The organism is Ruegeria sp. AH7 (genome assembly GCF_056541325.1).
Window position 1 is genome coordinate 502,897 of the sequence record NZ_JBQFYF010000001.1, and the last position, 56,413, is coordinate 559,309.

Consider the following 56,413-nt stretch of genomic DNA (forward strand, 5'->3'; position numbering starts at 1 on the left):
TGGTTTCGCACCCTGTTGTATCATGCTTTTTGTTTGGATATGTTCGGGGTTCCTTTGTCATGGGGATGGACAAACCAAATGGACATGCGATCACGGGTGAACACCGCCCTGAAGCAAGCAATGAAAGACAAAGCGGTCGAACGTCTATCGACACTGCGTCTGATCAACGCCGCAATCAAGGATCGGGATATCGCCTCGCGCGCTTCTAACAATGAAGAGGCGAAAGGGTGCGGCGATGCCGAGGTTCTTGAAATTCTTGGTAAAATGACCAAGCAGCGCAAGGAAAGCGCGCGCGCTTATGAAGAGGGCGGACGCCTGGATCTGGCCGAACGTGAAATGCGTGAGGTTGCGATCATCGAGGAATTCCTGCCCAAACAGCTGGATGACGATGAGGTCACACAGGCAATCCAATCGGCGATCACGTCCACTGGTGCCGGTTCGATCCGGGATATGGGCAAGGTGATGGGTGAGCTTAAGACGCGCTATACCGGCCAGATGGATTTTGGCAGGGTCGGCCCCATGGTCAAAGACCACCTCTGTGCCGCATCAAGCGACGGCTGCTGAGCATCCAACCAGATGTGAACTTAGCTACTGCGCGGCAGGACCGCGCAGTCGTTCCACCAGCTCATCATATAGGCTGATACGTTCCTCTTCAGACAGGAACGCGCCAATCTCTACCTCGCGCCCGTCACCGACAAGGGTGACGTAGTAAGGAACCGGTCCGCCTTTCCTGTGCATCTCTGGACGCGCCCAATAGCGGTTGCAGGACCATTCCTGCTGTTGCCTACCCGGTGTGCGATGGATCAGCTGGGCGCGGGTCCCATTCAGTGTGAGCACCTCAAACACGCTGCGTGCCTTGTAGTTCGTTTGGATTGCCAGCCACAGGCCCAGAACTGTCAGCAACAAGAAGGGCAGCAGACCCCAAAGTACGACCGATCCCAGCATCGCCAGGATCGGGATCAGCCCAAACAGAAATACCGAAAATATGACGATCATTGCCCCACGTGGTGGCAACGAATTGTGTGGCCACAAGCGTAGCTCTTGTTCCGTGTCCGAGGTTTGGGTCCATTGGTAGGGCATGGCTGAAACCTAGCGTATGAGCCCGCTGTGTCGATGGCAAAGTTTAGACGACATGTCCAACGCGAGCCCAGGACAAAGCGTCGTCCAACCTATCATCGCCCCAGAACACTTCATCGCGCACAACAAAGCTGGGTGCACCGAAAACGCCGAGTTTGGTCGCGCGTTCGGTTTCGGCCTCAAGCCCGGCAATACAATCTGCGTTGCGGGCACGCGCAAGTGTCAGGCGCGGATCCTGCTGACAACGCAACAAGGCTTCGGACAAGGCGGATTCGCTACCAGCTTCAACGCCCTCTTCAAACCAGATCCGGTAGAGGTTCTGAGTGAAATCCTGCCCCCAACCGTCCTGCATCCCCAGAAACGCGACCTGATTGGCAAGTCCCAGGTCCGAGATGGGGTAGGGTGCAGGCAGTTTTGCGTGGATGTGATACTTGGCGGCCCGACGCTCAATATCCCGCCACATATATGCGGTCTTTTGGGGTTTGCCTGCAAACGGCGTGTTCTGCTGCGCCATCATGACCGTGCGCACGTTAAAGGGGCGCCAATGCACGGTTGCATCGGTTTTGGCGCACCAGTCATCCAACCTCATGACGGTCAGAAAGCTGTAGGTGCTGCCGATCGAATACCAAAAGTCGATTTCAGGCATATGAACCCTCCGGGTTGCCGGAACAGTTGCCCGGACGAGAATAGCTTATTTTCGAGTGTTTGGCGAATTGAAGGGGCTGCGGAGTTTTTGGCAAGCGGTTCGGAGCGGGCGGGCTTTTTGTTTCAAAACGACCTGGCGTCGTGCTTCGTCGTATGGAAAGTGGACATCTCGGTGTGTCCCTATAGTCTCTGCTCATGTCTTTGTTGAGCGATCTAGATCACGTAGTGACGACGGTATTGTCGACCGATCCCAGTTTCAACAAGGTCAAGCCCAACGCGTTGGATCAGTGTATCGCTGACGCTCGACGGGATGCGCTTGCCGATGCAAAGGACGACTTTTTGATGTCCTTGATGCGCTTGCTCGCCCTTCCGGGGAATGGGCATACCCGACTGATTCCGAACAATGCAATTTCAGTGTTGCCCTTGCGGTTCGTTGCCATCGGTAGCCACGTGAACCTGGTGGGAAGTGCGCCAGGCCTTGGTGCTGCACCCGGAGCGCGACTGATCGCTGTGAACGGTGTCTGCGTGAAAGACATTGAGGCGCGCGCTGCCGACTATTTGGCGGGAACAAGTCAGCGTAAACGTGTAGTTGGCCCGATGCTATTCGCATGGCCGCACGCCTTGAAACGCTTGGGTGTTTGTAAAGAGGTCGGTTTGATCGAATACAAACTCAGGACGGATGCGGGACAAACAACCTATCTGAGAATGCACGCCGAAGACACGGTTTCTGGATCAATCTGGTATCCAAGAAACGAACACGGAAAATCCGATGCGGCATGGGTCCCAACGGAGTTCCTGAAAGTTCGGGATTTTCTCGAAGATGGGCTCGTGCTTGCGTTTCCTAGTTTCTTTGACCTGAGTAAAAAGAAGCTGCCTGATGCGATATGTTCGGCCGCCGAACACGTAAGGTCCTGTGCGAGCACACCTCTTCTTATTGATGTCAGGGGAAATACCGGCGGCGATTTTCTTAAAACGATGCCTCTTGTCGATGCGATATCGGAGGGTGCAACAGATCGAAACGTCGGATTGCTCGTCGATAAGTTTACGTTTTCTGCAGCGATCGTGTTTGTGGCGATCATCAAATTCCGCTTGGGAGCCAGATGCCAAATCATAGGCGAGGAAATGGGCGATGGGCTCAGGTTCTATGCAGAAGGAGGTTTACTCGATCTGCCCGCAAGCGGGGCGAGTGTGCGATATTCGACCGCATATCACGATTGGGCCACTGGTCGGATCGATGAAACGACACCCGCCGAAATTGCCGAGCAAATCGTGCCGGTTGGAACACTTAAGCTGGACAGGGCTTGGGTGGCAGGGGCGTTGAATGCAGACCCAGACGATGGGGTCTATCGCGACATCCTAAGAGGAATGAACATGTGACCCCATATGCGCTGTCTCAGCGGATATGATCTCTCAGGCAACTACCGCATTTAGGCGTTTGCTGTACAAAGAAAAAACCCCGCCGGTTCGGGCGGGGATTTCTGTGGTCTCTGACCGGATCAGTGCGCGTGGCCCTTATCCCAGTCTTCCTGCTTTGGCAGCTGCTCGAACGTGTGTTCAGGCGGCGGGGTGGGCAGGGTCCATTCCAGCGTGTCTGCGTATTCGTTCCACGGGTTCGGACGTGTCTCTTTCGCGCCACGGAACAGGGCGTAGAACACGATGCCGAAAAACAGGATGAACGAGGCAAACGAGATGAACGCGCCAATCGACGAGACATAGTTCCACTGCGCGAACGCTTCGGGATAGTCGATATAGCGGCGCGGCATGCCCTGACGGCCCAGGAAGTGCTGCGGGAAGAAGGTCAGGTTGGCGCCGATGAAGAACAGCCAGAAATGAACCTTGCCCCAGAACTCCGAGTACTGACGACCCGTCATCTTCGAGAAGTAGAAGTACACACCCGCGAAGATCGCGAAGACGGCACCCAAGCTCATCACATAGTGGAAGTGCGCCACAACGTAGTAGGTGTCGTGATAGGCACGGTCGATACCAGCCTGCGACAGAACCACACCGGTCACACCGCCAACGGTGAACAGGAACAGGAAGCCGAAGGCGAACAGCATCGGGGTCTTGAACTCGATGGAGCCGCCCCACATGGTCGCGATCCACGAGAAGACCTTAACACCAGTCGGAACCGCGATGACCATCGTGGCCAGCATGAAGTAAGCCTGCTGACGCAGCGACATGCCAACGGTGTACATATGGTGCGCCCAAACGACGAAGCCCAGAACACCGATTGCGATGATCGCCCAGACCATCGGCAGGTAACCGAAGATCGGCTTGCGCGAGAAGGTGGCGATCACGTGGCTGATGATGCCAAAACCGGGCAGGATCACGATGTACACTTCCGGGTGGCCGAAGAACCACAGGATGTGCTGATACAGGATCGGATCACCACCACCGGCCGGATCAAAGAAGGTGAAGCCAAAGTTGCGGTCCATCAGCAGCATGGTGATTGCGCCCGCCAGAACCGGCAGCGACAGAAGAATCAGCCACGAGGTGATGAAGATCGACCAGCTGAACAGCGGCACCTTGAACAGGGTCATGCCCGGGGCACGCATGTTCAGGAAGGTGGTGATCATGTTAATCGCGCCGAGAATCGAGGAGGCGCCCGATACGTGTACGGCGAAAATCGCAAGGTCCATGGACATGCCGCCTTCGGTCGTCGACAGCGGCGGATACAGAACCCAGCCCACGCCCGAGCCAAGCTGATCGTTACCGCCGGGGCTCAGCAGCGAAGCGATACCCAGCGAGGTACCAGCGACGTACAGCCAGAAGGACAGGTTGTTCATCCGCGGGAACGCCATATCCGGCGCGCCGATCTGCAAGGGCATGAAATAGTTGCCAAATCCACCAAAGAGGGCTGGGATGACAACGAAGAACATCATCAGAACACCGTGATAGGTGATCATGACGTTCCACAGGTGACCGTTGGGGGTACACGGGTCGGCCATGAACCCTTCGAGGCACATGTACTGCACACCGGGGTGCATCAGTTCAAGCCGCATGTAAACGGTCATCGCCACCGAGATCAGACCGGCCAGAGCCGAGAAGATCAGGTAGAGAATCCCGATGTCTTTGTGGTTGGTCGACATGAACCAACGCACAAAGAAACTGCGCTGGTCTTCATGATCGTGACCATGAATGGCTGCGTCTGCCATTATAGGTGCCTCCTGTTGCAACTGCACCGCGCAGTCGGACCTCTCCAACGCGCGGGATTCCTGCTGGTTTTAGAATGCGAAGAGGGCGCCTTCAATGGTCGAGTTTGATATGGATCAAGATTAATTGTCGCGGGCAGCGGTTGCAGCACTTGGTCAAAGGGCACACATGTCTTTGCTGGAGGACTCTGAATGATGCTGAAATACGCGACGACCGAGCAGGCAAAAACAGCGTCAGGGCTGCGTATGATCGTGGTTGGCGGCGTGCCCAGCCCCTGGAGCGAGGCGGCCAAAGGATTATTCCACGTCAAGAACATATCATGGATGCCCGTCTATTTGGATCAGCAGGACCGCGCACAGGCCGTTTGGGCTCAGACAGACAGCGCTCCGGTTGTCTTTTGGGAAGATGAAAACCCGGTTTCGGACGCGGCCCAGATCGTTTCGCTGGCTCAGCGCATCGCGCCTGACCCGGATTTGGTTCCTGAGGCGGCAGCCTCTGAGATCATGGCGTTCATAAACCTCCTGGCGGCCCCCGGTGGGCTGGGATGGCACAGGCGGTTGCAGCAGATCCATGCGGGGCTTGAGGGGCACGATGGCGGATTTCACCCCAAAATCGCCGCCTATCTGGGCGCAAAATACGGGTATGATCCAGAGGCAAGCGCTTTGGCCGAAGAGCGTGCAAATGAGATCCTGAAACGCGTCAGCGCTCAGCTTGATGCCGGTGGAGATTTTCTATTCTGCAATCGTCTGACCGCCGCAGATATCTACTGCGCTGCCTTTATGGCCCTGTTTTCACCCTTGCCAGATGCACTCTGCGCCATGCGGCCCAGCACCCGAGTTGTGTTCGCACATGTCTCGGATGAAACGAGGGCAGTTTTGTCATCTGGTTTATTGGCGCACCGGGACAGAATGTATCAGGACTGGTTGGCGACGCCCTTGTCGCTGTAGCACCCGTTTTTTTGCGGCTTGACCGCATCGATGGGGCCTCGCACAAACGCAGATAGGAAACCAGCATCCAACCGGAGCCTGCATATGTCCAGCTATGACCCCGACAACATCTTCGCCAAGATTCTGCGCGGTGAAATCCCGTCGACCCGTGTTTACGAGGATGAAGGCACGCTGGCCTTCATGGATATCATGCCGCGATCAGACGGCCATTTACTGGTCATACCCAAAAGTCCGTGCCGCAACATGCTGGATGCTACGCCCGAACAACTATCTGCAGTAATGGCGACCGTGCAGAAGCTGTCCCACGCGGTGAAACAGGCGTTTGAGGCCGACGGGGTCACCATCCAGCAATTCAACGAAGCAGCTGGTGGGCAGGAGGTATTTCACCTTCATTTCCATGTTCTGCCCAGGCACGAAGGTATTTCAATGCGCCCGCCGGGCAATATGGGGGATTTTGATCTAATTGCCGAGCATGCGGAAAAGATCAGGAATGCGCTAAACTGAGTGAGGCGACGGAAACGCGCCGGCCAATGTGGGTATGGCCCAGAGTTAGGTGCAAACGCACAACTTTTGAACACTCAAAGCCTTTGCAAACAATGTCGAGCCTGCCGCGACGAGCGATAGCGCTGTGATCTTGCAATAGGGATGATGTGGTTTTGAAGGGATGGTCCAGTCAGTCGAAAGCTTAGAAAGAGAATTGCCGTTCCGATTTGGGGTCGGAACGGCAGACTCGTAACCAAACACTGATCGGATTTCACAGGGCAAGCCCTGTATCACCGGTTTAACATACCACTCACTCTAGATTGGCTGTTCCATGCTACTCGTAAACGTTGGCATTGTATTCACAGAAGTGAACGTTGGTTAAAATGAGAGTTAATATCGTTGCAAAATTATGCAAGACCTAGAAAATTGGGAAACAGAGCGATCTGAGCCGGCGGGATTGTGTCTGCAAGCTATCAAATTTCGATTCGAATCACTCGAAAGTGACTATTTCGCTGGGCTTTCGAAAACCTCGTAGAAGGTCTTCTGCAACGCAGTATCCACATCCGCCATGGTTACGGGCAAGCCGAGATCGACCAGTGAAGTGACCCCGTGTTCGGTGATGCCACAGGGCACGATCCCAGTGAAATGATCTAGTTCCGGTTCGACATTGATCGAGATGCCGTGAAAGCTAACCCATTTACGCAGGCGCAGACCGATAGCGGCGATTTTGTCCTCGGTGGGCTGGCCCGAAGCGGTAAGCGGCTTGTCATCTCGCTCGACCCAGACGCCAACCCGGCCGTCCCGGATTTCGCCTTTAACGTTGAATTCCGCTAGGGAGGCAATCACCCAGGTTTCCAACTGTTTCACAAACTGGCGCACATCGCGGCCGCGTGTGTTCAAGTTCAGCATTACATAGGCCACGCGCTGCCCCGGACCGTGATATGTATATTCGCCGCCACGCTTGCTTTCGTACACGGGGAAGCGGTCCGGGTCCTTCAGATCCGCAATTTTGGCCGAGGTTCCGGCAGTATAAAGCGGGGGATGTTCCAGTAGCCAGACGCACTCCTCTGCATCGCCCGTCGCAATCGCAGCCACGCGCGACTCCATGAAGGCAACGGCATCTTCATACGGGGTCAAACCATCGGTGACTTTCCATTCCATGCCGGCCTCATATCGTTCATGCGGGGTAGGGGGAAGGGGTTAGGCCGCCTCGGCCAGGCAGCGCTGTAATACCTGCGCGTAGGTCTCGGTGCCCTGCGCCCCGGTCAGCAGGTATTTGCCCCCGAATACCATGGATGGAACACCCGAAATACCACGGCTGGTCCAGAACTGCTGTTTCTCACGCACCGAAGCGGCATGCGCCCCTGATTCAAGTGCTGCAAGGGCATCATCGGGGTTAAGCCCCGCCGCAAAAACAGCTTCAATCAGAACATCGGCATCCGAGACGTCCTTTTGCTGGGTAAAATACGCCTCGAACAAGGCAAGTTTCAACGGGTGTTGCCGCCCTTGTATTTCGGCCCAATCCAACAGCTGATGCGCTGCGAATGTATTAACAATGCGGCTTTCGTCATTGAAATTAAAAGTAAACCCAAGCTCCGACCCCAAAGCGGTCAACCTGTCGCGGGCTTGTTGGCTTTGCTCAGTCGTCGAGCCATATTTTTCCGCAATATGCGCGCGCAAGTTTTGACCTTCCGGAGGCATGGTCGGGTTCAATTCAAAAGGATGCCACCTGAGACGGGCCAAAGCCTGTTGCTGTTGCAAAGCCAGATCGAGCTGCCGAAATCCGACAATGCACCAGGGGCAGACAACATCCGAGACGATATCCACCTGAAGTACGGGCCGTGGGTCAGAGGTGCTCATGATAAGGTCCAGTCAGTCTGTTTTTGTTTCACCTGAGCCAACAGATATGTCGGTCCAGATGGAATTTAAACCAACGCTGTTTTCTCTCTTCACATCACCTCCATCAACGTCTATACGCCCCTCTACCAAGTTACTGGTAGTGCGGTCGTGGCGGAATTGGTAGACGCGCAGCGTTGAGGTCGCTGTGGGGTAACTCCCGTGGAAGTTCGAGTCTTCTCGACCGCACCAAACTTGAAAAGCACACCTATCCCCTAAATCAGGCTGAACCGATCCTTTTTGGGCGGATTCCTTAGTTTACTTAGCGCGATGACCCTTACTTCAGATAAAAGGCACATTCTTGATTGGGCGTAGAGCTTTCATTGCCAGTCTGCTTTCTCTAAGACGCTTGTAACGGACATTTTGGGCCGTACCGTGTCCCGTGCGGCTCATCGCAACTGCGGTTGGACGAAAGGGTGATCTTGATGCATAGTGAACAGGTTAGCGAAGTTAATTTTCGGAACACGACGCTGAAATTTCACATCTCGAATCCTCGCGATCATATCCAGCGCCGTCATCAAGCCGGAAACTTGTATGAGGTAGAAGAGCTACTTCTCATCGAGAAGTACTTCCCGTCCGGGGGCGTTTTTTGCGATATCGGTTCGAATGTCGGAAACCACTCCGTTTTCGTGGGTAAATTTCTGAACCCCTCCAAGATTGTTCTGTTCGAGCCGAACCCCGTCGCGTGTGATATCCTCAAACGGAACATCGCTTTGAATCAGCTCGAGGCTGTGTCGGACCTGTCTTGCGTGGAATTTGGGTTGTCCGATGAAGACTCCGTTGGCAACGCAATCGACTACCCTGACAACAATCTGGGCGCGGGCCGGGTCGTGTCGAAAAATGATGGCGCAGGTATTCGACTGCGTCCGGGAGACGACCTATTGCCCAAGAAGGTCGACTTTCTGAAAATCGATGTGGAGGGCATGGAGTTAAATGTTCTCAGTGGGTTGCAGGAAACTCTTTCAAACAGCCGCCCGGATATTCTGATTGAAGTGGTCATAGACACATACCATGACGTGCTGGATCTTCTGCATTCGCACGGATACCGCGTTTTGCACTCGATTCGGCGGTATGGCGTCAATCTGAACCTGCTGGCGCGCCCGCAAGAGCTTGTGTTGTACGGCGCGGAAGCATGTGCAAAACGCGCTACTGCGTCCGATTTGAACATCCAGGCAAAGCCAGAGCGCGACAAAAGGACAATGTTCATCTTTCGCGCTCACAAATGGACCGAGAATGAGGCCAAACTCTTTTCCATCTGGAAAAAGGCGGCTCCGGGACCTGTCTGTATCGCATATGATGCGACGAATTCTGCGCCGCCAGAGTTACCAGATGAGCAGGTATTGAGTTTCGATCAGACTTGGATTCGAGAGAATGGGCTTCTTGAAGTAAGAAAGGTTGGTTGGAGGTTCGGCGACTATGCACTGTATCGCGCGATGCAGGCCGCGCCAGACGTCGAGTACTTTCTGATTTCCGACAGCGATCTGCTTCCTAACTGGCCCGACCTCAAAGATTTTTTTACCGAGCTTGAAGCCTGTAATCAGGACCTGCTGACATCGGTGTTGGTTGGTGCTGGTCCACGCAGAGTGGCGTCTATGCAGCATGAATTGTTCGATCAGTTCGAGCGCAAAATGTCGTGCCGCTTTGGAATATTGCGTGCCAGCAGACGGCTTGTAGAGAAAGCCTATGACTTCCGTCAGTTATATTCGGACGCTATGCGGCAAAAACCGGTACGACCTTTTGCCAATGACGAAGCGTTGTTTGCTACGCTGGCGAGTAATCTGGAAGGCTACACTGCTGCGACATTTGATGAAGCACTGCCGGGGGGTGTCACGACCTCGCTTTTGCGTGATGCCGCAAATCCCGTTCCGATTGAAGGCATTGAATACCTTACATTTGCGCGCACATTTGCTCATCCCGTAGTCACTGGCTGAACCGGCAACGCGCGTGGGGCGTCTGGGTTGGCATTCACGGAGTCGAGCAAATGAGGGGGATTTGTCGCGAAGCACTGCGGGTTAGTAATCTCTTCGAAATCGTACAAATTCAAGATGGCCGCGCCCGATTTGTGTGCCACCGCTGCCAAGATAGCTCCGTCATTCACCCTCAGCGGAGCAGAGTTGTTTTGCACTCATTGGCGTAACTCGAACATGTCAGAGATCATTTTTCGGCTGACTCGTGTGAACGGAAAAATGCACCCAAAACTCGGGTCTTCGCCGACCGAGGCCAGACCTTTCGAGTATAGCGGAGGGGTCTCGAACTGACGCAAGCCCGCTGCAAGGGCGGGGCTTTCGCTGAAACATCATAGCGACTTCAAGGGGATGTCTTGAAGCATTGGAAATGCTTCTGGCAGGTCATCAACTTAGTCCAAATCGAACCATTTCGACTCCCATGGCACGAACAGGAGATCGCAATCAGGAGCGTCTCTGTCTACCGGGCGCGGGGCCTCAATCAGTTCAAAGCCGTGTTTGCCCATCTCGGCGACAAACTCACTGAAGCGATAGCCATCCTTGAAACGCCGTTTCACCGAGACCTCTGCAAGGACGAACTCCGTCCGTTTCAGGGTTTCCCTTGCCCCTCGGATCACGGCCAGCTCATTGCCTTCGGTATCGATTTTCAAACCAAATCGGCCAGGGATGTCAGTGGTATAGCTGTCGAGGCGCTGCTTTGGGACAACGCGCTTTTCCATGTTCACGATACGGTTTTCATATTCCGCTGAAAAACCCGCGACTGTCGCCAAGGACCGTCGTTTGCGATCCGTTGTGGGAATGATTAGTTCAACCTCACCTTCATCTGCGTCCAGCGCGACAATGTGAAGGTCATAATCGATACGGTCGCGCCAAGATGCGACCCGTTGTGCGGTCTCTTCAATTGGATCGAAAAGGACGAACTTTTTGTCGGGAAATGCTTCGTACAAGAATGGCGTACCGGCGTCGACGCCGACGTCAAGGATTGTGTCGACCTGGAATTCAAAACTTCTAAGGTTTGCTGATGTCACGCCGCCTTGGATGACAGAAAGGCCAGTAGAGTTGAGCCGACGCATGACCGGCCGCGGGCCAACAAACTCGCCGGTTTCGAACTCGACGACTTTCAGGCCAACGGATCGCAGCAGTCGGCGAAAAGAGAATGCATCAATCTTCGGCATGTTTGACACCCTTGGTAGCAGAGCAGGTTTGTGTGTCAGCAGCGGGCGTGTCTTGTAACACTGCTTCGCGCAATGCCTGGCTTTGAACTTCTGGTCGAATTGAAACAGCATGATCCATGCAAGCCGCGCGCAGTGCCAACAGTTCTTCTGTGTCCATATCAATAAGTTTTCGCATCTGGAACATCATGCCCCGTACCTTGCCATCGGTGTACAATGCCTTGTGCGCGGGTTCGGGCAGATGGTCCCTGAGCGCCTCGACATTTGGCCCAATGACAGGAAGGCCGAAGGTCAGCGCCAGATTGACCGAACCCGATGTAAGGATACGGTTGAAGGGCGCAACGCACACATGGCTGTGGGCGAGTATATCGCGCAGTTCCTCATCCGGCAGATACCGGTCATGAAACCGGACATTGGGCATCGCTCTAATTGGCTGCTGTCCCCGACGCTCGCCTGCGATGACAGCGCCTGCGATGTCCAATTCCCAGGCTTGCTCGCGGATGTTAAGTGCTTTTAGCGCTTGCCACATAAACCGCCCGCCGCGGTTTTCCTGTACTTTTCCGATATGTACGAACCGGCAGTGTTCTGCAGGCGGTAGGGTGTCGCGTCGAGCTAGAGTGTCTTCGGCAGGCTCATAAACCCCCAGGTAACTGGGATGGGCGACGCGCAGGATCATATGTTGTGGGATGCGATAAGTCTGCGCCATCAAGTTGACCGCGTGGGGTGTGTGCAGGTGAATTCTGTCTGCCTGGCGCACCAATACGGCGCGACCCTTGTGGATCGCATCCATATCCCTGCCAGAGTTATGCGGGTGGAAGTTGTGAACCGTCCATATGATTTTCACACCCTTGTCCCGAAGCGCTGCAAGACCGGCTTCGATCTTGGCAAAACGCTCATCAGCGGGGATATCGTTCCCGCTGCCAAATTCGACCGTTTCCCAGTGAATCCAGTAGATATCACCGGCCTGCATCGGGGGTAATCCATCTGTGTAGAAGGCATTTAACCGAACAACCCGGACGTCATAGTCAGTGAAGCTGCTGTAGATCATGCGCTGATACGGATTGTTTCCCAGCGGCGCGTTGGAAAAAATCGTTGGCATGTGCTCGACCTCTTGTTTCAGGCGCTTCAACACAAAGCAATGTATTTGCTGCGCCCGCCTGTCTTGTGGAACCGCTTCTGACGCGCGGCCTATGACATCCATGCGGCCAACAAATAGCCGCTTAATGCCTTTGTTGGTGGTGCACGATGCACGGACCAAGTGGCAAGTTGCATCTTGAGGGGCGGGGCGGATTTGTTGACCTATCGTGTCTATGCGATCACGTGCGCGCGCTTGCAAAGCACAATATGGACCCGTAACAAAGCTGCGGAGCCAAGACTGTTGCGCAGGCCACCTACGCCATGGTTTTACTTACGGTCTTAAGGCTCCGAGCGCGGTGATAGGTGAGAATAGATGAGACTTGTCGTATCCACGATGAAAGACGAAGGGCCGTTTATTCTTGAGTGGATCGCCTATTATCTTTCGATCGGGTTCACGCATTTCATTGTCAATTCGAACGATTGTTCGGATGGAACCGATGCCATCCTCAAACGCTGCGAAGAGCTTGGGTTTCTGGCCCATATCGACAATCCAGGGCCCTGGGAGCACGGACCTCAAGCCTCTGCCTACACAAATGCGATGAAGCATCCCTGGTACAAAGAAGCCGAGTGGATCCTGGTCTGCGATGTGGATGAGTTTTTCGATATCCGCATCGGTGACGGAACTCTTGATGACTTGTTCCAGGCTCAGCCCCATGCCGATGGGTTTGCAGCGTTATGGCAGTTGTTTGGGCACAATGGGGTTGTCGATTTTGAAGATCGTTTTGTGATCGAACAATTCACCAAAGCTTGCGATTTGGGTGCGGTTCTGCCGCAGAACCTGCGTGCGTTCAAATCCCTGATCCGAAACAATGGGTCCTATCACTTTATCAGCACGCACCGCCCGCGTGGCCCTGTCCGCGAGAAAGCAGAGCGGTTTGGCTGGATTGACGGGGATGGGGATCCCTTGCCACCCGCGATGCGGCGCAGGGGGTGGGCCTTTTCCACAACCGGCGCAGGGTTTGGTTGCAGCCTGTTTCGGATGAACCACTATGCTGTGCGATCGATCGAAAGCTATTTGATGAAACGCGTCCGCGGCGATGTGAACACCACAGCCTTTCACCCAAAGATGGAAACGACCGGTAAAGCCTACTGGCGATTGCACTGCTACAATGAAGTAGAAGAAACCTCGATCCTGTCGAAAGTTGCACGTCTACGTGAAACCTATGACTGTCTGCGTTCAGACGAAGGACTGGACACGTTGCACCAACAGGCTGTGGCGTTTCACAAGGACCGGATCGCTGCCATTCGAAAAGCTGAGGCCGCAAATGATTTCATTTCTAAATACAAAGACTTTAAAGGTGGAAGAAATGTAAAAGCTCGGGATCTTGGCGTTATTGAAGAACTGAATGTGTCTTTTGACCCAAGGATACTTAAAGACCCGAATGTTACCTTTGCGCAGGTTGCCAAATGGAACCGCATTGGGCAGATGGCGAATGTACAAAATTCCAAGCCGAACAACTATCCTTGGTTCGTGCGGCTGGACGCGTTGGACACACCTTTCGATCAGACCGTAGCGGCTGCACAGCATGCAATAATCAAAGAGGCGACGGAGGTATCCGTACCCTTTGACCCAAAGGACAAAAGTTACCTTCCTGCCGTTTCTCCCGAGATAGAAAGAACGGCAAAACAGCGACGTAGTTTTCTCAAATCGATCAGCGGCAAGAAGTCCTGGGTGCTGATCGGTCAGGTTGAAACAGAAGTTGTCGAAGAAATTCTGGCGCTGCCCTCGGTGTCAAAGCTAACGATACTGGCGCCGTGGGGTTTGTCGTGGGATGGCTTTGCTTGTGCCGACACAACGCAAAATCCCGAGCTTCAGGCGCTGGATCGCGCGTTCTATGCATTTCTGGAGTGTTTTCGCGACCCCATTCTTGCGGGTCGACTGCGAGTCTATCGGGCGATGCCCCCCTTGATGCTGAAGCTATTCCAGGAGAACTCTGTTGGGGTAGCGGTCGTCAGGGGAGTTAGATCCGAACGGGTTACGAACGGTTTGCTGCGCAGGATTGACCGTGTGCTGGCCCCAGGGGGCAGCATCGCCTTCACTACCTATCGCCGTCGCGGGGGTGGTTCATATGGCGGGATGAATGCGGCGATCAACACATTTCTGGGGCAGAATGCCAGCCGATACAGGATAACCAGCCTGCAACCACCGTGGCTTGGGATCGACAAGTTACCACCACTTAACGCAGAAGAGACTTAGATTCTGGTTCTTGAGGTGTTGGCGTGGTAACGGTGGCTCAACAAACAAAAACGGGTTCGGTATAGGGCTGAAACCCGTCTGCGAAGTGAGGTCGAGATGTCAAACGAACCCAAGGTGATTGGCGTAGCGCCGGGAAGCCAGCCCAAACCCAAGGCGGACAAGGCGACCAAGCGCAAGAACTCGAAAGAGGCCATCCGGCGGACCTTTCTGTCCCGCTTGCCCAAAGGTGGGGTAGCGGTTGAGATCGGTGTCTGGCAAGGGGAGTTTTCTCCGACCATACTGAAGCTGTTGGAGCCCAGTCAGTTGTTCCTGATCGACCCGTGGAAACATATCGGGGAAGAATCGCACACCACTGCCTTTGTCGGCCGGACCGAAGATGAAAAGATGGAAGCCATCTTCCAGAAGGTCAAAAAGTCGTTTGAGAAAGAGATCGAAGACGGAAAGGTTGGTATTATCCGCGACTTCTCAGTCCCGGCTCTGAACCTGTTCGATGATGAAAGCATATCCTTTGCCTATGTGGACGGGGACCATTCTTACGAAGGTGTTTCGGCGGATCTGGCAGCGCTGTTTCCCAAGATGAAGATTGGCGGCATTATGGCATTCGACGATTATCATCGCCGCGGCTGGTGGGGGGATGGGGTCATCCGCGCTGTGAACGAATTCCTAGGTCAATATCCAAGACATTTGCGCATCAGAGCCATTGCGGGCGCGCAGATTGCGATCGAGAAAATCGAACCTCAGGTCGATAGTAAGGACTGATCTGACCCAGCATTTAGACCGAGCGCATCCGATGCAAAACCCTGAGAAAATCGTCATCTCGGCCATGAAAAATGAAGGGCCTTACATCCTTGAATGGGTGGCCCATCATAAGGTGCTCGGTTTTGACAAGATCATCGTCTACACCAACGATTGTTCGGACGGGACAAACCGTATCTTGCGACGGTTGCAGGAGCTTGGGCATGTCGAATTTCGACGCAACCGGGTCGGCGCCGGAGGAATTCATCGATCAGCCCTGAGACAGGCGCGTCGATTGCCGATCGTGAAAGACGCAAAGTGGATTTATGTTTGCGACGCGGACGAGTTTCTGAATATTCACGTTGGCAACCGCAAGGTTGACGATCTGATCGAGGCGACGCCCGACGTGGATGTGATCTCGATCCCCTGGAAGATATTCTCGAATAGCGGTCGGCACATACTGCGCGATTCCCCTGTTACGGCGCAGTTCGATGACGGTGAATTGGATTTTGAGCAGGGCGGGGCCGGGCGTCGTTTTGTGAAGTCGATTTTCCGGCAAGGCGAGTTTTATAATCGTTTCGGTCTGCACAACCCACATCCCAGACCCGAATTCCAGTCCAGCGTATTCCGGTCCGTGGCGGGTGGGCATGCCAGAGAGCCCGCACCTTTCGGCAACCATGTTTCGCCGCCATTTGGGTTTGAAATTGCACAGATCAACCACTATGCTGTGCGTTCAACACAGGCGTATCTGGCCAAGCGTAGCCGTGGACGGGCAAATCATTCGTCTCATACACTTGGAACCGACTATTGGGATCGCTGGAACCGAGGCGGCTCCAAGGACGAAACCATCCTGCGTTATCAGGACGAAACGGCCGAGATATTGGAGCAGTTCAAATCAGACGAAACCCTTCAGCGATTGCATCGTAAGGCATTCCGTTGGCATAAGGATCTGATCTCGAACCTGATGCAGATCCCAGAGTATGAGCAGCTATATCAACGGCTTGTGGAAAAACCCGCCGCAAGTTTTGTAAAGCAGGATCGCGGCGTGCGCGACCGCGTCACAAGCGAAAACGTGCAGCGCCCGTCTGGCCTAAACCAACCGGAAATGTGACCTAAGACCCCGGAGTATCAACGCAATGGTTGTCGACCCCAAGCTCCCGACGATTGGAATGCTCTGGTTGGAAGGCTCGCTGAGCTTTCTTGAGCAGATGTGTCTGCTGTCTTTCGTTGCGAATGGGCACAAGGTGGTACTGTTCCACTATGGCGAGGTCGAAAACGTTCCCGAAGGCGTTGAACTGGTATCGGCGAATGAGATTCATGAGCCCAAAAAGTTCATCATGAGCAATACATTCAATACACCGGTGCCTCAGTCTGATATTTTCAGACTTCAGTTGATGAAGAAAACCGATTTCCTCTGGTGCGATACAGATGTGATTGCTTTGGCGCCGATACCAAAAGCGGATCACATCTTCGGTTTTTTCAACAAAACCACAATTTGCAACGCTGTGATGCGTTTGCCGTCCGACAGTCCTGCGTTGAAAGCCTACACCGAATACAGCTTGGATTCGTTTCCCATCCGGCCTTGGGTTGAAGGCGAGGAGAGACAGCGGCTTGAAAAGATGAAACAGGCAGGGGAGCTGCCACACGCATCGGATCAAGATCACAGCGTTTACGGGCCTGACGTTATGACTTGGTTTCTCAGGCATTATGGAGAGATAGAGCACGCAAGCCCGCCGCCGGTCTTTTATCCATTGCCGTTTCGTCAGACGGGGCAAGCAAATGACATTTCTGCACGAGGATTTCGCAACACTTTCATCAAAGAAGAAACACTGGCCGTGCATCTCTGGGGGCGCCGCATGCGGTGGTGGATTGCCAAAGGCATAAAGCGGCATTCCTTTTTGGATCGGCGTCTGCGTGGATTGGGTATCCGGCCCGCTGATGCGCCTTTACCAGTCAAGGGCAGGGGTGCTCCTAAGGCCATTCAGTTCCCAGATGTGCTTCCTGATCTGCGCGTGACCGACGAACAAATTAGTGCGGCAACGGAGGGAAAGATGCCCGTTGCACTTTTGTCGGACCGCCGAGACTACCTAAGGTTTGCTCAACGCGAGTTGGACAGAATAAAAGATCAAGGCCTCTACCAAGTGCACGAAAAACCGCGCCCTGGTCATTTGCGCGGTTGGGATCACTACAGTAGCGACCCCGCGCGACTGAATGCTTTGATGCTGTCGCTGTTTCGGTTTGCCAAAAATCACCGCTACTTGCCTGACCTGTCAGCGCCTGCCACGTTGACTGAAAAACTGTTGATTATGAAGCTTTTTGCCGAGTTTCCTGCTGTCAGTGCGGCGGACAAGCTGACGGCAGAGGAGTTTGTGCCTGAAGAGGCCAGAGCTTTGCTGACGCCGGTTCAGAGATATTGGGTCTCACCTGATCCGATCCTGTCCGAACTTGACCTCAGTGCGAGAAGTTATTGGCTTAAGTGCAACAACGCGCAGGGAAAAAATCTTCGTCTAACATGGCCTCTAACCGGAGAGGCCTTGCGCCACGCGAACCGGAACCTTGAAATTTGGAGCAAGAGCCCGGTGCCGCATGGCTATTGGGCGGCCGAATGGTGGTATTCAACCATCGACACGCGGTATTTTATAGAAGAAGACCTCGCCGCTGAAGGAGAGGATATCATCGACTGGAAATTCTGGGTTGTTGCCGGGCGGGTTCAGCTGGTTCAGGTCGACCGGGACCGCTCGCGCGGGCATGTGCAGATGATCCACGACCGGGATTTCAACTTTATTCCCAAAGAGCTGTACTTTAAGACCAGCGAAGATACCGAGCCAAAGCCAGAACGGTATGACGATATGGTGCAGATCGCCGAAGCCATTGGCCAACGGGTCGAGTTCGCAAGGGTCGACCTCTATGCGATTGGCGACAAGATTTACCTTGGTGAGATTACGCTCTGCCCGTTTGGCGGGAAACGCCAGATGCGCACGCCAGAGCTGGACACTCAGTTGGGCGATGCGTGGACGGGCACGCGACTGTTCCCGAACTAAAGCAACACCGGTTTAGTCTACGGATATCTCTTGCCGCAGGTTACCGGTTGTCTTGTCGAAGATCAGAATGCGGTTGTCGTCGGTCACCACGGCATACCAGTTGTTGCCAATCGTGACCGCCTGCGCCTGTGCCCCATCGGGCAATTCGACCTGATCCGGCAGGGTGGGCGTGCGGTCCGATAGGCGGATGACAATCAGTGCGAATGTCACTAGAACCCCGCCAATCATCACCGCGGTCAGCAGCATGACCATGCGCCGCAGCAATCGCAATTGCGGTGTCTCTTGCGGTTCGTCTTGGGGGTCGGAAGGAACAGTCATGGGCACCCGCCAGATAGAGTTTCAGATTGCGGCCGATCCGCCGCCTCGTCTTGATAAGGCGCTTTCGCGGGATGTGCCAGCCGATGAGAACCTGTCGCGCACCCGTCTGGCCCGTCTGATCGAAGAGGGCGCGGTGTCTATTGACGGTACCGTCATCCTCGATCCGAAATACAAAGTACCCGAAGGTGCTGCGGTGACCATCACCGTCGCCGAAGCCGAAGACAGCCATATCGGCCCTGAGGATATTCCGCTGCAGGTTGTCTATGAGGACGCAGACCTGATCGTGATCAACAAACCGGCAGGCATTGTGGTGCATCCGGCGCCGGGCTCGCCCAATGGGACACTGGTCAACGCTCTGTTGCACCATTGCGGCGACGATCTCTCTGGGGTCGGTGGTGTCAAGCGCCCCGGTATCGTTCATAGAATAGATAAAGAAACCAGTGGTTTGCTGGTCGTAGCTAAATCAGATGCCGCGCATCACGGGTTGGCCGCCCAATTCGAGGCGCATAGTGTCGAGCGTTATTATCGCGCCATCTGCTACGGGGTGCCGGATGCCAACGATCCGCGACTGCGCGGGGTAAAAGGCGTCAGCTTCGAGCCGGGCAACATCATGCGTTTGACCACGCAACTGGCGCGGCACAAGACGGACCGACAAAGGCAGGCCGTGCTGTTCCATGGCGGGCGTCATGCCGTCACCCGGGCACGGGTGGTCGAGAGTTTTGGCAATCCCGCCGGGCTGGCCCTGATCGAATGCTGGCTGGAAACCGGTCGCACACATCAGATCAGGGTGCATATGGCCCATGCCGGGCACGGGCTGGTGGGCGATCCGGTCTATGGCGGTAAGCGCAAACTTGCGGCCAAAGCCTTCAGCGCCATGACTGCCGAGGCCGTGCGCGCCTTTCCACGACAGGCGCTGCATGCTGCTGTTTTAGGCTTTGAGCACCCTGTAACGGGTGAAAACCTGCGGTTTGAGGCCGAATTGCCAGAAGATATGCGGAATTTGATCGACACTCTGCGCACACCGCTGACATAATCCGCAAACTGTTGTGAGTAAGGGTTTCTTATCTTTCCTTTACCAAAGCTTAATTCCAAACTGTTAACGGTACCTCTTGAAAGGCGTGGGTTCCTTACCTATCTCCTATGTTAAAGAAGTAAACATTTGTCGGAGGGACATCATATATGGCAAATTACGCAAATCTCCCCGCACCGACGCCCGAGGGCGGCCTGAACCGCTATATGCAGGAAATCCGCAAATTTCCTCTGCTGGAGCCGGAAGAAGAATACATGCTCGCCAAGCGTTGGGTGGAAGAGCAAGATACTGAAGCCGCGCATAAAATGGTCACGTCGCATCTGCGTCTGGCGGCCAAGATCGCTATGGGTTATCGCGGCTATGGTCTGCCGCAGGCCGAAGTGATTTCCGAAGCAAATGTGGGCCTGATGCAGGCCGTGAAAAAGTTCGATCCGGAAAAAGGTTTCCGGCTGGCGACCTATGCGATGTGGTGGATTCGCGCTTCGATCCAGGAATACGTTCTGCGGTCATGGTCGATGGTCAAGCTGGGCACCACCTCGGCGCAGAAAAAGCTGTTCTTTAATCTGCGCAAGGCCAAGGCACGTATCGGTGCGCTTGAGGAAGGAGACCTGCGGCCGGAAAACGTCAAACAGATCGCCGAAGATCTGGGCGTTACAGAAGAAGAAGTGATCAGCATGAACCGCCGGATGTCCGGTGGTGACGCCTCGCTGAACGCGACCGTCGGGTCCGAAGGCGAAGGTACAATGCAGTGGCAGGATTGGCTTGAGGATGAAGATGCAGACCAGGCCGGCGACTATGAGGCCCGTGATGAGTTGCACGCACGGCGAGAGCTGCTGGCAGCGGCATTGGAGGTGCTGAATGATCGGGAAAAAGACATCCTGACACAGCGCCGTCTGATGGATCAGGCCGTCACGCTTGAAGAACTGAGCACGCAGTACAATGTAAGCCGCGAACGCATTCGCCAGATCGAAGTGCGCGCCTTTGAAAAGCTGCAGAAGAAGATGCGCGAACTGGCCCGCGAAAAGGGCATGCTCAGTACGACCTAAGAGTACATTGAATGTAGATCGAGCCGGCTCAACCCCGTTGAGCCGGTTTTCTTTTGGCTGATCGGATGGAAAGCCGCATGACAGCACCGCCATCTCCCGCTAAATAGAAAGCAACTATGATTGCGCTAACGGGAGGGGAAAATGCAGAATCCGGTTCGATGGGGCGTTCTTGGCGCCTCGAAATTCGCGCAACAGTATCTGGCCCCTGCGATCCACGCAGCGGACGGCGCACAGCTTTATGGGCTTGCGACTTCGGAGCCGACGAAGGCCGCCCCGTTTCAGGCGTTCTGCCCTGACCTGAATATCTATAACAGCTACGATGCAATCCTAGCGGACCCTCGGGTTGATGCTGTCTACATCCCTTTGCCAAATCACATGCATGTGGAATGGAGCCTGAAGGCACTGGACGCAGGCAAGCATGTTCTGTGTGAAAAACCGATGACCATGCGCGCCGCAGAGTTCGACGCCTTGATCGACAAACGCGACCAGACCGGTCTGTTGGCGGCTGAGGCCTATATGATTGTCCACCATCCGCAGTGGCAGCTGGTGCGCAAACTGATCGCTGACGGGGCGATCGGCAAGTTGGCGCATGTGACTGGCGCGTTCAGCTTTGATAATCGAGCGGACACCGGGAACATCCGCAACAAGGCCGAAACGGGTGGGGGCGGCCTGCGGGATATTGGCGTCTATGTGATCGGCTCGGCGCGGTTTGCAACGGGGCAGGAACCCTACGGCGTTCAATCCGCCATCCGTTGGCAAAACGACATCGACATCTTCACTGAAATCCGAGCGCAGTTCCCTGATTTCACCTATTCGGCCTATGTCTCGATCCGGATGCACCCGCATCAAGAGATGATGTTTCACGGTGAAGGCGGCGTGATCCGCCTGACCGCCCCGTTCAACGCGCGGGTCTTTGGCGAGGCTCGGGTGGAACTGCACCGCCCCGGGCTTGAGGTGCAGGTCACGCGCTTTCCGGGCGATGATCACTATAAGCTGCAGATTGAGGCGTTCTGCCGGTCGGTGCGCGACGGTGCCGATTACCCTTGCCCGCTGGAATTCTCGCACGGGACGCAACGGATGATTGATCAGGTCTTTGATGGGGCCGTGGCCCTGTAACTTGCCTTACCTGCTGGCTTGGTTATCCTGACCGCCTTGAACACAGGAGAGACCCCATGGCAGGCGGTTGGGCACGCGACGGCGCGGTAAGCGAACAGATCGAGGCGTCGATATCGGACGAGCTGGCCCGGATGCAGGCGCAAAAGCGACCTGTGGGTGAAAGCCTGACTCATTGTGCGGAGTGCGAGGAACCGATCCCCGAAAAACGACGCGCCGCCTTGCCGGGCGTGAAACTGTGCCTGGATTGCCAGCAGGAGCGGGATGGGGCGTTCAAGGCGCCCGGTGGGATCAATCGACGCGGGTCCAAGGATAGTCAGTTGAGGTGAGGTTGGTTTGGCTGCTTTGAGCCCTTATTGACTTATTGCTGCGCAGAGACGAAAGTCGGCTTTCGCTCAAGAGGTCAGGGCAGACGATTTGGACTTAAGCATATACAAAGCTCGATTTGCGCCGGATTCTTCGCCGGGTTGGGATGCTATGGACGAGCACTTAGTCGCTCGTTTGGGCGTCAATGAACCGGACTTTCACTTTGGGAATGCCCACCGATTTGCGTTGGGAGGTAGCGACCCGCTAGACGGCATCAGCGTCTACATCCGCCGCAATCCAGATCATTTACACTTTATCTCTTATGGTATGTCCAATCTCTACTACGATGAAGAAGCCGCGGGCGGATATTTTAGTGGATGGGGCTTTGAACTGACCTTCCGCCTCGCGTTGGAGCCTTCCGAAATGCCTAGTAGGGCCGAAGACGTTCCGTATTGGCCAATGGGTCTTATGCAAAACCTTGCTCGCTACGTGCTCAGCTCCAAAAAGTGGTTTGAGCACGGTCACTATATCGACGCGAAGGGCCCCATCAAAGCAGGGTCAGAAACTGACAAGACAGCCCTTATTTTTTGCAGCGACCCAGAACTCGATAGGGCAGAGACACCGCATGGGCTTTTGGATTTCTTGCAGATCGTCGGCATAACTGCGGAAGAGCTTGGCGGTCTCCAATCTAAAACGCTCACCGTTGAAGCCCTGCTCGAAAAAAAGATCACAAGTCAGCCGCTTCTGATCACGTCACTTGGTGAAGATTGACTTTTCGGTCGCCCAGGTAGTTCGCGAAAGCAGACTTTCAGTTGCTTGCGAGTTATGACCGCTTCGTCCGCGAAGCGGACAAAGCGATTATTGGCCTGTCCTGATTCAGCTTTCCATCGCTTCCAACTCGTCAATAAAGCCCGAGATCATCGACAGGCCCTTGTCCCAGAATTTCGGGTCGCTGGCATCCAGTCCAAATGGGGCGAGCAGGTCCTTGTGGTGTTTCGACCCACCAGCGCGCAGCATGTCGAAATACTTGTCCTCGAACCCCTCAGCGCCGCTTTCGTAGACTGAATAAAGTGCGTTCACGAGGCCGTCTCCAAACGCATAGGCGTAGACGTAGAAGGGGGAGTGCACGAAATGGGGGATGTAAGCCCAAAACGTTTGATACCCTTCCATGAACTCGAATGACGGCCCGAGGCTTTCCGCCTGAACTCTCATCCACAGGGCGTTGATGTCGTCCGGGGTCAGTTCGCCCTCGCGGCGGGCGGCGTGCAGTTTGCATTCGAAGTCGTAGAACGCGATTTGACGGACCACCGTGTTGATCATGTCTTCGACCTTACCGGCCAGCAGAACCTTACGCTGTTCCGGAGTCTCTGCCTGATCCAGCATTTTGCGGAAGGTCAGCATTTCACCGAAGACAGATGCGGTTTCGGCCAGTGTCAGCGGGGTCGAGGACAGCATTTCACCCTGATCAGCAGCCAGCACCTGGTGCACACCATGGCCCAACTCGTGCGCCAGGGTCATTACGTCGCGCGGTTTGCCAAGATAGTTAAGCATCACGTAAGGATGCACCTCGGTCACGGTGGGGTGCGCAAAGGCGCCCGGCGCTTTGCCCGGCTTCACTGCCGCATCAATCCAGCCTTTTGAGAAGAAGGGTGTGGCGATCTCTCCCATACGCGGATCAAACGCATTGTAGGCGTCCATAACGGTCTTTTCGGCCTCATCCCAGCCAACGATGCGGGTGTCTTCCATCGGCAAGGGCGCGTTGCGATCCCAGACCTGCATGACGTCCAGACCCAGCCACTTGCGTTTCAACTCATAGTACCGATGGCTCAGCTTGGGGTAGGCGGCCACAACTGCTTCGCGTAGGGCCTCGACCACTTCGGGTTCCACATCGTTCGACAGATGGCGACCGGTCTGCGCGGTTGGCATGTTGCGCCAGCGGTCGACGATTTCCTTTTCCTTAGCTTGCGTGTTGTGCACACGGGCGAAGGTTTTGATGTTGACCTGAAACACCGATGCCAGTTCGCGCGCCGCCGCCTCGCGCTTGCTGCGATCCTGCTCGGTCAGCAGGTTCAGAGTGCCTTCGATGTTCAGTTCTTCGCCGTCAACGTCAAAGGTCAGACCCGCAATGGTCTCGTCGAACAGGCGTTCCCAGGCATCGCCAACAACGCCCAGATCGTGCAGGAATTTCTCCAACTCATCAGAGAGTTGATAAGGCTTCATCGCGCGGATACGGCGGAAGACCGGCTCGTACCGCGCCAGATCAGCATTGGCCGCGAAATGCGCCTTCAGCACATCATCGTCGATGCGGTTGAGTTCCAGCGTGAAGAACACCAGTGGCGTGGTAAAGATGGTGATCTTTTCCTGCATGTCCGACAGGAATTTCGCGCGATCTGCATCGGTGGTCAGTTGGTAGTACCGCAGACCAGCGAAGGACATGATCCGCCCGGCAATTCCATTGATCTTCTCGTTGCGCAATACGCAGGTCAGCAGGCCATCGGCATCCAGATCGGCCAGCTTGCCTTCGTAGTCTGACGCGAAAGAGGCGCATTCGCCGTCCAGCCAATCCAGATCACGCGCCAGTTCAGGCGCATCTTCTGAGGCATAAAGGTCGCTCAGATCCCATTCCGGCAGGTTGCCCAAGTTGTCGGTGCCACCGACAGCGTTTGCATCACGGACGGGAAAGGGAAGGTCGCGCATAGATCACCTTTTGAAACTGCTTTGGCAAACATCTAGGGCTGCCGCGCCGGGATCACAAGCGGACAGTTGGCGCATTGGGGCTCAACTCGGTCCAAGTTGCGCCCTACGATTGGTGTGCCAGAAAATGAGCCGCCAGCTGATCCAGCACCGGGCCACGCACATCAGGCGCTTCCATCAGCACTTCGTGTTCACCATCGGGGATCTCAACCAGCGTACCGTTCGGCCAGTTTGCCATCCGGGCGCGTATCGCCTTGCGGTCCACGATTTGTTCGTGACTGCCCAGAAAGGTAAGGCAGGCGGTGTCGGGGGCGGGTTGATCCATCAGCCAGGCGCATTCTGTCAACGCCTCGCGCAGCCATCGGTTGGACGGCGCGCCAAGTGACAGATCGGGATGTACGGTCAACTGATCCTGCATCATTTTGTACATTGCCGGATCGCGGGTCAGCACATTGTCCTGAAATGGTTGCGACAGCACATAGCTTTCCAATGAGGTTGTCGGTGGTGTCCGTTCGCCCAGGCCAAGTGCAGTGCCCCAATAAGCCGTCAGACGGCTGAGCGGCTTCATGACAGGGGTGAAGAAAATACCCCACATCGGGCCGGTGAAGGCGCAGGCGGCAAAGCATCCCTGCTCAACAACCGCGCGAAACCCGATGGCCCCACCCATCGAATGTCCGATCAGATGCCAGGGTTTCGGCAGGTCAAGCTGCGTGGCCAGATCGATGACTGCCTGCACGTCATGCTGATAGTCCGGGAAACGGTCGACATGGCCAATGCGCGGGTTGTCCAGTAACCGATCTGCCAAGCCCTGACCGCGCCAGTCTACGGCCAGCATTGCAAACCCGCGTTGGGCAAACTCTGCGGCGGTGCTGCCGTATTTTTCAATATATTCGGTGCGGCCCGGAAACATGAATACCGTGCCGTTTGCATCACCCTGAGGCCGCCAATGGGCCATGCGAATACGGGGCCCGTCCATGGTCTGCAACCAGTGAGCCGCACCACCGGCGGGACCGCCGGCCACATCTTCGAAAAAGGGGGCCGGCGACAGTTCCATCAGGCCAGCACCGAAGCGAGCTTCATCGCAACGCCCATGTCGCCATCAACGCTCAGCTTGCCAGACATGAACGCGCCCGTGGGGTTCAATTCGCCGCTGAGAATCTCCTGAAACGTATCGGCATCGGCGCTTAGAGTGACGTCTGCTTCGTCATCACTGATGCGCGCACCGTTCGAATCCAGAATGATTGCGCCCAGATCGGCAATCGCGAATTTGGCCGAGGCGTCGAATTCGCCACCCGCCAGTTTTTCATTCAGCGCTGATACGGCTGCTTCCAAAGTGTCGCTCATCGTGCTCCTCATTTTGTTTGTGCGCCGTGAATGGACATCCCCGGTCGCAACGCTACACTGAGCATTGTTATGGGCATTGCAACAAACAATCTCAAAGGTACCGTTGCGGCAATCGCGCTGCTAGTCATGATTTCCGGAACTTGCGTCGCGCAAGAGGCCGATTCCCGGGATGAGACTCAGTTGTTACAGCAACTGGCTCAATCAACGCCGCAGCAGGCAATTGGTTTGGATCGGCAGCTTCAGGCGCTTTGGTCGCAATCTGGTTCGGCCTCGGCGGACCTGTTGTTAGAGCGCGGGCGAGAGGCGCTGGATGATGGGGATGTCGAAACCGCCATTGAGCATCTGACAGCCCTGACAGATCACGCCCCTGATTTCGCCGAGGGCTGGCATGTGCGAGCGTCGGCCTTTTTTGGACAGGAACGGTTCGGCATGGCCGCAGCCGATTTGGAATATGCGCTGACCCTGAACCCCAATAACTACGATGCTATCTATGGGCTCGGTCTGATCTTTGAGGTTGTGGGCAAGCCCGAGCGTGCATTCGATGCCTATCAGCGTGCATTGGCTATACATCCCCATCATGAAGAAGTAACCAATGCGGTGAATCGACTAAAGCCTCAGGTCGAAGGCTCAGCTCTCTGAGACACTGGGGCAGGGGGCACAGGTGAGCGGGTCATCCCGAGTAGTGGCCGTACTTGGCCCGACGAATACAGGCAAAACCCATTACGCAATTGAACGCATGCTGGGGCATCGAACGGGCGTCATCGGCCTGCCGCTACGTCTGCTCGCACGCGAGGTCTATGACAAGATCGTCGCAATTCGCGGCCCGTCTGTTGTGGCTCTGGTCACGGGCGAAGAACGGATTGTGCCGCCCCGCACCCAATATTGGGTCTGTACGGTCGAAGCGATGCCCGAGGGGATGGGGGCTGATTTTGTTGCCATCGATGAAATCCAGCTTTGCGCTGATCCGGAACGCGGTCACGTTTTTACAGATCGGTTGCTGCGATCCCGTGGAACCCATGAGACCCTCTTTCTGGGCTCGGACACTATGCGCGGCCCGATCGCTGCGCTGGTCTCCGAGGCGCAGTTTGTTAGGCGCGAGCGGATGTCGCAGTTGGTATATACCGGTTCAAAAAAAATCAGCCGGATGCCCGCGCGCAGCGCCATCGTCGGATTCTCGGTCGACAATGTCTATGCCATTGCTGAACTATTGCGCCGTCAAAAGGGCGGCGCTGCCGTGGTTATGGGGGCGCTTAGCCCGCGCACGCGCAATGCACAGGTCGATCTCTATCAGAATGGTGAGGTTGACTATCTGGTCGCCACAGATGCCATCGGGATGGGGTTGAACCTGGATGTGAACCATGTGGCGTTCTCGTCCCTGTCCAAATTCGATGGCCGCCGGATGCGCCCGCTCGCGCCGAATGAATTAGCACAGATCGCAGGCCGGGCAGGGCGCGGCATGTCAGATGGCACTTTCGGTGTGACGGGTGAAGCAGCGCCGCTGGACGAAGGTTTGGCGCAGGCGATCATGGACAGCCGGTTTACGCCGATGAAAAAGCTGAACTGGCGGAATGCTGCCCTCCGTTTTGGCTCGATTGAGGCGCTGATCGACGCGCTTGAGGTCAGTCCGCAGGGCGAAAACCTGGTTAAGGCGCGTCCGGCTGATGACCTGAATGCCCTGAAATCCCTGTCACAAGTGACCGAGGTTATGGCGCGTGCCAGCGATGGGCCATCGGTCCGTTTGCTATGGGATGTGTGCCGTATTCCCGATTTTCGGGGGATCAGTCACGCCGAACATGCAGGTTTGCTCGACGTGATCTTTGGCCACCTGCACGAGCGCGGGTCTATCCCCGATGATTTCATGGCCCGGCAGGTGCGACGTATCGACCGGACAGATGGCGATATCGATGCTCTTTCCAAAAGGTTGGCGTATATTCGCACCTGGACCTATGTTGCGCAACGAAACGGCTGGTTGCGTGACGAATCGCATTGGCGGGACGAGACGCGCACTGTAGAAGACAGGCTGTCAGACGCTCTTCACGAACGTTTGACTCAAAGATTTGTGGACCGGCGCACATCCGTGTTGTTGCGCCGGCTCAAACAGAAGGAGGCCCTTTTGGCCGAAGTAAATGACAAGGGTGAAGTGACCGTCGAAGGCGAATTCGTCGGTCGTTTGGAAGGGTTCCGGTTTACACCGGACAAAAGCGCGCAAGGGGCTGAGGCGAAAGCGCTCAAATCGGCCTCGCTGCAAGCCCTCGCGCCGCAATTCCATCTGCGTGCCGATCGCTTCTACAATGCACCCGATACCGAAATTGATTTCACTGATCAGGGCGGCCTGATGTGGGGCGAATACGCTGTCGGTAAACTGGTTGCCGGGGCCGAGCCTCTCAAGCCGATGGTCGAGGTTTTTGTGGATGAGGCCGCGGGGCCAGACGTCGAACAGAAGGTGCAGCGCCGTCTGCAGCACTTCATCGACCGCAAAGTGGCCGCACTGTTCGAGCCGCTGCTGAACCTGTCGCGAGACGAGGAACTGTCCGGTCTGGCCAAAGGCTTTGCTTTCCGCATGGTCGAGGCGCTGGGCGTGTTGCCCCGCGCGCAAGTCGCGCAAGAGGTCAAGGATCTGGATCAGGACGCTCGCGGCGCGCTGCGCAAGCACGGCATCCGTTTTGGTCAGTTTACCATCTTCATGCCGCTGCTGCTGAAGCCAGCGCCGACGCGCTTGCGTCTGGTACTTTGGGCATTGTCCAGTGGCCTGCAGGAATTCCCCGAAGCGCCGCCTCCGGGGCTGGTTACCGTGCCCGTCGCCAAGGATGCGCCGCAGGGATACGACACCATGTGTGGCTACCGCGATGCGGGCGAGCGATCGATCCGGATCGACATGCTGGAACGTCTGGCCGATATGCTGCGGGCCGAGGACAGCCGGGGTGGCTTTGAAGCCAAGCCTGACATGCTTTCGATCACGGGCATGACGCTGGAACAGTTCGCGGACCTGATGCAGGGGCTGGGCTACAAGGCCGAACGCGGCGAGCGTGAAAAGGTCAAAGCTGCACCGGCTGAAGCACCTGCCACTGAAGCGGCAGAGCAACCCACTGCCGAAGAAACCTCGGTAGCTGAAGCTCCGACCGCAGAGGTCGCCGCACCTGCCGATGCGTCAGCCGAGGCCACGACAAGCCCCGAGGCGGCAGCCGAGGCTCCGGCCGCAGAGCCCGCAAATGACGAACCCGAGGTCGAGGTGTTCTACACCTTCACTTGGGGCCGTCAGCGCCAGCAAAATCGCGGCCCGCGCCGCGAGCAGGGGCAGGGCAAAGGCAAGCCGCGTGGCAAACCTCAGGACGGTCGCAAGCCGCAAGGCAAAAAGGGTGGCAAGCCGCAGGGCGCAAAGTCCTTCTCGTCTCGGCCTCCGAAGAAGGAAAAGGCAATCGACCCCGACAACCCGTTTGCAGCAGCGCTGATGGGTTTGAAGGACGGCAACTGATCCGTCATGGATCAGGCCAAGCTGCGGATCGACAAATGGCTCTGGCAGGCGCGATTCTTCAAGACCCGCAGCCTGGCGGCCAAGCAGGTCAGCGGCGGCCATGTGCGACTGAATGGAAACCGGGTTCTGAAACCTGCCCAAGCGGTGGGGCCCGGCGATGTTTTGACCTTCCCACAGGCGCGCACTGTTCGGGTCGTCAAGGTTGAGGCGCTGGGTAATAGGCGTGGTCCGGCCTCAGAGGCACAAACGCTGTATTCGGATTTGACCCCGAAACAGGAGGTACGGCCCACAGATCCCGGTTTCGAGGGAAAAGGTCGTCCAACCAAGAAAGATCGGCGGGCAATTGATCTTTCTCGCAGGCTCGATGACTGATCTGACCTTGAAGATAAGGCCAGTCTGAATTAGCTAATCGCCAAAGATCATACGGGAACTCAGCAATGACTTATGTCGTCACCGAAAACTGCATCGCCTGCAAATACACCGACTGTGTCGAAGTGTGCCCGGTGGACTGTTTTTACGAAGGTGAGAATGCGCTGGTCATTCATCCCGATGAATGCATCGATTGCGGCGTGTGCGAACCCGAATGCCCCGCCGATGCCATTCGCCCAGACACCGAGCCGGGGATGGAGACATGGGTCGAGTTTAACCGCAAGTTCTCTGAAGTCTGGCCCGTGATCGTGACCAAGAAGGATCCTCTGCCCGAAGCAGAGGAGCGGGACGGCGAAGAAGGCAAGATGGAGAAATACTTCTCCGAAGCGCCCGGCGAGGGCGGATAAGCGATTCGCCGCCTGACCTGGGACAATGCTCTTCAATGCGGCGTGGTAATTCTCTGAAATCAGGGCGAATATTGCGATTTTACCTTAGGTAAACTTTCGGGTGTCGCATTTTTGTGATATACTCCCTCCTTACATGATGACTGAGATCGGGATGCACTCCGTAAGTATGCTCGCTTTGGAGTTCTGAATTTATGACAAATATGCCGCCTGTCGGGGCTGAAACAGTCCCCGCTTGTGGTGTTTTGTCGTCTGCTTGCCGGTCCAAAACCAAGGAATACACTGAATGACAAAGTCGAAAAAGCTTGAGTTCCGCCCCAACGACTATGTTGTCTACCCCGCCCATGGCGTGGGCCAGATCATCTCGATCGAGGAACAGGAAGTCGCGGGCTATTCGCTTGAGCTGTTTGTCATCTCATTCGAGAAAGACAAGATGACCCTGCGGGTGCCGACCAACAAGGTCACCGAATCCGGGCTGCGTTCGCTCAGCTCGCCGGACGTGATCAGCCAGGCGATGAAAACGCTGAAAGGCAAGGCCAAGGTAAAGCGCGCCATGTGGTCGCGCCGGGCGCAGGAATATGAACAAAAGATCAATTCGGGTGATCTGATCTCGATCGCCGAAGTGGTTCGTGACCTGCACCGCACCGACGATCAGCGCGAGCAGAGCTATTCCGAGCGTCAGCTGTACGAAGCCGCGCTGGAACGCCTGACCCGGGAAGTTGCTGCTGTTTCGGGCGCAGGTGAGCTGTCGGCAGCCAAACAAGTGGATGAGGTGCTGACCTCGCGCGCTGCTGCTGCCTGAATGCACTGACGCTAAGTTGTCAAAGCCGTTCTGACTTCAGGGCGGCTTTTTCTATCTAAGTTGGGCTAAGCCCAAACGCCCATTGGCTGAGGAACCGGCCGTGATCAGGATAGTCATAGGATGCGCTTTGCTTGCCATGTCCGGTGTGTTTTGGGTAGCTTACTATTCCAGATACTTCAAGTGGCGTGATTGCTTCAACGAGTTGGGCCGGTGTTATGACCCGGAGACGGGTCAGGTTCTTTTGCAGCAAGCGGGATTGGTGTGGGGATCGGCAGGCGCACTGAGCCTTATTCCTGTGCTCTATCTGCTGATTGGGCATGTTTGCCAAAGGCGTAGGCGGGCCTGATGTTTACAGCTGGGCGCTGATTGCGACCAAGAATGTAATCTCGGCCAGTTGCTGAGACGCCCCAAGAATGTCGCCGGTCTGGCCGCCGATCTTCCTCTTGGCCAAGAGGCCAAGGCCAAAAATGACGACCGCAGCGCAAATCGCAGGCAACAAAAACAGTGTTCCAGCCAGCAGCAGGCCGATCACGATTGCCAGACCTAACGACAGGGTGACGGTCATCTCATTTGGTGTGCCGACCGAATGGCTTAGGCCCGATTGCCGTGCATTGGGCAAGGCGGTCATGAGAACCGGCATCATGGCACGGGACAGCACGCAGGCGGTAAGGATTGCCCAGAACGCACCTTCGGACAAAAGCGCAGCAATCGCTGAGATGCGGATCAGTTGTGCACCGATCAGGGCCAGAACACCATACGTTCCGATATGGCTGTCCTTCATGATTTCCAGCCGGCGCTCGGGTGTGAATCCGCCCCAAAGCCCGTCAAACGTGTCGGCCAAACCGTCTTCATGCATGGCGCCCGTCGCCATGATCAGGGCCCCAACAACCAGAACAGCGGAAACGAATGAGGACACGGACAGCGCTAGCAAGACCCAACCCACCGCACAAGCCAGCCCGCCGACGACAAATCCGACCACTGGAAAAGCCCAGACCGCATGAGCCTGCCGGGCAAAGACATGGTCGGGCAGGCGGGGCAAGGGCAGGCGCGTCAGAAGAACCAGCGCCAGCGGGATGTCCCACGCAGAAACTGGATTGGTGTCGTTTTTATGCACCTTCGCGCCTTTCAGGGTCTTGTTGGTCTCTCAGCTTCGGTTAAACACGCAGGACCACTCTGATGCAATGAGGCTTTGATGCTGCCCGAACTGAATGAATTGAACACGTTCCGCGATGCGTTGATCAACGCGCCTGGTCCAGACACAGCGGCCGAAGACGGCGCCGCCGCGCGCAATGGCCAGCTGACCAAACCTCCGGGTGCGTTGGGGCGGCTTGAGGATCTGGCGATCTGGTACGCGTCCTGGCGCGGCGATGCGCGTCCTCAGATCGAACAGCCTCAAGTCATTGTGTTTGCAGGCAATCACGGGGTCACGGCGCAAGGCGTGTCGGCCTTTCCGCCTGAAGTGACCGTGCAGATGGTTATGAATTTCGAACATGGCGGGGCTGCGATCAATCAACTGGCCAAGGCGGCCGGGGCAAAGATGGATGTCCATGCGCTGGACTTAGAGCGCCCGACCGCAGATTTTACACAAGGCCCGGCCATGAGCGAGGTCGAACTTCTGAGCGCGCTGAAAACCGGTTGGAACGCGGTCGACCCACAAGCCGACCTGCTGGTGGTCGGTGAGATGGGGATCGGCAACACCACCCCCGCTGCGGCCATCGCCTGCGCGCTATTCGGTGGAGAGGCTGCCGATTGGACCGGACGCGGCACCGGTGTCGACGATGCGGGTCTTGCCAACAAAACCCGCGTTGTGGCCGAAGGCGTTGCGCGCCACGCCACCGACGATGGGCTGGAGGTTCTGCGCTGTCTCGGTGGACGTGAGATTGCCGCGATGGCCGGTGCGATTGCTGCCGCCCGCGTATTGCGCATCCCTGTCATTCTGGACGGGTTTATCTGCACTTCCGCAGCTGCCTGTCTCGCGCGTGTATCTGTCGCGGCGTTAGACCATGCGGTCGCAGGCCATCAAAGTGCCGAGGGTGCGCATGGGGCGATGCTTTCGAAACTGGGCAAAGAGCCGTTGCTGAACCTTGGCCTGCGACTGGGCGAGGGGTCTGGCGGGGCGCTGGCCATCAATATCCTCAAAAGCGCCGTGGCTTGCCATTCCGGCATGGCCACCTTTGCCGAGGCTGGCGTGTCAGACGGATGACCTGATCGCCTGTTCGGGCTGCACCCGATCAGGCAGATTTCTGGGCGTGTTCCTCGGCCAGTTCCAGAAGCGCGGTCTCCAGGTCTTTCTCCAAAGACTGCGCCCGCTCGATGTATTTCTTGTTCTCTGCGGTGGGCATGCCGGGTACCCACAGCTCGGCCAGTTCGCGTACCGATGCCCGGTCGTGATGGTAGAAGGTCTGTTCGGCCTGCGCGGCTTCGTATTCGCTGAGCCCGATATTTTCCAATACGTACCGACCGGCGCGTAAGGAGCTGTCGAACATTTCACGCACGATGTCGTTGGCCCCTGCCTGGTACAGCTCGTACACATGGGTCCGGTCATGGGCGCGGGCGATGATGTGCAGGTCCGGGCGTTGGCGGCGGGCAAATCCGACCAGTCGCGTCACCGTCTTTCGATCATCCATTGCCGCAACCAGAACTGACGCCTTATCCAGCCCCGCTGCGCGCAAAAGCTCGGGCCGGGTTGGGTCACCCAGAAAGCCTTTGACGCCGAAACGGCGCATCAGCTGGATCGTCTCGATATCATGGTCCAGAACGATGGTCTTGAACCCGCTGGCCACCACAAGGCGATTGACGATCTGACCGAACCGTCCAATGCCGGCGATGATCACCGGTCCTTTTTCGTCGATCTCATCCGGCTCCATCGTGGTTGTCGTCTCGCCCAGCTTCCGCGAAAGCAGGTCGTAGATGATGAACAAAAGCGGCGTAATCAGCATCGTCAACGCGATGATCATAAGCAGTTTTTGCGCCAGGTCCTGAGGGATCACATTCTGTTGCCGTGAAAAGGCCAGAAGGACAAAACCGAACTCACCCGCTTGTGCCAAACCAAGGGTGAACAACCAGTGATCACGGCCCTTCAGCTTGAAGGCTTTGCCTACAATATAGAGGATGACACCCTTGGCGAAGATCACCAGCAGGGCAAGACCGATCAGGTCAAACGGATCGTTGAAGAAATACCCAACGTCGATCCCGGCCCCAACCGTGATGAAGAAAAGGCCTAGAAAAAGGCCTTTGAAGGGCTCAAGGTCGCTTTCCATCTCATGCCGGAATTCCGAGCTGGCCAGCACAACACCCGCCAGAAATGCGCCCAGAGCGGGTGACAGGCCAACCAGTGTCATCAGGAAGGAAATGCCAACCACGATCATCAGGGCCAATGCGGTGTACATCTCGCGCAGGCGCGAGGCGTGGATAAAGCGGAACAGAGGGCGGGTCAGGTAGACACCTGCCAGAATAACAAAGGCAATGGCTCCGATTGTCACCAATGTGACGGCCCAACCAGGTAATCCCTCAACCAAGGACAGGCTGTGATGCGCATCATGCAAATGCTCTGCGGCGCTGCGGTCAATTGACCCGTCGGCCTCGATATGAGGGATGGCGGGCAGGGCCAGCAAGGGCAACATCGCCAGAATCGGGATGACGGCGATGTCTTGTGTCAACAGGACTGAAAAGGTCGCGCGCCCGCCATTGGTTTGCATCAGCCCCTTTTCAGACAGGGTTTGCAGTACAATTGCGGTTGAAGACAGGCATAGGGTCAGGCCAACGGCGAGCGCCACGGTCCAGGGGTGGCCGGCATAAATCGCCACGCCCGCAATCACTGCGGTGGACAATAGAACCTGCAAACCGCCCAGTCCCAACAATCTGTCCCGCATATCCCAAAGGGCGCGCGGTTCCAGCTCCAACCCGATCAGGAACAGCATCATGACCACGCCGAACTCAGCCACGTGCTGTAGATCTTCGGTTTCAGCCCCAACAAGGCCTAGAACCGGACCGATGATAAGACCGGCGGCCAGATATCCCAGAACCGATCCCAATCCCAGGCGCGCCGATAACGGAACGGCAATCACCGCAGCGGCGAGATATATAGATGCCTGATATAGGAAATCGTCCATTTGTGTCCTCGTTGCCTGCTCAGGTCGGCAGGGGGGCGTCGCGTTTCAATTGGTCCATCACGATCTGGCTTTGAACCCGTGCAACCGCAGGATGCGGCAGGATCACCTGATGAAGCAAGCTGTTGAGCGCAGATAGATCGTCGCAATAGACATGCAACAGGTAATCTGCCTCTCCGGTCATCGTCCAGGCGCTGGTGATTTCGGGACGGGCATCCACCAAACGGGCAAAGCTGGCCGATTGATCCGGCCCATGCGTGCCGAGGTGAACCTGAACAAAACCCTGGACTTGCAGGCCCAGTTTCAACGGATCCAGCCGTGCGGTATAGCCGGTGATGTACCCTTCGGCCTCCAGCCGTTGGCGGCGGCGACCGGCCTGACTTGCAGACAGGTTAAGTACTTCGCCCAGTTGTTGGGCGGTCAGATGCGCATCGCGCTGGAGCGCGGCCAACAATCCGATATCGATATGATCCAGTGCTTGCGGCATTTCACCGTATTATTTCCAAATCGCGCGTGTTTTGCGCGTGTGAACATAGTTTATCTGAAAACAATGCGCAGAAACAGCGTTGTTTAAGACATATCTTGGAATCAGCAAAGAAATTCCTGTTTTCAAAGGAGACGCGCCATGGGTCCTTTCCCGCATAACGCCCCGAAATCCATCATCAGCGCAGAGAACCCGGCTGGAACCGACGGGTTCGAGTTCGTCGAATTCGCTCATCCCAACCCGCAGGAATTGCGGGATCTGTTTGCGACCATGGGCTATGACCTTGTTGCCCGTCACAAGAAAAAACCCCTGATCGAGCTGTGGCAGCAAGGGGACGTGACTTATATCCTCAATGCTGATCCTGAGAGTTTTGCCGCAAAGTTTGTCGCCGAACACGGCCCCTGTGCGCCTGCAATGGGCTGGCGGGTTGTCGATGCGCAGCAGGCGTATGAGCATGCGGTTTCAAAAGGGGCCGAACCCTATGATGGCGCGGACAAAACCATGGATGTACCCGCGATCAAAGGGATTGGCGGGTCGCTGATCTACTTCATTGATCAGTATTACGACACATCGCCCTACAACCAGGAATTCGAATGGATCAAGGAATCCAAACCACGCGGTGATGGGTTCTACTACCTCGACCACCTGACCCATAACGTTTTTAAGGGCAATATGGACAAGTGGTTCAAGTTTTATGGCGACTTGTTCAACTTCCGCGAAATCCGGTTCTTTGATATTCAGGGCAAGTTCACGGGGCTTTATAGCCGCGCGTTGACCTCGCCTTGCGGCCGTATCCGTATCCCGATCAACGAAGATCGCGGCGAAACGGGTCAGATCGTCTCGTACCTCAAGAAGTACAAGGGCGAAGGTATCCAGCATATCGCGGTGGGCAGCGAGGATATCTATGCCTCGACCGACGCGATTGCCGAGAAGGGGCTAAAGTTCATGCCAGGCCCGAACCAATCCTACTATGATATGTCAAAGGACCGCGTGAAAGATCATGACGAGCCGCTGGATCGGATGATTAAGCACGGCATCCTGATCGACGGCGAAGGCGTGGTGGATGGCGGTGAGACGCGGATTCTGCTGCAAATCTTTTCGAAAACCGTGATCGGCCCTATCTTTTTCGAGTTCATTCAGCGCAAGGGCGATGATGGGTTCGGAGAGGGAAATTTTCAGGCCTTGTTCGAGTCCATCGAGCGCGAGCAAATCGAAAGCGGCGAGATTTCAGCGGCTTAATCCGCTTCGAACACAAGCTTAGTCCAAGTCACTCCGGCATGCCTGTTTCCCTCTTGAAGGGAAGCGTGGCCGGAGCGATGAAGAACCTTTAGCCCGGCGTGCTGCGCGACGGTCACTAGATCGTCGGCGCAGATTGGAAACCCCGGTCTGTCCACAGGGCAGGGGCCGTGGCGCAGTGACAGGATCAGGCGGCCTGATGGTTTCAGCCGTGTAGCCAGTGCTTCAATAGCGGTTTTCTGATCCTGCGGATTTAGATGATGCAGCACTCCGATTGCCAGGGCTGCGTCAAAGCTGGTTTGGTCTTTGGGTAAGTTGGTCAAATTTGGCAGACTTGCATCAAACCACTCTATCTCGAGGTGGCGATAGCTGGTCTGAGCGTGATCTCGGAATCGGGCGACGGGTTCAACGGCCGTGACAAGAAACCCATGTTCAACCAGCCAGGCAGCCAACGCACCAGGACCCGCACCCACATCCAAAACATGCGCATCAGGGCCGGGCAGAAAATTGACAAGAGGGCCCAGTACGGCCTCCTGCGACAGGTTCTCGTAAGACGAAATTAACTGAAGAGCAGAGTGTTCGTACCCTTCAAAAACGCGCCTTTGATACGCAAAATGATCATCCACGCGGCATCTTGAGGGACACGTTGCGACCCTTCTTTTGATATAGCAACTCACTGTCGCTGATTGCGACGACCTTGCCGCCGTCGACCCGGTCACCCACCTTCAGTTTCTTGTATCTTCCGCTGGGCAAACGCACCAAGGCGCGCCGGTTGGCTGGTGTGCCGTAGACCCCGATCAGGTTCAGGCGGCGCAGGTTGATCGCGTTGTCGATGGTCGCTTGCCGCGCCACCGATGCGGTCGTGGGGATCTTGGGGGCAACGGTTTTGGGCTCGAAGGTTTCGGCCCCACCACTGTTCTGATCCAGCCCGGCGGTTGATCCCAGATTCGTCGCCGGTGCGGCCGCCGCAGTCCGAACCAGCCCTGCAGGGCGTGCCTTGGGACGCGGAACAAGTACGACGGCCAAGGCAGTCGGGGTGTCATCCACCTCGGGGCTGGCTTGTAGCGAAGCGGGGCGTTGCTTGGGCCGCAACACAGACAGTTCTTGTAACGATCTGCCGCCCAGTTGCTGACGTTCGAATTGATCTTGCAGGTTCTCAGGGCGGGGCTTGGGCCGTATTCCGGCCAAGCGCGAGGTTGTTTCCTCGACCACCGGTTCTTGTTCGAACCGCAAAGGTACTGCTGGCGGCACAGACGAGGGGCGGCCGAGATAGACCAGCACGCCATCAGGGTTCAGCGTGCCTTCGGGCGTTGGGGTGACCAGCCCGCGCTCATCCAGATCAAACCCGGGGATGGAGGCGCGCGCCAGAGCGGGCAGATCAAAGGGCTGATCTGTTTCAAAACTCGCTGACGGTGCCAGGGCCACCGCGTCGTTGGAAAAATCGGATTTGCCAACCGAAGCCAAATACAGATCGTCCGGTTCAACGGCAACTGGTTCTTCGGGCTGTGCTGGGGCGGTCTCAACAACACCTGTGGCGATTTCAGATTGCGGAGCCGTCTCGGTTTCCTGTGCAACGTCCTCGACCGGCGTGGGTTCTACCTTCAACGCCTCAAGGATCGCCGCATCGGTCGCAGACAAGGCGGGTTGATCTTCGGCTGTCGCCTCGGGTGCGGGCTCTACAGTCGCCACCTGATCGTCTTCAAGCGCGGATTCTATCGTAGGTTCGGTATTTTCTGCCTCAGGCACTTCCGGCAGGATGTCTACCGCCAGATCAGCGGCCATTTCAGCCTCAGGGGATGTGGTTTCAGGTTCCAAGTCTCCCTCGGCCACAATCTCCTCTTCCGGCGATCCGATAAGGTACCACGCGCCAATCACAAGGGCCAACAAACCCGTCGCTGCGACCGCAGGCAGGGCAAATTTGTTGAGACTCGCGCCGCTGCTTGCTGAGTCACTTTGCGATGGAGCAGGAGCGCGAAACGCGTCCGGGGCGGCGGTTTCCGCTATGGCGTGAACCTTGGGGGTTGACGGATCGGCGTCTGCCTTAGGTGCCGGTACTGCGGGGGCAGGCTTAGCCTCTGGTGCAGCAACCGGAGTGGCTGTAAGCGGCTTCGCATCCAGTTCAAACACCGGCACGCCGGGGAACTCATCTTCACTCGGCTCAGCGGTATAAGCGACAGGCACGAATCCATGCTCGGTGGTAAAGCTATGCGCTTCGTTCAAGGTCTGGTGTGCCACTGCCGCCCCATAGACCAGACCGTCTTTGGTGATCGAGGCAAAACTCAGTTCATCGCGCTCATATGGTGTGGCATCGACCAACGCGTCCTGCACCATTTGCGCGTTTTCGTCAGTAGACAGAACTTCCGATGGAATCGTGAGATAGCGGATTTGATCCGCTGGGATAACCACATTGCAACTCAGGTCGTTTTCCAGTGCAAAACCCTGATCTCGCAGCGCCTGTATCTGCCCGTTCAGGTCATCTGTATCCAGCGATACAGTGCCGATCTCGTACCACTCACCTTCGGACAGATGGTGCAACGAAATACCGGTTGCAGAAAAAGATAGCGTAAAGGCGGGTTTCATATTCCCGGAGAACCATAACTATATCATCAGCGCAAACGATCACACGCTCGCAGAGTGACAGTAGAGCAGGAACCCGCCGAGGGAAAGAAAAACGCAACCTCTCCCCTTGTATGGCAAAGCCCTGCCAACCCATGTTGAACGGGAGTAATTTGGAGGGATGACCTTGAAGACATTCGCTTTTCTGACCGCCATGATGGCCGCAACTGCCGCTGGTATCGCCCATGCGGAAGAACGTCGCATTACCGTTGACGCGACTGGAACCGTGCAAGTTGCACCTGATATGGCGACGATCACACTGGGTGTGACCAATCAGAACGCTGAGGCGTCGGTTGCGATGAAAGCCACATCTGATGCGGTGGCGCAGGTGCTGTCCCGACTGACAGACATGGGGATCGAGGATCGGGATGTGCAAACACGCGACCTGTCGCTCTCACCAGTCTGGTCGAACCGCAATCAGCAGAACGGAGAGCCGCCCGAGATCACGGGCTTTGTCGCCTCGAACCGCGTGTTTGTTCGGGTGCGAGACCTGTCTCAGCTGGGGGAGATCATGGACGCGGTCATTCAGGACGGGGCGAATGATTTTGGCGGGCTGAGCTTTGGTCTGCAGGACACCAAACCTATCGAGGTTCAGGCACGCGCCAAAGCCGTGGGCGAAGCCACGTCAAAGGCCGAGCAACTGGCGCAAGCGGCCAATGTCACGCTGGGTCCGGTTCAGTCGATTTCCGAGCGCACCGGAGGGGTCCGGCCCATGGCAGAGATGCGCGCCTTTAGCGTCGCCGACACTGGTGGAGTGCCCGTAGCAGGCGGTGAGATCACGGTATCCGTCAGCGTTTCGATGGAGTTCGAGATTTCTGAGTAAGCTCAGTTGTCGGCGCGGGCCATCAGCGGCTGTCGTTGCTGGCCCGTCGCGTCGAAATTGTCAGGCGACAACCAAGCCTCGAATGCGCCCCGGATGCGGGGCCATTCACTGTCGAGAACGGAAAACCACGCCGTATCTCGGTTGCGCCTTTTGTAGTGGGTCGCTTGGCGGAAGATCCCTTCGAAGGTAAAACCTAGACGCCGTGCCGCCGCACAAGACGGTGCGTTTAGCGCATCGCATTTCCATTCGTAGCGTCGGTAGCCCAACTCATCGAAGACGCGTTTCATCATCAGATACATAACCTCGGTCGATTGCGGTGTGCGCTGCAACAGGGGTGAGAAATGGATATGCCCCACTTCGATCGCACCCGCTGCGGGCTCGATCCGCAGATATGAGGCCATACCGATCGGCACCTCCTCCGCATTCAGAACCGTATGGAACATCGGGTCTGCATCCATACAGGTGGCACGCGCCCAGGTTTCAAACGCCCGTTCCGTGTCAAACGGCCCATAGGGCAGGTAGGTCCAGTTCCGGTGATCGGCATCATTGGCAAACGCCCGGAACAATCCGGGCGCGTGCCTGTTCACATCAAGTGGCACGACCGAGCAATACTGGCCCTCCATCGGGGTATACGGTGGTGTGGGGCGAGGGAACTCGCCCTTGACCGGCCGTCCGATGGGTTGACCCAGCGTGTTGGTGTCGTGCCCGCTCATGGTTTATGCGCTGGCTTTGGCCAAAGCCTGATCCAGATCGGCGATCAGGTCGTTGGCATCCTCGATCCCGATGGAAACGCGCACAACGTTTGGACCGGCTCCTGCGGCCTCTTGCTGCTCGGGCGTCAACTGGCGGTGCGTGGTCGACGCCGAGTGGATGATCAGCGAGCGCGCATCGCCGAGGTTGGCAACGTGGCTGAAGATCTCTAAAGCGTTGACCAGTTTGATGCAGGCGTCATAGCCGCCTTTGACGGCAAAGGTGAACAACGCGCCAGCGCCGCGCGGATACTGAGCCTTGACCCGGTCGTGATAAGGCGACGAGGGCAGGCCCGCATAAGTCACGTAGTCGACCCGGTCATCCGCCTCGAGCCAGGCGGCGATCTTTTGGGCGTTTTCGACGTGGCGCTCCATCCGCAGCGACAGCGTCTCGATCCCCATCAGCGTGTAATGCGCTGCTTGCGGGTTCATGGTCATGCCCAGATCACGCAGACCAATGGCGATGCCGTGGAACGTGAAGGCCAGCGGGCCGAAGGTCTCATGGAATTTCAACCCGTGATACGCTTGCTCGGGCTGGCTGAGCGAGGGAAATTTGTCATTCGCCGACCAGTCGAACTTGCCCGAATCCACGATGCAGCCACCGGTGACCGTGCCATTGCCAGTCAGGTATTTGGTGGTCGAATGCACGACCAGAGTCGCGCCGTGTTCAATCGGGCGGCACAGGTAGGGCGTGGCCGAGGTGTTGTCGACGATCAGCGGAATGCCTGCCGCGTCCGCCACATCCGCCAGCGATCGGATATCGGTGACATAACCGCCGGGGTTGGCGATGGATTCGCAGAATACCGCGCGGGTGTTTTCGTCAATGGCGGCTTTCACGGCCTCCAGATCGTCGGTGTCGACGAATTTGGCCGACCAACCGAAGCGCTTGATCGTCTGGCTGAACTGCGTGACCGTGCCGCCATACAGGCGGGTCGAGGCCACCACGTTGCAACCCGGCCCCATCAGCGGGAACAGCGCCATGATCTGCGCCGCGTGACCCGAGGAGCAGCAGACCGCGCCAACGCCGCCCTCTAGCGTCGCAACACGTTCCTGCAACACAGCCACTGTGGGGTTGGTCAGGCGAGAATAGATGAAGCCCACTTCCTGCAGATTGAACAGGGCTGCCGCGTGATCGGCATCGCGGAACACATAGGCGGTAGTTTGATAGATCGGAGTCTGGCGCGCACCGGTTGCCGGGTCAGGGCGTGCGCCGGCGTGAATCTGTAGGGTGTCGAAACCATAGGTAGGGCCGTCGGACATCGTAAACTCTCCTGTCGAAATAGAACTTGCGAAATCTGTAGGACATTGCCCGCTGTCACACAACGCCGCTTTCAGCGCATCCAGAGGCCCTGTGCTTTGATCCTGTTGCGGATCACCTGTTCGCGGCTGGGTAGGGCGTTGCGATCAAACAGGTCCCGGATTTTCTGACCCTTGCCCTGAATCACAAGCTTTTTGATCGGATCATATTGCTTGAGAACCTTCTTGACCTTGTTCGGGGCCACGACGGTTTCCAGAACGTCGATCACACTATCGCTCTCGCGGGCATAAAGCAGCGGGAACAGGCGATAATGGCAACTGACTGAGCCATCCAGCAATCCGTCGGGCAGTGCATCGCGCCCTCCGCCAAAAGAGTGGATCACAAGGGGCAGAGCGGCCTGATCCAGCCAAGGATCAAGGTTCTGCCCGATCAATTCCGGGATGTGTTCATCCCGGATGGTGCGCGCATAGTCCAGAAACCGCTCGCCAAACTGACGCGGGCATTTGTAAAAGAAATAGCCTGCGTTGAAATACAGATACCGACGCCAATGTCCCTGCGGTTGGTCGGTGTCAATCGAGCCGTCGAAATCCAGATCAAAACGGCGATAAAGCGCAGACCAGATGCCCTCAAACCCTGGCCCGTAAAGCGTGGGCTTGGGCCATGTGCCTTCGACTTTTTGCGAGGCGCCGGGGCGGCCAAAATCAAACGGAACGTCGCCCAGATCGCCAGTGATCAGGGTATCTGTATCAAAGAAAACAAAGGGTTCGCCTTCGGGCAGGGCCAAAAGCGCTTCGATCTTGTTCCCGTTAGGATAGCTTTCGCCAAAGACATGATTGTCAAAAGGCAGGACTTCCGCATCAAGCTGATTCAGGGCCTTGAGTACGTCCTGATCTTGAATGGTCGGGTTCTGGTTCCAGCGCGGACCGGGTTTGGGTGTGGCGACGAACAGACGCCCTTTGAAGTCGGGCGCGGAATGGCGCAGCGAGGCGGCGAACAGGACCGCCTCATATTGCAGGCGGTTGTTCTGACCAATGATGACAATATTGAAGTCTTGCGAAGCTGCCCGCATCTGTGCCCGTCCTAAACATGCGTTGATCTCACGCATCTGAGATTGGGCTTACAGCAACCGGTGTAGGGCGTCAAAAGTCGTTTGTGGTGCGCGGGTTGTCCAATGCCAACCCGAGTTGCAGCACTTCAGCGTGTCAGCGCGGCCTAGTTTATTGCCAAAAACCTGCGAAAACGCCGATATTTCGAACGAAATCTCGTGCATTTTCAAAATTTTGACCAATTGATAAATTTTACCAATTGATAAAATTTCGATTTGTGGCAAGCTGAGGTCACAACAAACATATCTACAGGGAGTAGAGCGATGGCACAGGGCCAGATGGCACCCGGGATCGTTTCCGGGCGGCTTTCCAGCGATGAACTGACATCGAATTTTACGGATCTGCATCCGCCTTTGGCCCCGCATGAGGCCGCCGTGGCCGCAGATCGCTGCTATTTCTGTTACGACGCGCCATGCGTGACGGCCTGTCCGACGGATATCGATATTCCGTTGTTCATCCGCCAGATACAGGCGGGTCAGCCGCAATCGGCGGGAAAGACCATTCTGGACCAGAATATCCTGGGTGGCATGTGTGCTCGGGTCTGTCCGACCGAAACCTTGTGCGAAGAGGCCTGCGTGCGCGAAGCCGCCGAAGGCAAACCAGTTGAGATCGGGCGGCTTCAGCGTTTCGCAACCGATGATGTGATGGCCTCTGGCGAACATCCTTTTGAACGCGCTGCGGCGACCGGCAAAACTGTGGCCGTTGTTGGCGCAGGACCAGCGGGTCTCGCTTGCGCCCATCGGCTGGCCATGCTGGGCCATGATGTGGTGATTCACGAAGGCAAGCCCAAGCCGGGTGGTCTGAACGAGTATGGAATCGCGGCCTATAAATCGACCAATGACTTTGCACAGGCCGAGGTGGACTGGCTGCTGAAAATCGGCGGTATCGCTATCGAAACCGGTTCTTTGCTGGGCGAGGGCCTCTCTCTGGAGGGGCTGATTGAAAATTACGATGCCGTTTTTCTGTCTATTGGCCTGGCTGGTGTGAATGCGCTGCGGGCACAGGGTGTGGAAAAGGACGGCGTGCGCCCGGCAGTCGATTTTATCTCTGACGTGCGGCAAGCTTCGGATCTTGCTGATCTGCCGGTCGGTCGGAATGTGGTTGTGATCGGCGGCGGCATGACGGCTGTTGATGCGGCGGTGAAGTCAAAGCTGCTAGGGGCCGAGCAGGTCACGATCGCCTATCGTCGTGGGCGCGACGCGATGGGGGCCAGCCGGTACGAGCAGGACCTTGCGGCCTCGCACGGCGTGCGGATTATGACCAATGTTCAGCCTGTCGCGGTGCATGGCAACGGTGCCGCAGTCGAGATCGAGCTTGAATACACTTCGAACCAAAACGGTCAGTTGACCGGAACCGGTGAGACGGTTCGGCTACCCGCGGACCAGGTTCTGAAAGCCATTGGTCAGACGCTGGATGGCGCGCCCGAAGGGCTGGAACTGGACGGCAACAAGATCGCTGTCAGCGGGGCTGGGCGTACTTCCATCTCCGGTGTCTGGGCTGGTGGAGATTGTGCGGCCGGGGGCGAAGACCTGACCGTGACCGCCGTGGCCGAAGGCCGGGATGCGGCGATGGACATCCACGCGAGCCTGGTTTCGTGATAGGGTGAGGCTTTCAAGCCAACCTATTCGCTGAGGTATCGTTATGTCCCAGATCGAAGACGCAGTTGCCAAACATTATACCACCGGTGCCCTGACGGACCGCGTGCGCGACGCGCTGAAAGCCAGCGGCGTGGACCCGGATGCGGCCACGGTCGCCGATCTGAAAGCTGGTGACGAGTTCCACACGGGCGGCGTTCTGGCCACCGATCACCTGTTTGACCAATTGTCTTTGACCCATGCGACGCGGGTGCTGGATGTGGGCTGCGGGATTGGTGGAACATCGCGCTATATCGTGGATCGCTATGACTCGACTGTGACGGGGGTCGACCTGACACCCGAATTTGTCGAAACGGCAAAGGCTCTCAGCGAGATCGTGGGGCATTCCGACAAGGTCGCGTTCCACGTCGGCAGCGCTTTGGACATGCCAGTGCCGGATGCGGGGTTCGATCTGGCAGTTATGTTGCATGTTGGTATGAACATCGAAGACAAGGCCGGGTTGTTCGCTGAGGTTGCGCGTGCTTTGGCGACAGGTGGGCAGTTTGCTCTGTTCGACGTGATGGCCGGTGAAACAGACGAACCTCTGGCGTTCCCTTTGCCCTGGTCAAGCGTTGCTGAGACATCCTTTGTAGACGCGCCCGAGCTCTACAAGGACGCAGCCGCATCGGCGGGGCTTGAATTGGTGACCGAGACGGATCGTACCGAATTCGCCATCAAGTTCTTCGAGGAAGTCTTTGCAAAGATTTCCGAATCCGGCCCCGCGCCGTTGGGCATCCACCTGATGATGGGCGAGACGGCGCCTGAGAAGTTTCAAAACTACGTTGCAAACCTGCATGCCGGGCGGATTCGCCCGACCGAGATGATTTTCAAGAAAACCGGCTGAGGAGCCGGAAAGGAGTACCCATGGCTGACCTGACGACAGACTTTCTGGGCATTTCCAGCCCCAACCCCTACTGGCTGGCCTCGGCCCCGCCGACCGACAAGGAATACAACGTCCGCCGCGCCTTTGAGGCCGGATGGGGCGGCGTGGTCTGGAAAACACTGGGGGCCGAGGGCCCTCCGGTCGTGAATGTGAACGGGCCGCGTTACGGTGCGATATATGGCGCAGATCGGCGGTTGCTGGGCCTGAACAATATCGAACTGATCACCGACCGACCGCTTGAGGTGAACCTTGAGGAAATGGCGCGGGTCAAGGCGGACTACCCGGACCGGGCGTTGATCGCCTCAATCATGGTGCCGTGTGAGGAGGGCGCGTGGAAAGCCATCCTGCCCCGCGTGGCTGAGACCGGCGCGGACGGGATCGAGCTGAACTTTGGCTGTCCGCACGGGATGAGCGAGCGGGGCATGGGCGCAGCCGTCGGTCAGGTACCGGAATACATCGAAATGGTCACTCGCTGGTGCAAGATGTACTACGACCGCCCAGTGATCGTGAAGCTGACGCCGAACATCACTGATATCCGCAAACCTGCAGCAGCGGCCAAGAATGGCGGCGCGGATGCGGTGTCGCTGATCAACACGATCAACTCGATCACCAGCGTCAATCTGGATACGTTCAGCCCCGAACCTTCGATTGATGGCAAGGGCAGCCATGGCGGGTATTGCGGTCCGGCGGTGAAGCCGATTGCGCTGTCCATGGTTTCGGAAATCGCGCGAGATGCGGAAACGCATGGTCTGCCCATTTCAGGTATCGGTGGCGTTACCACATGGCGTGATGCGGCAGAGTTCATTTCGCTGGGTTGCGGCAACGTACAGGTCTGCACAGCGGCCATGACTTATGGTTTCAAGATCATCGATGAACTGACGGCGGGTCTGTCCAAATGGATGGACGAGAAGGGGTATTCCACAGTCTCAGAAGTTGTTGGTCGCGCGGTCCCCAACGTAACCGATTGGCAGTATCTGAACCTGAACTACATCGCCAAGGCCAAGATTGATCAGGACCAGTGCATCAAATGCGGTCGCTGTTATGCCGCCTGTGAAGACACCAGCCACCAGGCCATCGCCATGTCGCCGGACCGGGTGTTCGAGGTGATCGACGAAGAATGCGTAGCCTGTAATCTCTGTGTCGATGTCTGCCCGGTCGAGGGCTGTATTTCGATGGAGCCGATGGCAGCAGGAGAGGTTGACCCACGTACCGGGCGCGAGGTTCAGCCGGACTATGCAAACTGGACAACGCATCCCAACAATCCGATGGCCAAGGCCGCGGAATGAACAGGTTTGCGCAGATCTTTGAGGGGCCGTTGGTGCGGTCCCTTAGTTCAAGGTGTCAAAAGCTTGCGATACAGGGTGTCGACAAACGTTTCTGCGCCTTCGAACGGGTCCTCATCCCCCAGGATCGCGCGGACCTGAACTTCGAAATCTGCATAGTGCTGGGTCAGGGCCCAGATCGAAAACATCAGGTGATAGGGGTGCACCCGTGCGATTTTGTCCTGATCCATCCATTTGGTCAGAAGCGCGGTTTTCTCATCGACCAATGCTTTGAGGTCTTGCGACAAAGCCTCGTGAATGCGCGGTGCGCCCTGAACCAACTCGTTGGCAAACAGGCGGCTTTCTCGTGGTAGCTCCTGACTCATCTGCAGCTTTCGGCGAATATAGGACAGAAGCTCCTCAAGCGGATCACCGTTTTCGTCCAGATCGTGCAGCGGCGCCAGCCAGGTTTCCAGCAGGCCAGACAGAAGCTCCGTATGGATCGCTTCTTTTGACGGGAAGTAGTACAGTAAATTCGGCTTGCTCAATCCGGACTCAGCCGCGATCTGATCAACAGTCGAGCCGCGAAACCCATGCGACGAAAACACGTTCAATGCGGCCTCTAGAATCGCAGCGCGGTTCTTTTTCTGAATACGGGTTGGGGCGTGGTCGCTGGGCATCTGTTTGGACTGTCTCTTTTTTCGTCAAGTACGCATGGACTAGGCCAAAAAGTTTGGTGGTGCACCGCAATTTCTTGACTGATGTCGAACCCGTGATAGCGTGAGTTTGACCAGATGGTCAAATCAAGACAGCAATAGCGAGCAAATCGCAAGCAACAGGGAAAGTGACTATGGCAGCTCCGGCGCAGAATCTCAGGATCAACGGCGACAGGTTGTGGGACAGCCTGATGGAGATGGCCAAGATCGGGCCCGGTGTTGCAGGTGGTAATAACCGCCAGACACTGACGGATGAAGATGCGGAAGGGCGCGCGCTGTTCCAAAGCTGGTGCGAGGAAGCGGGCTGTTCCGTGGGACTGGACCAGATGGGCAACATGTTTGCGATGCGCGAGGGTACTGACCCAGAGGCTCTGCCAGTTTATGTGGGTTCGCATCTCGATACTCAGCCGACAGGTGGCAAGTATGACGGCGTGCTGGGTGTGCTGGGTGGGCTAGAGATCATTCGCACGTTGAATGATCTGGGCATCAAGACCAAGCATCCGATCATTGCAACGAACTGGACCAATGAAGAAGGAACGCGCTATGCGCCGGCCATGCTGTCCTCGGGCGTGTTTGCGGGGATGCACACGCAGGATTGGGCCTATGACCGCGAGGATGCCGAGGGCAAAAAATTCGGCGATGAATTGCAGCGGATCGGCTGGCGCGGTGAGGAGGAGGTCGGCGCCCGCAAGATGCATGCCTTCTTTGAACTGCATATCGAACAGGGTCCGATCCTGGAGGCCGAGGGTAAGGATATCGGCGTCGTCACCCACGGTCAGGGGCTGAGTTGGACTCAGATTACAGTGACTGGCAAAGATGCTCATACCGGTTCGACCCCGATGCCAATGCGCAAGAACGCAGGGCTGGCCATGGCGCGTATTCTGGAAAAAGTGGATGAGATTGCCTGGTCGCATTCACCGCACGCCGTTGGGGCCGCGGGGCATATTGATGTCTATCCGAATTCCCGCAATGTGATCCCGGGTAAGGTGGTGTTCACGGTCGATTTCCGCTCGCCTGAGTTGGAGGTGATCACTGATATGGAAAATCGTCTGCGTGTGGCGGCCGAGGATATCGTAAACGAAATGGGCCTGCAGATTGAATTCGAAAAGGTCGGTGGATTCGATCCGGTCAAATTCGATGAGGGCTGTGTGGCCGCCGTGCGCGACGCGGCAGAGCGGCTGGGGTATTCCCATACAGATATCATCTCGGGGGCCGGGCATGATGCCTGCTGGATCAATCGGGTCGCGCCGACCGCGATGGTGATGTGCCCCTGCGTAGATGGCCTGAGCCACAACGAGGCTGAAGAGATCAGCAAAGATTGGGCGGCTGCCGGGGCGGATGTTTTGCTGCATGCGGTCGTGGAGACGGCGGAGATCGTGGAATAGGGGGCGCTGCCCCCGTCGCGGCAGGCCGCGACTCCCCCGGGATATTTTTAGCCAGATGAAGCAAGCGGCGCAGACCGCAACAGGGAGTTTGAAATGAGTACTGTCATCAAGAACGGGACCATCGTAACCGCCGATCTGACCTATAAGGCGGATGTGAAAGTTGAGGGCGGTGTGATCACCGAGATTGGGCCGGACCTGCGCGGCGACAAAGAGTTGGACGCCTCGGGTTGCTACGTGATGCCAGGTGGGATCGACCCGCACACGCATCTTGAGATGCCGTTTATGGGGACCTATTCCAGCGACGATTTCGAAAGCGGCACGCGCGCGGCTTTGGCTGGTGGCACCACGATGGTGGTGGATTTCGCACTTCCCAATCCGGGTGAGAGCTTGCTGGATGCGCTCAAGCGTTGGGACAATAAATCGACGCGGGCGAATTGTGACTACTCGTTCCACATGGCGGTGACTTGGTGGGGAGAGCAGGTGTTTGACGACATCAAGACGGTGATCGAGACGCGTGGCATCAATACATTCAAGCATTTCATGGCCTATAAAGGCGCGTTGATGGTGAATGATGATGAGTTGTTTGCCTCGTTCAAACGTTTGGCCGAGTTAGGTGGTACCGCGATGGTGCATGCGGAGAACGGTGACGTGGTGGCCGAGCTGAGCGCAAAGCTGCTGGCCGAGGGCAATACCGGCCCCGAGGCACACGCCTATTCCCGTCCGCCGCAGGTGGAAGGTGAGGCGACCAACCGCGCGATAATGATTGCCGACATGGCGGGCGTGCCTTTGTACGTGGTGCATACCTCGTGCGAAGAGGCGCATGAGGCTATTCGGCGTGCGAAGATGCAGGGCAAGCGGGTGTGGGGGGAACCTTTGATCCAGCACCTGACCTTGGATGAGAGCGAGTATTTCCACCACGACTGGGAACATGCAGCGCGGCGGGTCATGAGCCCTCCGTTCCGGAACAAGCAGCATCAAGATAGTCTGTGGAACGGTCTGCAATCGGGCACTCTGAGTGTCGTGGCCACGGATCATTGCGCCTTTACGACCGAACAAAAACGCTACGGCGTGGGGGATTTCACCAAAATCCCGAACGGGACCGGAGGGCTGGAGGATCGGATGCCGATGCTCTGGACCCATGGGGTGAATACCGGGCGTTTGACTATGAATGAGTTCGTAGCTGTTACATCAACAAATATCGCCAAGATATTGAATTGCTATCCAAAAAAAGGTGCGGTTCTGGTCGACGCAGATGCAGATCTGGTGGTTTGGGATCCCGACAAGGCCAAGGTGATCTCGGCCGAGACGCAACAATCTTCGATTGATTACAACGTGTTTGAAGGCAAGGAAGTGCGTGGATTGCCGCGATTCACGCTGACCCGTGGTGCGGTTGCTGTGCATGATGGGGAAATCCAGACGCAAGAAGGGCACGGAAAGTTCGTCTCGCGCGAAGCCAATACACATGTGAACAAAGCGCTGAGCACTTGGAAAGAGCTGACAGCACCGCGACCCATTGAGCGGAAGGGTATTCCGGCGTCTGGTGTGTGATCTGTATGAGCCGTTCGGTGGCGGCTCAAATTCAATCTTTTCAAGGCGATGGAATGACTACTGAAAGTAAGACCCAGCCCGTGATCGAGGCAAGGCAACTCGACCTGACCTTTCAGACGAATGATGGCCCGATCCATGCCCTCAAAGATGTGAATCTGACCATCGATAAGGGTGATTTTGTCAGCTTCATTGGCCCGTCTGGCTGCGGTAAAACCACATTCCTCCGCTGTATCGCGGCGTTGGAAACACCGACCGGCGGAACGTTGAGCGTGAACGGAATGACCCCGGATGAAGCGCGGCGCAAGCGCGCTTACGGGTATGTGTTTCAGGCTGCCGGCTTGTACCCGTGGCGGACGATTGCCAAAAACATCAAACTGCCGCTTGAGATCATGGGATACTCAGCCGCAGAACAGGATGAGCGCGTTAAGAAGGTCTTGGAGCTGGTTGATCTGGAAGGGTTTGGTGGGAAGTTTCCGTGGCAGCTATCCGGTGGGATGCAACAACGTGCCAGTATCGCGCGCGCCTTGGCTTTTGACGCCGATATCCTGCTGATGGACGAACCGTTCGGGGCGCTGGATGAGATTGTGCGGGACCACCTGAACGAACAGCTTCTGGCGCTTTGGGCACGGACCGAGAAGACAATCGGGTTCGTTACCCACTCGATCCCTGAGGCCGTATATCTTAGCACCAAGATCGTCGTTATGAGCCCTCGGCCCGGGCGGATCACGGATGTGATTGACAGCCCGTTGCCCAAGGAACGGCCGTTGGACATTCGCGATACGCCGGAATTCATCGAGGTCGCGCACCGGGTACGTGACGGGCTGCGGGCAGGGCATTCCTATGATGATTGACACTGTCCAGATCAGGCGCGCAAGGCCCGCGGATGTGGAAGCATGCGCCCGCGTGGTTCACGACTGGGCCAGCCAGACCGAGTGGATGCCCGAGGAATTATCGGTGGATCAATTGGCAGGAATGATTGGTGAGGCGTTTGACGCGCGTGAGATCTGGGTCGCTGGTGAACCGGTGGATTGCTACATGTCTGTCGACCCAAAAGAGCAGAAGATCGGTGCGCTCTATTGCAGCCGAACCGGGCAAGGAATTGGCAAACACTTTGTCGACAAGGCTAAGGAAGGGCGGGATTTTCTTTGGTTGACCACGCATACGCTCAACACAGCGGCGCAAAGGTTCTACTGGCGTGAGGGGTTCAAAGTAACAGCTGAGGAGCCCCCGGTGCCCCCGGACACGGTTCCGGTGTTCCGGATGGAGTGGCGCGCATGAAGCAGGCTCTTGCAGTGATAACGGTTCTGTTGGCCATTGTCGTGCTTTGGTGTTTGGCCGTGGCACCGATGAATATCCGCGTATCGCTGGATCAGGCGGAACGCGCCGGGGAAACAGTGACACCCGAGCTATCACGGGATCGCCAGCAGGTGTCGGCCTGGGTTTTGATGGCGCAGAACCCTTCGCATGTCTCGCGGGGTTATGAATTGGATCGACCGCGCCTGCCAACCCCGGTCCAAGTTGGCCAGGAGCTTTGGAAAACCACCGGTGAAATGGCGATGCGCGGGCGAGCCATGTCCAAGCGATCGCTCATCTACCACGGATGGATCACCCTTCAATCGACGCTTTGGGGTTTTGTTCTGGGCACGGCTGTCGGCATTCTCGGGGCCGTCGCTATTGTCTATTCCCGCGTTGTGGACATGAGCCTGATGCCTTGGGCCATTATCAGCCAGACAGTCCCGATTGTGGCTTTGGCGCCGATGATCATTGTCCTAAGCTCGCAACTTGGGATCGAAGGGCGCGGTGTTCCGAAGGCCATCATCTCGGCCTATCTGTGTTACTTCCCGGTTCTGGTGGGGATGGTCAAAGGGTTGCGGTCGCCAGCTGCTTCGCAATTGGATTTGCTGAGAACCTACAACGCGAACGGTCTGCAGGCATTTCTGAAACTGCGTCTGCCGTCCTCGGTGCCCTATCTGTTCACCTCGCTGAAAGTGGGTATCGCGGCTGCTTTGGTTGGAACGATTGTGGGTGAACTTCCGACAGGCGCAATCTCGGGTCTGGGTGCGCGGATATTGATCGGGGATCAGTTTGGCACGCCGCTTGCCATCTGGGCAGCGCTGTTCGCGGCGGCTATTCTAGCGGGCATACTCGTGACCTTGCTGGATGTGCTGCAAAGGGTGACCCTGAAGCGCATGGGGATGAGCATATGAGCTGGTTGATCTTTGCGCTGATTTTCTGGGCCGGAGCCTGGTGGCTGAATGCATGGTTGGCGCGGTCGATCTATTGCGATTCCAAGGGCGTTCGGGTCTTTGTGCCTGTGCTGTTTGGTGTCACACTGCTGATCTTGTGGGAAGGTCTGGTGCGCGGGCTGAACGTCTCACCCGTGATCCTGCCGCCGCCGTCTATGGTGGCGCAGACCTTTGCGAACTCGACCGATATTCTGTGGCAGGACTTTACCCAGACCGTCTTCAAGGGTGCTTTCACCGGGTTTGCCATCGGAAGTACCGCAGCTTTTCTGACCGCTATCCTTATCGACCGGTCGGTGTTTCTGACACGCGGGTTGCTGCCCATCGGGAATTTTGTCGCGGCTCTGCCCATCGTGGGGATTGCGCCCATTCTGGTCAGCTGGTTCGGGTTCGACTGGCAATCCAAAGCGGCCGTGGTCGTCGTAATGGTGTTCTTTCCGATCCTTGTGAACACGGTACAGGGCCTGCGCGAGGCGGACTCCATGCAGCGTGATCTGATGCGCACCTATGCGGCCAGTTATATGCAGACCCTGATCAAGCTGCGTCTGCCTGCGGCGATGCCGTTCATTTTCAACGGGCTCAAGATTGCTACAACACTGGCGCTGATCGGGGCGATTGTCGCCGAATACTTCGGATCGCCCACGCGCGGCATGGGCTTTCGGATTTCGACCGGGGTGGGCAGCCTGTCGATCGATCTGGTCTGGGCCGAGATTGCAGTGGCGGCCATGGCGGGTACGGTGTTCTATACATTGGTGGCAGGTATCGAAAAGGTGGTGACCTTCTGGCACCCCTCACAACGCGGATAACAAAAAGAAGACTGAACAGACCTCGAAAACGGGGCACACAAAGCAACTAGGAGAAGATGAAGATGAAAAAGCTACTCAGCGGGGCGGTTGCCGCCTTTAGCCTGGCCGCCAGCGCATCAATGGCCGCAGATGAAGTGAACCTGCAGTTGAAATGGGTCACGCAGGCCCAGTTCGCGGGCTACTATGTGGCGAAGGACAAGGGGTTCTATGAGGAAGAAGATCTGGACGTGACCATTCTGCCGGGTGGCCCTGATATTGCGCCAACGCAGGTGATCGCCGGTGGCGGGGCAGATGTGACCGTCGAATGGATGCCTGCCGCTTTGGCCGCGCGCGAAAAGGGTCTGCCTTTGGTTAATATTGCGCAGCCTTTCAAAAGCTCGGGCATGATGCTGACCTGCTGGAAGGATGCCGGAATTGCCTCGCCCGAGGATCTGAAAAACCGCACCCTGGGTGTCTGGTTCTTTGGCAATGAATTCCCGTTCATGAGCTGGATGAGCAGCTTGGGCATCGATACCGGCGGCAAAAGCGAGAACGGTGTCGAGGTCCTGAAACAGGGATTCAACGTTGATCCTTTGCTGCAGCGTCAGGCCGATTGCATCAGCACCATGACCTACAATGAATACTGGCAGGTCATCGATGCGGGTGTCAGCCCGGATGAGCTGGTAACGTTCAAGTACGAAGATCAGGGCGTCGCGACTTTGGAAGACGGTCTGTACGTGCTGGAAGAGAACCTGAGCGACACGGCTTTCGTGGACAAAATGCAGCGTTTCGTGCGCGCCTCGATGAAAGGCTGGAAATATGCCGAGGAGAACCCGGAAGAGGCCGCTCTGATCGTTTTGGACAATGACGCAACCGGTGCGCAAACCGAAGAACATCAGAAGCGTATGATGGGTGAGATTGCCAAGCTGACCGCTGGTTCGAATGGTGCGCTGGACCCGGCGGATTTTGAGAGGACTGTGGGCACATTGCTGGCAGGCGGGTCTGATCCGGTCATCACCAAACAGCCCGAAGGGGCCTGGACACACCAGATCACTGATGCAGCCTTGAACTAAGGTAATTCATCCTCGAAGTCGTTTTAGCGCGGTCCCAAATTGGGGCCGCGTTTTTTTGTGCCGACTGTTGGAATTGTGCGTGTACTCGGGGTCAAATCAGGTTAGTATTCACCTGTAGAATTTCGCATTTCATCCGAATTAACTTGGATGATGGGGTAAAATGCAAGGATTTGCATCAGAATTCAGGATGGCGATGGGTCTGATCCTCAACGGGGATGCAGAGCTTTGGGCGATTGTGCTTTTGTCTCTGCAAGTTTCCCTGTTTGCCGTGCTGATTTCCGCACTGATCGGGATGCCCATTGGGGCGGCTTTGGCGGTGGCACGGTTCCCCGGGCGGCGGGTTTTGATTGTGTTGATGAATGCGCTCATGGGCTTTCCGCCTGTGGTGGTTGGGCTGTTGGTATATCTGATGCTCTCACGCTCGGGGCCCTTGGGCGTGTTGGAACTGCTTTATACCCCAACCGCTATGATCATCGCACAAGTGGTTCTGGTGACCCCCATCGTCGCCGCGCTGACCCGGCAAGTGGTTGAGATGCTGGCCGAGGAGTATTCGGAACAGCTGCGCTCTCTTGGCGTATCGCGTTTGGCGTCGGTTCCGGTTTTGCTCTGGGATGCACGCCTTGCTTTGGTCACGGCGCTGCTGGCCGGATTTGGCCGTGCGATTGCCGAGGTTGGGGCCGTGATCATCGTTGGGGGCAACATCAACCACGTGACGCGGGTGATGACCACGACGATTGCGCTTGAAACCTCGAAAGGCAACCTGGCGTTGGCGCTGGCTTTGGGGGCGATCCTGATCGGGATTGCGGTGGCCGTGAATGCCATGGTCAGCGCGGCCAGCCTGCGGGCCGAGCAGGAAGGGTTGCGCCATGCGTGATCTGGTGTCGGAAATGACAAATTGCCTGCAGGTGCGCGATGTACAAATCCGCCGCAATGGCTCCGCCTTGCTGGATGTTTCCAATCTGGTTCTGGATGGGCCGGGACCAACTTTGCTGTTGGGCCCAAACGGGGCGGGTAAGAGCCTGCTGCTACGGTGTTTGCACGGGCTGATCTCGCCAGATCAGGGGCGAGTGTTGCAGGATAATGAAGCGTTGAACGCCGATCACATGGCCAGGCAGGCCATGGTGTTTCAGCAGCCGGTTCTTCTGCGGCGTTCGGTGT

Annotated in this window: 54 protein-coding genes and 1 tRNA gene (1 of these 55 cut by a window edge); 35 read left to right on the forward strand and 20 right to left on the reverse strand. The window is 56.7% G+C overall.

The genetic code is table 11. The annotated features are described in order from the left end of the window. Window positions 1–78: 78 nt before the first annotated feature. Window positions 79–564: a GatB/YqeY domain-containing protein gene (locus ACR0JX_RS02565; protein WP_480541128.1), complete on the forward strand. Its 486-nt coding sequence runs from the start codon at window positions 79–81 to the stop codon at window positions 562–564. A gap of 24 nt (window positions 565–588) precedes the next feature. Here the strand turns inward: ACR0JX_RS02565 and ACR0JX_RS02570 are convergent, their stop codons facing one another. Further along, window positions 589–1,080 carry a DUF2244 domain-containing protein gene (locus tag ACR0JX_RS02570; protein WP_480541130.1) on the reverse strand — a complete coding sequence of 164 codons (492 nt, stop codon included), beginning with the start codon at window positions 1,078–1,080 and terminating at the stop codon, window positions 589–591. 43 nt (window positions 1,081–1,123) lie between these two features. After that, a complete protein-coding gene (locus ACR0JX_RS02575; RefSeq protein ID WP_480541132.1) occupies window positions 1,124–1,723 on the reverse strand; it encodes a DsbA family protein in 600 nt (199 codons plus the stop codon). 194 nt (window positions 1,724–1,917) lie between these two features. On the opposite strand from ACR0JX_RS02575, the gene ACR0JX_RS02580 reads away from it, so the two are divergent. Continuing rightward, complete coding sequence (locus ACR0JX_RS02580; protein ID WP_480541134.1) at window positions 1,918–3,099, forward strand: S41 family peptidase; 1,182 nt, start codon at window positions 1,918–1,920, stop codon at window positions 3,097–3,099. 119 nt (window positions 3,100–3,218) lie between these two features. On the opposite strand, the gene ctaD is transcribed toward ACR0JX_RS02580, so the two are convergent. Further along, on the reverse strand, window positions 3,219–4,877 hold the full coding sequence (gene ctaD, locus ACR0JX_RS02585) for a cytochrome c oxidase subunit I (RefSeq protein WP_170532655.1): 1,659 nt from the start codon (window positions 4,875–4,877) through the stop codon (window positions 3,219–3,221). Between the two features lie 189 nt (window positions 4,878–5,066). On the opposite strand from ctaD, the gene ACR0JX_RS02590 reads away from it, so the two are divergent. Both ACR0JX_RS02590 and ACR0JX_RS02595 read left to right on the forward strand, forming a co-directional pair. Further along, window positions 5,067–5,822 (forward strand): hypothetical protein, encoded by a 756-nt coding sequence (locus tag ACR0JX_RS02590; protein ID WP_480541136.1) that lies wholly within the window; start codon window positions 5,067–5,069, stop codon window positions 5,820–5,822. Between the two features lie 84 nt (window positions 5,823–5,906). Then, on the forward strand, window positions 5,907–6,326 hold the full coding sequence (locus ACR0JX_RS02595) for an HIT family protein (RefSeq protein WP_480541138.1): 420 nt from the start codon (window positions 5,907–5,909) through the stop codon (window positions 6,324–6,326). Between the two features lie 483 nt (window positions 6,327–6,809). Here the strand turns inward: ACR0JX_RS02595 and lipB are convergent, their stop codons facing one another. After that, on the reverse strand, window positions 6,810–7,466 hold the full coding sequence (gene lipB / locus ACR0JX_RS02600) for a lipoyl(octanoyl) transferase LipB (RefSeq protein ID WP_480541140.1): 657 nt from the start codon (window positions 7,464–7,466) through the stop codon (window positions 6,810–6,812). A 39-nt stretch (window positions 7,467–7,505) separates the two neighbouring features. Further along, window positions 7,506–8,165, reverse strand: coding sequence for a DsbA family oxidoreductase (locus ACR0JX_RS02605; RefSeq protein ID WP_480541142.1), 660 nt, complete (start codon window positions 8,163–8,165; stop codon window positions 7,506–7,508). A gap of 141 nt (window positions 8,166–8,306) precedes the next feature. Here ACR0JX_RS02605 and ACR0JX_RS02610 point away from each other — a divergent pair. Both ACR0JX_RS02610 and ACR0JX_RS02615 read left to right on the forward strand, forming a co-directional pair. Then, window positions 8,307–8,393 (forward strand) — tRNA-Leu (locus tag ACR0JX_RS02610). A 212-nt stretch (window positions 8,394–8,605) separates the two neighbouring features. Next, complete coding sequence (locus tag ACR0JX_RS02615; RefSeq protein WP_480541144.1) at window positions 8,606–10,132, forward strand: FkbM family methyltransferase; 1,527 nt, start codon at window positions 8,606–8,608, stop codon at window positions 10,130–10,132. A gap of 425 nt (window positions 10,133–10,557) precedes the next feature. Here the strand turns inward: ACR0JX_RS02615 and ACR0JX_RS02620 are convergent, their stop codons facing one another. Together ACR0JX_RS02620 and ACR0JX_RS02625 are read right to left on the reverse strand one after the other, a co-directional pair. Continuing rightward, a complete protein-coding gene (locus ACR0JX_RS02620; protein WP_480541145.1) occupies window positions 10,558–11,340 on the reverse strand; it encodes an FkbM family methyltransferase in 783 nt (260 codons plus the stop codon). Further along, window positions 11,327–12,436, reverse strand: a complete 1,110-nt coding sequence (locus tag ACR0JX_RS02625; RefSeq protein WP_480541147.1) for a glycosyltransferase — start codon at window positions 12,434–12,436, stop codon at window positions 11,327–11,329. Before ACR0JX_RS02625 ends, ACR0JX_RS02620 begins: the two co-directional genes overlap by 14 nt. Before the next feature lie 351 nt (window positions 12,437–12,787). Between ACR0JX_RS02625 and ACR0JX_RS02630 the strand changes: the two genes are divergently transcribed. From ACR0JX_RS02630 to ACR0JX_RS02645, 4 genes are all read left to right on the forward strand, one after another. Then, window positions 12,788–14,671 (forward strand): glycosyltransferase family 2 protein, encoded by a 1,884-nt coding sequence (locus ACR0JX_RS02630; protein WP_480541149.1) that lies wholly within the window; start codon window positions 12,788–12,790, stop codon window positions 14,669–14,671. Between the two features lie 96 nt (window positions 14,672–14,767). Beyond that, on the forward strand, window positions 14,768–15,430 hold the full coding sequence (locus ACR0JX_RS02635) for a class I SAM-dependent methyltransferase (RefSeq protein WP_480541151.1): 663 nt from the start codon (window positions 14,768–14,770) through the stop codon (window positions 15,428–15,430). 31 nt (window positions 15,431–15,461) lie between these two features. After that, window positions 15,462–16,517: a glycosyltransferase family 2 protein gene (locus tag ACR0JX_RS02640; RefSeq protein ID WP_480541153.1), complete on the forward strand. Its 1,056-nt coding sequence runs from the start codon at window positions 15,462–15,464 to the stop codon at window positions 16,515–16,517. A 25-nt stretch (window positions 16,518–16,542) separates the two neighbouring features. After that, entirely contained in the window at window positions 16,543–18,447 is a 1,905-nt protein-coding gene (locus tag ACR0JX_RS02645) for an ATP-grasp fold amidoligase family protein (protein ID WP_480541155.1), read from the forward strand. A gap of 12 nt (window positions 18,448–18,459) precedes the next feature. Here the strand turns inward: ACR0JX_RS02645 and ACR0JX_RS02650 are convergent, their stop codons facing one another. Next, on the reverse strand, window positions 18,460–18,765 hold the full coding sequence (locus tag ACR0JX_RS02650) for a DUF6476 family protein (protein ID WP_480541157.1): 306 nt from the start codon (window positions 18,763–18,765) through the stop codon (window positions 18,460–18,462). Here ACR0JX_RS02650 and ACR0JX_RS02655 point away from each other — a divergent pair. The 5 genes from ACR0JX_RS02655 to ACR0JX_RS02675 all read left to right on the forward strand — a co-directional run bounded on the left by ACR0JX_RS02655 (window position 18,764) and on the right by ACR0JX_RS02675 (window position 23,031). Beyond that, complete coding sequence (locus ACR0JX_RS02655) at window positions 18,764–19,798, forward strand: RluA family pseudouridine synthase (RefSeq protein WP_480541159.1); 1,035 nt, start codon at window positions 18,764–18,766, stop codon at window positions 19,796–19,798. The two genes, ACR0JX_RS02650 and ACR0JX_RS02655, sit on opposite strands and share 2 nt — an antisense overlap. Window positions 19,799–19,944: 146 nt before the next feature. Further along, window positions 19,945–20,841 (forward strand): RNA polymerase sigma factor RpoH, encoded by an 897-nt coding sequence (gene rpoH, locus ACR0JX_RS02660; protein WP_480541160.1) that lies wholly within the window; start codon window positions 19,945–19,947, stop codon window positions 20,839–20,841. Window positions 20,842–20,982: 141 nt separating this feature from the next. Then, complete coding sequence (locus ACR0JX_RS02665) at window positions 20,983–21,957, forward strand: Gfo/Idh/MocA family protein (RefSeq protein WP_480541162.1); 975 nt, start codon at window positions 20,983–20,985, stop codon at window positions 21,955–21,957. Window positions 21,958–22,013: 56 nt separating this feature from the next. Continuing rightward, entirely contained in the window at window positions 22,014–22,283 is a 270-nt protein-coding gene (locus ACR0JX_RS02670; protein WP_480541164.1) for a DksA/TraR family C4-type zinc finger protein, read from the forward strand. A 148-nt stretch (window positions 22,284–22,431) separates the two neighbouring features. Continuing rightward, window positions 22,432–23,031 carry a suppressor of fused domain protein gene (locus ACR0JX_RS02675; protein ID WP_480541166.1) on the forward strand — a complete coding sequence of 200 codons (600 nt, stop codon included), beginning with the start codon at window positions 22,432–22,434 and terminating at the stop codon, window positions 23,029–23,031. 105 nt (window positions 23,032–23,136) lie between these two features. On the opposite strand, the gene ACR0JX_RS02680 is transcribed toward ACR0JX_RS02675, so the two are convergent. From ACR0JX_RS02680 to ACR0JX_RS02690, 3 genes are all read right to left on the reverse strand, one after another. After that, entirely contained in the window at window positions 23,137–24,957 is a 1,821-nt protein-coding gene (locus ACR0JX_RS02680; protein WP_480541168.1) for a M3 family oligoendopeptidase, read from the reverse strand. A 103-nt stretch (window positions 24,958–25,060) separates the two neighbouring features. After that, on the reverse strand, window positions 25,061–26,008 hold the full coding sequence (locus tag ACR0JX_RS02685) for an alpha/beta hydrolase (RefSeq protein ID WP_480541170.1): 948 nt from the start codon (window positions 26,006–26,008) through the stop codon (window positions 25,061–25,063). Further along, window positions 26,008–26,298: an SCP2 sterol-binding domain-containing protein gene (locus ACR0JX_RS02690; protein ID WP_353007837.1), complete on the reverse strand. Its 291-nt coding sequence runs from the start codon at window positions 26,296–26,298 to the stop codon at window positions 26,008–26,010. Before ACR0JX_RS02690 ends, ACR0JX_RS02685 begins: the two co-directional genes overlap by 1 nt. A gap of 69 nt (window positions 26,299–26,367) precedes the next feature. Between ACR0JX_RS02690 and ACR0JX_RS02695 the strand changes: the two genes are divergently transcribed. The 5 genes from ACR0JX_RS02695 to ACR0JX_RS02715 all read left to right on the forward strand — a co-directional run bounded on the left by ACR0JX_RS02695 (window position 26,368) and on the right by ACR0JX_RS02715 (window position 31,345). Then, complete coding sequence (locus tag ACR0JX_RS02695) at window positions 26,368–26,937, forward strand: tetratricopeptide repeat protein (protein ID WP_480541172.1); 570 nt, start codon at window positions 26,368–26,370, stop codon at window positions 26,935–26,937. Between the two features lie 22 nt (window positions 26,938–26,959). Next, window positions 26,960–29,770 (forward strand): helicase-related protein, encoded by a 2,811-nt coding sequence (locus tag ACR0JX_RS02700; protein WP_480541174.1) that lies wholly within the window; start codon window positions 26,960–26,962, stop codon window positions 29,768–29,770. 6 nt (window positions 29,771–29,776) lie between these two features. Beyond that, window positions 29,777–30,142, forward strand: coding sequence for an RNA-binding S4 domain-containing protein (locus tag ACR0JX_RS02705; RefSeq protein ID WP_480541176.1), 366 nt, complete (start codon window positions 29,777–29,779; stop codon window positions 30,140–30,142). Between the two features lie 65 nt (window positions 30,143–30,207). Beyond that, a complete protein-coding gene (fdxA, locus tag ACR0JX_RS02710) occupies window positions 30,208–30,546 on the forward strand; it encodes a ferredoxin FdxA (RefSeq protein ID WP_170532724.1) in 339 nt (112 codons plus the stop codon). Window positions 30,547–30,829: 283 nt separating this feature from the next. Then, the gene (locus ACR0JX_RS02715; RefSeq protein ID WP_170532727.1) at window positions 30,830–31,345 is read left to right on the forward strand and encodes a CarD family transcriptional regulator; all 516 of its coding nucleotides are present in this window, start codon (window positions 30,830–30,832) and stop codon (window positions 31,343–31,345) included. Window positions 31,346–31,694: 349 nt separating this feature from the next. On the opposite strand, the gene cobS is transcribed toward ACR0JX_RS02715, so the two are convergent. Beyond that, the gene (gene cobS / locus ACR0JX_RS02720) at window positions 31,695–32,459 is read right to left on the reverse strand and encodes an adenosylcobinamide-GDP ribazoletransferase (protein ID WP_480541178.1); all 765 of its coding nucleotides are present in this window, start codon (window positions 32,457–32,459) and stop codon (window positions 31,695–31,697) included. Window positions 32,460–32,537: 78 nt separating this feature from the next. Here cobS and cobT point away from each other — a divergent pair, with 78 nt between their 5' ends. After that, window positions 32,538–33,548 (forward strand): nicotinate-nucleotide--dimethylbenzimidazole phosphoribosyltransferase, encoded by a 1,011-nt coding sequence (gene cobT, locus ACR0JX_RS02725; protein WP_480541180.1) that lies wholly within the window; start codon window positions 32,538–32,540, stop codon window positions 33,546–33,548. A gap of 28 nt (window positions 33,549–33,576) precedes the next feature. Here the strand turns inward: cobT and ACR0JX_RS02730 are convergent, their stop codons facing one another. Next, the gene (locus tag ACR0JX_RS02730) at window positions 33,577–35,457 is read right to left on the reverse strand and encodes a monovalent cation:proton antiporter-2 (CPA2) family protein (protein ID WP_480541182.1); all 1,881 of its coding nucleotides are present in this window, start codon (window positions 35,455–35,457) and stop codon (window positions 33,577–33,579) included. A 19-nt stretch (window positions 35,458–35,476) separates the two neighbouring features. Continuing rightward, a complete protein-coding gene (locus tag ACR0JX_RS02735; protein ID WP_353007826.1) occupies window positions 35,477–35,941 on the reverse strand; it encodes an Lrp/AsnC family transcriptional regulator in 465 nt (154 codons plus the stop codon). Window positions 35,942–36,079: 138 nt separating this feature from the next. Here ACR0JX_RS02735 and hppD point away from each other — a divergent pair, with 138 nt between their 5' ends. After that, window positions 36,080–37,177: a 4-hydroxyphenylpyruvate dioxygenase gene (gene hppD, locus ACR0JX_RS02740; protein ID WP_480541184.1), complete on the forward strand. Its 1,098-nt coding sequence runs from the start codon at window positions 36,080–36,082 to the stop codon at window positions 37,175–37,177. Here the strand turns inward: hppD and ACR0JX_RS02745 are convergent. Together ACR0JX_RS02745 and ACR0JX_RS02750 are read right to left on the reverse strand one after the other, a co-directional pair. Beyond that, complete coding sequence (locus ACR0JX_RS02745; RefSeq protein ID WP_480541186.1) at window positions 37,174–37,800, reverse strand: class I SAM-dependent methyltransferase; 627 nt, start codon at window positions 37,798–37,800, stop codon at window positions 37,174–37,176. The two genes, hppD and ACR0JX_RS02745, sit on opposite strands and share 4 nt — an antisense overlap. Beyond that, on the reverse strand, window positions 37,793–39,754 hold the full coding sequence (locus tag ACR0JX_RS02750) for a hypothetical protein (protein WP_480541187.1): 1,962 nt from the start codon (window positions 39,752–39,754) through the stop codon (window positions 37,793–37,795). The genes ACR0JX_RS02745 and ACR0JX_RS02750 overlap by 8 nt, the downstream gene beginning before the upstream one ends. Window positions 39,755–39,911: 157 nt before the next feature. Between ACR0JX_RS02750 and ACR0JX_RS02755 the strand changes: the two genes are divergently transcribed. Further along, the gene (locus tag ACR0JX_RS02755) at window positions 39,912–40,613 is read left to right on the forward strand and encodes an SIMPL domain-containing protein (RefSeq protein ID WP_480541189.1); all 702 of its coding nucleotides are present in this window, start codon (window positions 39,912–39,914) and stop codon (window positions 40,611–40,613) included. A 2-nt stretch (window positions 40,614–40,615) separates the two neighbouring features. On the opposite strand, the gene ACR0JX_RS02760 is transcribed toward ACR0JX_RS02755, so the two are convergent. The 3 genes from ACR0JX_RS02760 to ACR0JX_RS02770 form a co-directional block, all read right to left on the reverse strand. Next, window positions 40,616–41,326 carry a GNAT family N-acetyltransferase gene (locus ACR0JX_RS02760; RefSeq protein WP_480541190.1) on the reverse strand — a complete coding sequence of 237 codons (711 nt, stop codon included), beginning with the start codon at window positions 41,324–41,326 and terminating at the stop codon, window positions 40,616–40,618. Between the two features lie 3 nt (window positions 41,327–41,329). Next, window positions 41,330–42,622 (reverse strand): O-acetylhomoserine aminocarboxypropyltransferase/cysteine synthase family protein, encoded by a 1,293-nt coding sequence (locus ACR0JX_RS02765; RefSeq protein ID WP_480541192.1) that lies wholly within the window; start codon window positions 42,620–42,622, stop codon window positions 41,330–41,332. Window positions 42,623–42,693: 71 nt separating this feature from the next. After that, window positions 42,694–43,689: a hypothetical protein gene (locus tag ACR0JX_RS02770; protein ID WP_480541194.1), complete on the reverse strand. Its 996-nt coding sequence runs from the start codon at window positions 43,687–43,689 to the stop codon at window positions 42,694–42,696. Window positions 43,690–43,989: 300 nt separating this feature from the next. Here ACR0JX_RS02770 and ACR0JX_RS02775 point away from each other — a divergent pair, with 300 nt between their 5' ends. Genes ACR0JX_RS02775 through preA form a run of 3 tightly spaced genes read left to right on the forward strand, consistent with a single transcriptional unit; the run spans window position 43,990 to window position 47,529 of the window. Then, window positions 43,990–45,324, forward strand: coding sequence for an NAD(P)-dependent oxidoreductase (locus ACR0JX_RS02775; RefSeq protein WP_480541196.1), 1,335 nt, complete (start codon window positions 43,990–43,992; stop codon window positions 45,322–45,324). Window positions 45,325–45,367: 43 nt separating this feature from the next. Next, window positions 45,368–46,204: a methyltransferase domain-containing protein gene (locus ACR0JX_RS02780; protein ID WP_480541198.1), complete on the forward strand. Its 837-nt coding sequence runs from the start codon at window positions 45,368–45,370 to the stop codon at window positions 46,202–46,204. Window positions 46,205–46,224: 20 nt separating this feature from the next. Continuing rightward, the gene (gene preA / locus ACR0JX_RS02785; protein ID WP_480541201.1) at window positions 46,225–47,529 is read left to right on the forward strand and encodes an NAD-dependent dihydropyrimidine dehydrogenase subunit PreA; all 1,305 of its coding nucleotides are present in this window, start codon (window positions 46,225–46,227) and stop codon (window positions 47,527–47,529) included. A gap of 47 nt (window positions 47,530–47,576) precedes the next feature. On the opposite strand, the gene ACR0JX_RS02790 is transcribed toward preA, so the two are convergent. Beyond that, window positions 47,577–48,185, reverse strand: coding sequence for a TetR family transcriptional regulator C-terminal domain-containing protein (locus ACR0JX_RS02790; RefSeq protein ID WP_480541203.1), 609 nt, complete (start codon window positions 48,183–48,185; stop codon window positions 47,577–47,579). Window positions 48,186–48,355: 170 nt separating this feature from the next. On the opposite strand from ACR0JX_RS02790, the gene ACR0JX_RS02795 reads away from it, so the two are divergent. From ACR0JX_RS02795 to ACR0JX_RS02835, 9 genes are all read left to right on the forward strand, one after another. Next, the gene (locus tag ACR0JX_RS02795; RefSeq protein ID WP_480541205.1) at window positions 48,356–49,606 is read left to right on the forward strand and encodes a Zn-dependent hydrolase; all 1,251 of its coding nucleotides are present in this window, start codon (window positions 48,356–48,358) and stop codon (window positions 49,604–49,606) included. A gap of 93 nt (window positions 49,607–49,699) precedes the next feature. Beyond that, entirely contained in the window at window positions 49,700–51,154 is a 1,455-nt protein-coding gene (hydA, locus tag ACR0JX_RS02800; protein ID WP_480541207.1) for a dihydropyrimidinase, read from the forward strand. Window positions 51,155–51,207: 53 nt separating this feature from the next. After that, window positions 51,208–52,005, forward strand: a complete 798-nt coding sequence (locus ACR0JX_RS02805; protein WP_480541209.1) for an ABC transporter ATP-binding protein — start codon at window positions 51,208–51,210, stop codon at window positions 52,003–52,005. Next, entirely contained in the window at window positions 51,995–52,432 is a 438-nt protein-coding gene (locus ACR0JX_RS02810; RefSeq protein WP_480541211.1) for an N-acetyltransferase family protein, read from the forward strand. The genes ACR0JX_RS02805 and ACR0JX_RS02810 overlap by 11 nt, the downstream gene beginning before the upstream one ends. Next, on the forward strand, window positions 52,429–53,361 hold the full coding sequence (locus tag ACR0JX_RS02815) for an ABC transporter permease (RefSeq protein WP_480541213.1): 933 nt from the start codon (window positions 52,429–52,431) through the stop codon (window positions 53,359–53,361). The genes ACR0JX_RS02810 and ACR0JX_RS02815 overlap by 4 nt, the downstream gene beginning before the upstream one ends. Further along, entirely contained in the window at window positions 53,358–54,203 is an 846-nt protein-coding gene (locus ACR0JX_RS02820) for an ABC transporter permease (protein ID WP_480541215.1), read from the forward strand. Before ACR0JX_RS02815 ends, ACR0JX_RS02820 begins: the two co-directional genes overlap by 4 nt. Window positions 54,204–54,265: 62 nt before the next feature. Continuing rightward, window positions 54,266–55,255 (forward strand): ABC transporter substrate-binding protein, encoded by a 990-nt coding sequence (locus ACR0JX_RS02825; RefSeq protein ID WP_480541217.1) that lies wholly within the window; start codon window positions 54,266–54,268, stop codon window positions 55,253–55,255. A 160-nt stretch (window positions 55,256–55,415) separates the two neighbouring features. Then, entirely contained in the window at window positions 55,416–56,129 is a 714-nt protein-coding gene (locus ACR0JX_RS02830; protein WP_353007800.1) for an ABC transporter permease, read from the forward strand. Further along, a protein-coding gene (locus ACR0JX_RS02835) for an ATP-binding cassette domain-containing protein (RefSeq protein WP_480541219.1) crosses the window boundary here: on the forward strand, window positions 56,122–56,413 show its beginning. Its footprint extends 443 nt past the window's final position; only the first 292 of its 735 coding nucleotides appear in the window; it begins with the start codon at window positions 56,122–56,124; its stop codon lies off the right edge, out of view. Before ACR0JX_RS02830 ends, ACR0JX_RS02835 begins: the two co-directional genes overlap by 8 nt.

Coding starts and splice junctions, on each gene's coding strand:
- ACR0JX_RS02655 (WP_480541159.1), top strand. CDS start 18,764: ATGGGCACCCGCCAGATAGAGTTTCAGATTGCGGCCGATCCGCCGCCT.
- ACR0JX_RS02580 (WP_480541134.1), top strand. CDS start 1,918: ATGTCTTTGTTGAGCGATCTAGATCACGTAGTGACGACGGTATTGTCG.
- ACR0JX_RS02735 (WP_353007826.1), bottom strand. CDS start 35,941: ATGCCGCAAGCACTGGATCATATCGATATCGGATTGTTGGCCGCGCTC.
- ACR0JX_RS02680 (WP_480541168.1), bottom strand. CDS start 24,957: ATGCGCGACCTTCCCTTTCCCGTCCGTGATGCAAACGCTGTCGGTGGC.
- ACR0JX_RS02790 (WP_480541203.1), bottom strand. CDS start 48,185: ATGCCCAGCGACCACGCCCCAACCCGTATTCAGAAAAAGAACCGCGCT.
- ctaD (WP_170532655.1), bottom strand. CDS start 4,877: ATGGCAGACGCAGCCATTCATGGTCACGATCATGAAGACCAGCGCAGT.
- ACR0JX_RS02825 (WP_480541217.1), top strand. CDS start 54,266: ATGAAAAAGCTACTCAGCGGGGCGGTTGCCGCCTTTAGCCTGGCCGCC.
- ACR0JX_RS02625 (WP_480541147.1), bottom strand. CDS start 12,436: ATGCCAACGATTTTTTCCAACGCGCCGCTGGGAAACAATCCGTATCAG.
- ACR0JX_RS02575 (WP_480541132.1), bottom strand. CDS start 1,723: ATGCCTGAAATCGACTTTTGGTATTCGATCGGCAGCACCTACAGCTTT.
- ACR0JX_RS02635 (WP_480541151.1), top strand. CDS start 14,768: ATGTCAAACGAACCCAAGGTGATTGGCGTAGCGCCGGGAAGCCAGCCC.
- rpoH (WP_480541160.1), top strand. CDS start 19,945: ATGGCAAATTACGCAAATCTCCCCGCACCGACGCCCGAGGGCGGCCTG.
- cobT (WP_480541180.1), top strand. CDS start 32,538: ATGCTGCCCGAACTGAATGAATTGAACACGTTCCGCGATGCGTTGATC.
- ACR0JX_RS02795 (WP_480541205.1), top strand. CDS start 48,356: ATGGCAGCTCCGGCGCAGAATCTCAGGATCAACGGCGACAGGTTGTGG.
- preA (WP_480541201.1), top strand. CDS start 46,225: ATGGCTGACCTGACGACAGACTTTCTGGGCATTTCCAGCCCCAACCCC.
- ACR0JX_RS02640 (WP_480541153.1), top strand. CDS start 15,462: ATGCAAAACCCTGAGAAAATCGTCATCTCGGCCATGAAAAATGAAGGG.
- ACR0JX_RS02565 (WP_480541128.1), top strand. CDS start 79: ATGGACATGCGATCACGGGTGAACACCGCCCTGAAGCAAGCAATGAAA.
- ACR0JX_RS02650 (WP_480541157.1), bottom strand. CDS start 18,765: ATGACTGTTCCTTCCGACCCCCAAGACGAACCGCAAGAGACACCGCAA.
- ACR0JX_RS02665 (WP_480541162.1), top strand. CDS start 20,983: ATGCAGAATCCGGTTCGATGGGGCGTTCTTGGCGCCTCGAAATTCGCG.
- ACR0JX_RS02775 (WP_480541196.1), top strand. CDS start 43,990: ATGGCACAGGGCCAGATGGCACCCGGGATCGTTTCCGGGCGGCTTTCC.
- ACR0JX_RS02820 (WP_480541215.1), top strand. CDS start 53,358: ATGAGCTGGTTGATCTTTGCGCTGATTTTCTGGGCCGGAGCCTGGTGG.
- ACR0JX_RS02715 (WP_170532727.1), top strand. CDS start 30,830: ATGACAAAGTCGAAAAAGCTTGAGTTCCGCCCCAACGACTATGTTGTC.
- ACR0JX_RS02765 (WP_480541192.1), bottom strand. CDS start 42,622: ATGTCCGACGGCCCTACCTATGGTTTCGACACCCTACAGATTCACGCC.
- ACR0JX_RS02815 (WP_480541213.1), top strand. CDS start 52,429: ATGAAGCAGGCTCTTGCAGTGATAACGGTTCTGTTGGCCATTGTCGTG.
- ACR0JX_RS02670 (WP_480541164.1), top strand. CDS start 22,014: ATGGCAGGCGGTTGGGCACGCGACGGCGCGGTAAGCGAACAGATCGAG.
- ACR0JX_RS02810 (WP_480541211.1), top strand. CDS start 51,995: ATGATGATTGACACTGTCCAGATCAGGCGCGCAAGGCCCGCGGATGTG.
- ACR0JX_RS02675 (WP_480541166.1), top strand. CDS start 22,432: ATGGACGAGCACTTAGTCGCTCGTTTGGGCGTCAATGAACCGGACTTT.
- hydA (WP_480541207.1), top strand. CDS start 49,700: ATGAGTACTGTCATCAAGAACGGGACCATCGTAACCGCCGATCTGACC.
- lipB (WP_480541140.1), bottom strand. CDS start 7,466: ATGGAATGGAAAGTCACCGATGGTTTGACCCCGTATGAAGATGCCGTT.
- ACR0JX_RS02805 (WP_480541209.1), top strand. CDS start 51,208: ATGACTACTGAAAGTAAGACCCAGCCCGTGATCGAGGCAAGGCAACTC.
- ACR0JX_RS02830 (WP_353007800.1), top strand. CDS start 55,416: ATGCAAGGATTTGCATCAGAATTCAGGATGGCGATGGGTCTGATCCTC.
- ACR0JX_RS02630 (WP_480541149.1), top strand. CDS start 12,788: ATGAGACTTGTCGTATCCACGATGAAAGACGAAGGGCCGTTTATTCTT.
- ACR0JX_RS02760 (WP_480541190.1), bottom strand. CDS start 41,326: ATGAGCGGGCACGACACCAACACGCTGGGTCAACCCATCGGACGGCCG.
- ACR0JX_RS02755 (WP_480541189.1), top strand. CDS start 39,912: ATGACCTTGAAGACATTCGCTTTTCTGACCGCCATGATGGCCGCAACT.
- ACR0JX_RS02590 (WP_480541136.1), top strand. CDS start 5,067: ATGATGCTGAAATACGCGACGACCGAGCAGGCAAAAACAGCGTCAGGG.
- ACR0JX_RS02730 (WP_480541182.1), bottom strand. CDS start 35,457: ATGGACGATTTCCTATATCAGGCATCTATATATCTCGCCGCTGCGGTG.
- ACR0JX_RS02620 (WP_480541145.1), bottom strand. CDS start 11,340: ATGCCGAAGATTGATGCATTCTCTTTTCGCCGACTGCTGCGATCCGTT.
- ACR0JX_RS02750 (WP_480541187.1), bottom strand. CDS start 39,754: ATGAAACCCGCCTTTACGCTATCTTTTTCTGCAACCGGTATTTCGTTG.
- ACR0JX_RS02770 (WP_480541194.1), bottom strand. CDS start 43,689: ATGCGGGCAGCTTCGCAAGACTTCAATATTGTCATCATTGGTCAGAAC.
- ACR0JX_RS02605 (WP_480541142.1), bottom strand. CDS start 8,165: ATGAGCACCTCTGACCCACGGCCCGTACTTCAGGTGGATATCGTCTCG.
- ACR0JX_RS02595 (WP_480541138.1), top strand. CDS start 5,907: ATGTCCAGCTATGACCCCGACAACATCTTCGCCAAGATTCTGCGCGGT.
- fdxA (WP_170532724.1), top strand. CDS start 30,208: ATGACTTATGTCGTCACCGAAAACTGCATCGCCTGCAAATACACCGAC.
- ACR0JX_RS02780 (WP_480541198.1), top strand. CDS start 45,368: ATGTCCCAGATCGAAGACGCAGTTGCCAAACATTATACCACCGGTGCC.
- ACR0JX_RS02695 (WP_480541172.1), top strand. CDS start 26,368: ATGGGCATTGCAACAAACAATCTCAAAGGTACCGTTGCGGCAATCGCG.
- hppD (WP_480541184.1), top strand. CDS start 36,080: ATGGGTCCTTTCCCGCATAACGCCCCGAAATCCATCATCAGCGCAGAG.
- ACR0JX_RS02645 (WP_480541155.1), top strand. CDS start 16,543: ATGGTTGTCGACCCCAAGCTCCCGACGATTGGAATGCTCTGGTTGGAA.
- ACR0JX_RS02570 (WP_480541130.1), bottom strand. CDS start 1,080: ATGCCCTACCAATGGACCCAAACCTCGGACACGGAACAAGAGCTACGC.
- ACR0JX_RS02685 (WP_480541170.1), bottom strand. CDS start 26,008: ATGGAACTGTCGCCGGCCCCCTTTTTCGAAGATGTGGCCGGCGGTCCC.
- ACR0JX_RS02690 (WP_353007837.1), bottom strand. CDS start 26,298: ATGAGCGACACTTTGGAAGCAGCCGTATCAGCGCTGAATGAAAAACTG.
- ACR0JX_RS02705 (WP_480541176.1), top strand. CDS start 29,777: ATGGATCAGGCCAAGCTGCGGATCGACAAATGGCTCTGGCAGGCGCGA.